Below are 55874 nucleotides of genomic sequence, written 5' to 3'. Positions count from 1 at the left end.
GAGTGATGAGCGTCGGAGCGCACGCCAGTGACCTGAGCGCCGAGAACACGACGGATGCCATGAAGGCACAGAACACACAGCTCCCCCTCGATCGCCTGCGGGGTAGCCTCATTGTGTCGTGCCAGGCCGACCAGGGCAGCCCCCTGCGCTCGGTCGACGCCATGGTCTTCTTGGCACGGGCGGCGCTCGCCGGAGGTGCGGCCGGGATCCGGGCCAACGGTGCCGATGACATTCGAGCGATCCGTGCCATCACCGACGTGCCCGTCATTGGCCTGCACAAGGTGAGGGGCGCCAGGCGCAACATCATCACTCCCGAGCTGGCCCACGCCGTCCTTCTCGCCGAGGCTGGAGCCGACGTGATCGCCGTCGACGCAACAGAGGAAGTCCTCGGCTCAAGCTTCGCCCACCTGACCGCTGTGCGCGACGAAACCGGTCGCGCGGTCATGGCCGACGTGTCGACCGTCGATGAAGGCGTCAAAGCGACGGATGCCGGTGCGGCGGTGGTCGGGACGACCCTCTCTGGCTACACTCCGTACTCCCGGTCGACAGGCGACAGCCCGGATTTCGACCTCGTCGAACGGCTCGCCGGCCGTGGCCTGACCGTCATCGCCGAGGGGCGTTACCGCACCGCCGATGACGTGCGGCGGGCCTTCGACGCCGGAGCCTTCGCCGTGGTCGTCGGCGGCGCGATCACCGACCCCGTCGCGATCACAGCACGCCTTGCCGCCGGAATCAGCCGCGAATAATCGTCGCGAGCCGGTCGAGCTGGCAGGGATCATCGAGCGCTGACCCCACGGCGACCGTGTTGACGCCGACCGAGAGGAACCGCTCGGCATTCGACGCGTCGATGCCACCGGTCGCGACGAATCGAACCTGCGGGAAAGGGCCCTTCATCGCTGTGAACCAGCCGGTTCCGAGCTCCGACGCCGGGAACGCCTTCACCCAGGTCAACCCGGCCGCCATAGCGGCCTGCACTTCGGTTGCCGTGGCCACTCCCGGAAGCGGCGGCATTCCCGCGTCAACGGAGGCCGTCACCACGCTGAGATCGAACCCGGGACTGACGGTGAACGCCGCACCGGCATCCGCTGCCTGCTGAACGTGGGCGGCAGAGATCACGGTTCCGGCACCGACAGCCTTGCCACGAGCGGCACCGGCGGTGACAACGGCTCGAAGCGCCTCAAGATCGCGTGGGAACTGAATCGGGACTTCGACGCAGTCGATGCCGAGGTCCCATGCTTTCTCCGCGAGGGCAACGCTGCGCTCGACGCCGAAGCCACGGAGGATTGCCATCAGGCGCTGCCCGTCGAACATCTGCGTGAATGTGTCGTTGGTGATGTCTGTCATGGCCAGCCTCTCAGCGGCTCGGGTGGGAGGGGATCGGGTGGGAGGGGACCGGGTGGAGGTCCCGGAGCGGAATGTCGCGGGTGGATTGGAGAGTGAGGACGGCCCGTTCGTGCCCGGCGCGCAGGCGCTGGTTCGACTCAGCGCCGTCCAGGTGTGCGCCGAGGTAGCCGGCCGCGAACGCGTCGCCGGCGCCGACGGCCTCGACGACCGTGGTTCGGATCGCCTCGACGAAGGTTGAGCCTGTGCTGTCGTATTCGGTCGCGCCGATGGCGCCGTCCTTGACGATGAGCGACCGAGGGCTGTGGATGAGCGTGCGAACCTCGTCGGGATTCGACGTCCCCCACAGGGTTTCGGCCTCGTCGAGACCCACGAAGACGATGTCGGCCCGGTTGGCGATGGCGAGTAGGACCGGTGCGGCGGTCGCGGTGTCCCAGAGGCCGGAGCGGTAGTTGACGTCGAAGCTGACGAGACCGGCGGCATCCTGCATCCGGTCGAGGACCGCATCGATGAGAGCGGCACAACTGTCGGAGAGAGCGGACGTAATGCCGGAGATGTGGACGATGGCGGCGTCTTCGATCGGCACAGCGGCGAGGGCTTCCGGACCCATCCGCGACGCGGCCGAGCCCCGACGGAAGTAGAGCACCCCGGTGCCCGGATCCTTGAAGTACACCCCGGTCGGTGCTGACCCGTCCATGCGCACCCAGCGCGTGTCGACGTCATGCTCAGTGATCTGGCGGCTCACCCGGCGCCCGAGCGCGTCATCGCCGAGCTGACTGACCCACGCCGCGTGGTGGCCGAGTGCCGCGAGATGTGCGGCGACGTTGGACTCGGCACCGCCCACATCGAGGTGGAAGAGGGGTGCCGTTTCGAGTGGTTCCGATTCGACCGGCGCGACGAGCACCATGGTTTCGCCGATGGTGATCACGGCGGGGTGGTCGGTGCGTCGTCGCATAGCCACCACTATTGACGATGTGTGCGCAGAGTGCCAACACGGTGTGTGAATGTCCTCGCGGATCGACAACGCGGTGCGTCCCCGTGCTGCAGATCGCCGAACTCATTTCTCGTAACTCGGCTGACGCCTTTCGTGGGCCGGTCGCACGCGCGATGATCGAAAGTGGGCCCTGGCGGGTCGCCGCGATGAATTTCCGTTGCGGTGTCGATTCGGCGCTCTGTCGTTCGACGTCCTGGTAGATGGCGCACCCGGTGCCACCGAATCACAGGGAGAAAATCATGAAGTACATGCTGATCATGCGGTCGACCGACGAGGCGAAGAAGGCTTATCAGTCACGGCCGTTCGAGGAGATCCTCGAAGCGATGGGCGCATACAACGAGTCACTCATCAAGGCCGGGGTTCTGCTTGGCGGCGATGGGCTCGCCGACGACATGACCGATAACTTCGTCGTCGACTTCTCGACCGACACCCCGGTCGTCACCGACGGTCCCTACGGCGAAACCCATGAACTCTTCAACGGGTTCTGGATCATCCAGGTGGCTTCGAAGGAGGAGGCCGCCGAGTGGGCGAGTCGGGTTCCGCTCGGGCCGGGATCGAAGATCGAGGTTCGTCGGGTTACCGAGATGAGCGACTTCGCCGAGTACGCAGATACTCCCGCCATGAAGCAGGAAGCGTTGTGGCGGGCTGAACATGGCGAGCAGCTGGCCTGAGCGGGTGTGACATGACAGACGTGAAGCGCACCCTCGATGCACTCTGGCGCATCGAGGGTGCGAAGATCGTCGCAACGCTGGCCAGGGTCACGGGCGACCTCGGTCTGGCCGAGGATCTCGCGCAGGAGGCGATCGTTGACGCGCTCGCCTCGTGGCCCGAATCCGGTGTACCGCGGAACGGGGCGGCGTGGCTGACCGCCGTCGCGAAACGGAAGGCCATCGACGGCTGGCGTCGGCGTGAACGTCTCGATGAGCGCTACCGAGCGATGGCCCACACCCTTGAGGAACTCTCCGATGGTGAGGGAATGGCAGCGGATGCCTGGGAGCCGATCGATGACGACGTCTTGCGTCTGGTCTTCACCGCGTGCCATCCCGTACTCAGCCGTGAGGGGCAGATCGCCTTGACGCTGCGCATCGTGGGTGGTCTCACCACTGAGGAGATTGCGCGGATGTTCCTCATGCCGGTTGCGACGATCCAGCAGAGGATTGTTCGGGCGAAGAAGACGCTCTCGGCGGCGAACGTGCCGTTTGAGGTGCCCGACCCGAGTGAGTGGCGGGAACGGCTGTCTGCCGTACTTGGTGTTCTCTATCTGATCTTCACCGAGGGGTATGCGGCGACCTCGGGAGACCGGTGGTTGCGAGCAGACCTGGCGAACGAGGCGTTGCGGCTGGGACGGATCCTCGCCGGTCTCGTGCCGCGTGAGCCGGAGGCACACGGGCTCGTGGCGTTGATGGAGTTTCAGGCGTCCCGGTTTGCGGCCCGGGTTGATCGGGAGGGAGCACCGATCCTCCTGGCCGACCAGGATCGACGCCGGTGGGATCGAGCCCAGATCGCCCGTGGCAGCGCCGCGCTCGACCGTGCCGATGCGGCCGGCCGTGGGCGTGGACCCTATGCCCTTCAGGCCGCGATCGCCGAGTGCCACGCGACGGCAGCCAGCGTCGCCGACACGAATTGGGAGCGGATCGTGCTGCTATACGAAGCTCTAGGCCGGATCGCACCCAATCCGGTCGTCGAGCTGAACCGGGCTGCCGCCGTCTCAATGGCGACCGGTCCGGCATCCGCTTTGATCATCGTTGATCAGCTTGCCGATGAGGGCGCGCTTCGCGGTTCGTATCTGCTGCCGAGTGTGCGGGGCGAGTTGCTGGCTCGGCTCGGGCGGGCGAATGAGGCGCGGTCGGAGTTCGCGACGGCGGCGGCGCTGACGCTGAACTCGAGGCAACGTGACGTGTTGCTGGCGAAAGCGGCGGCGCTGTGAGGGGGAATCCCCGGATGCAGAGGGTCAGCGCCGAGCGCCGCGGCTTGGGCGTCGTGCCGGTGCCGGGAGTGAACTATTGGGCGCTGTTGCTGCTCCTTCTTGCGTGGCCGATCGAGCGTGTTCTGGACCGTCGGAGGGTGCGGCGCGCGTAGCGTCTTCGCGCTGAGGTCAGTGGTGGGGGCCAACGTTTGCGCATGATTAGCGTTGCGCGTGATTAGGGTGGCGGGCGATTAGCGTTGCGGGGCGATGAGGGTGGCGGGCTGATGAGCGTTACGGGAGCCGGCTCGTGAAGCGGAGCAGGTAGCCGTCCGGATCCTGCACGAGAAACTGCCTGACGCCGATTTCGCCGGCGGAGGTGCGATACCACTGCGTTTCCGGAGCGAGGAAGAGCGGCCACTGTGCGGTGGCGCAGCGTTCCAAGATGCCGTCGATTGAGGGGACAGCGATCTCAAAGTTCACGCCACGACCCAGTGGATGCTCGAGGGTTTCGGTGATCCAGTCGCGTCCGATGCCGATCTGGTCGAGCATGACGTGTGCCGACCCGAGCTGGAGGTAGGCGAAGCCCTCCTCCGGGCGGTCGTACCGAATCTCGAACCCGCAGAGGTCGACCCAGAACGCGAGGCTGGTCACCAGATCCGTGATCAGGAGTTCGGGGACGAGGCTCGGTTGCGGTTCGTGCGGTTCGTGCGGTTCGTGCGGTTCGTGCGGTTCGTTGGGCATGCTCCCCAGTATGGGCGTGCTGGCTTGCGGCCTCCGCTCACATGCTGCGCTCATTAGAACGGAGGCTCATCAGAACGGAGGTGCGTCACCCGCGGGTGGCGGCTGCGCTGGGGCACCGGCGGCGGTCGCTTCCGGATTCTGAGGGGCACCTGGTGGTGTCGGTGGTGGAGCCGGTGTCGCTTCTCCAGCGGGTGGCGGCTCACCGGGCGGAAACAGCACCGCAGGTTCGGTGACATAGGTGCGGTTGCCGGGCGAGATCCATTCAAGAACTCCCGAGCCGCTCTGCGACACCTTCCACACGGTCTGATGCTTCAACCGGTGGTGCTTTCGGCAGAGATGGGAAAGGTTGTCGCACACCGTGGGGCCGCCGAACTCTGCAGCTTTCGTGTGGTCAATATCGCAGTGCTTCGCGGCCCGATTGCACCCGGGAAAACGGCAGGTTCCGTCTCGATAGCGGAGGAACCGCTTCATCGCACCGCTCGGCCGATACGTCGTGCTGTCGAGACTGAGTGGAGTGCCCGTTGTGGGGTCGGTGAGCAGCCGGTACCAGGTGTTCGACTGGCCAGCGAGAGCGCGAGCGGTCTCCGCGTCGATGGGGCCATAGCCCTCGAGGTCTCCCGGCTCGTCGCTGACGCCGAGCAGTGTGAGCGCCGGTACAGTCACCGTCACGCTCGGTCGGATCCGCCGAAACGCGGCATCCGAATCGGCACTCGGGCTGTCGAGGTCTCGAACGTCGTCCCCGGGCGCGCCAGAAGTGCCGAGCTCACCAGCCAGGGCCGCAGAGAGGGCATCAGCACAGACATCGGCACTGAGCTGCGCCAGTGTGCGCGGATCGTTCGGGTTCTGCAACGCAAGCGCATGGTCGCGGACCGCGGTGAAAATCGACGTCGCCTCTGGCGCCGTCGTATAGAGGTTGAGCCACGCCATTCCGTCTTCGGCGGGGATGAACTCGACCCGCCGATCCTGTGCCGAACGCGCGACCCGCTCCGCAATCGAGTCGGGGTCAAGCCGTGCCCGCAGCACTTTCGCCTTCGCCCTCAGCTTCGAAACGGTGACGGTCGCGGCGAACGGCAGTGCATCGTTCTCCAGGAGCAGGGCTGCCTCCTCGGACAGCGTCGCCGCCTGATCGGCGATCACCTCGGCGTGCCGGTAGGAGATGTCGCCGGCTCGAAGCGCACTCATCGTCGCCGGCAGACGATGCATCAGCGCCTCGCTGGTCGTGAGCATTCCGTCGATGGTGACTTCTGGCATCCGTAGTGCACACGACAGTTCGGCGACCAGACTGCGTCGAACCATTTCGTAGCGCTGGATGGCTGACAGGGTCGAGTCCACGGTGATCAGGCCACGCTCTGTCACCTCGGCCAGTCGTCGCGCATCGTCGATGATCTCGACCTGCCATGCTCGCTGACGCGCAGCGGTGCGTTCGATCGACGCGACCTCATCGACCATCGAACTGCAGGCATCCGCCAACGATGCGGCATACGGACGCTCGGCGAATCCGCCGTCGTCATACGCCTCATCGGGTGGATCCTGCAGGTCTTCCATGAGTAAATTCTCCGAGCAACCACTGACATCGGAGGGTCGAAAACCCCCTAAAAGGGCTGATTGTGGATAGTTTCTTGAAAAGAATTTGTGTGGAGGAATGGCGGATGCCTGGCGCACGTTGGCGAAGGATTACGTTGGTGGAATGACACACCCACGCCTCGCGGCCTTCGCGGTAGTACTAGCGGGCGCCTGCATCACTACACCGCTTCTGACCGGATGCACGTCGACGAAGGAGCAGTTCGCGCAGTACCGGAGCCTTGCTGACCAGGTGGAAGAGCTCGCGTTCGTGAGCGATGTGCAATTGACGACCAGCGAATCGCTGCCTTTTGTGGTGAACGGCGAGATGAGGATCGAGCTTGAGCCCGAGACCGACCGCGAAGCGATCGACGAGTTGCGCGATCTGACCTGCTCGGTCGAGACGGGCGCGACGTACATCGTTCTGGTCCCCCGGTTTGCCAGTGGTGCAACGTTGACAGTTGATCACGTCACCCAGTGCTGGTCAGAGCGCCTCGAGTACGTCGAGGCGCTGCCCGCCCTCACGCTGCGCGAGGCGGAGCTCTCTCACATCAACTGGCAGGAACGCAGCAATGAGGAGACCGGCGATTGGCTCGAGATCAGCGTGCACCTGACCGAGGAGGCCGCGGCTGCGGGCGTCGGTCCATCCGCGGTGATCGCCAGCGAGATACTCACCGCACTCGATACGGATGCCGACAGGTTGGTGGGGATCGAGATCGGGGAGATCTCGATCCCGGCTACCACCCTCGCCGAAGCCACGGGTGTGGTCGCTGCCGTCGTGGACGTCGCGTCGCTTTATCCGCTCGCAAAAGTCAGCGAGGAGGCGGGCGGAATCACCATTGAGCTCTCAACGGTTGATCCCGGCGTGGTCGACGAGGTGAGCGCATATCTCACGGAAAACCATCCGGAGCAGGGGATTAGCGTCGTCGCAGCCTCCAGCGAAACAGAGAACGGTGGCGGTTCCAAGCAGTAGGCCCCAAATAACGGTGACGTTCTCGCGCCTTGCAAGCGGCATCCGAACCTCGTACTACGCAGTTTTCGCGAGACGGGCATGAGGGAAGCGCGGAAATATGACGGATGCCGCAACGGCCCACCTTTACACCCAACCCGAGCACAGGACCAACCGGCCTACCGGCCCAGCGGCGCGCAGCTAGGCTGGCGACACCATGCTGAGCTACCCAAAGTCCCACACCGGAGGCGGCCGCGACCGCACGATCGCCGAGCCACACACCGACATCGAGGACGAATTCCGCGTCGACGTCGAACGCATCAGGTTCTCTCCGTACTTCTCACGCCTCTCGGCAGTGACCCAGGTGATTCCTCAGGCCGGTTCGGGAACCGTCGTGCACAACCGGCTCACCCACTCGCTCAAGGTGTCGGCCGTTGCGCGATCGATCGCCGTGGGATTCCGTGAAGCGCCGGACCACGTTCGCGACACCATCGAGGATCTCGGCGGTTGTGACCCGGTCGTCGTCCAGGCCGCCGCCGCAGCACATGACCTCGGCCACCCGCCATTCGGGCACCTCGGTGAACAGGTCCTCGACCGCATTGCCCGCAAGAAACTCGGCCTGCCCGACGGATTCGAGGGCAACGCCCAAACCTTCCGCATCCTCACTGCTCTCGACAGCTGCGACGCCACCCCCCGCGGCCTCAACCTCACCAAAGCGGTGCGCGCTGCCGTGCTGAAGTATCCGTGGACACGCAACGAATGGCGCAGCATCCGCCCCCGCCCTGCCGAAGATCTTCCCCGCGGCGTCGGCTCGGACATGGCCAACGGTGCCCTCAAGTTCTCCGCCTACTCGGTCGACGCCCGCGAAATGGCCGAGGTTCTCGATGTCTTCCCCGCGATTGCCCAGCACCAGCAGACCCTCGAATGCTCGGTCATGGATGTTGCAGACGACATCGCGTACTCGGTGCACGACCTCGACGACTTCTATCGCGCGGGAGTGCTGCAGTACACCTCAGTGTCGGCCGAACTCAGCGGCTGGCTTGCCTCCCAGTCGGCACTTGCGGCGCTGGATGCCTCGGAGCTCGCGGTCCGCCGCATCCCAGGTCACTCGCTTGAAGCTGCGTGGCGACAGGTGCAGGCGAAGGACGCCTGGATCGCCGACGTGGATGCCTTCCGTAACGCGGTTGATCGGGTCACGAGCGATCTCGTGGAGGGACTCCTCACCATTCCATACGATGGCGGACTCGAGGCCGATCGCGCGGTTTCCGCATTCACCCGGCGCTGGATCGACAGGCTTAAGAGTTCGATTCGGGTTGAGCGTGAGCCGAACATCCGCAGTGGACACGTGCGATTGAGCCGTCAGGCCTGGCACGACGTCGTTGTGCTCAAGTTCGTGCACACCCGGTTTGTGCTCGACCGGCCCGACCTCGCCGTGTTCCAGCGCGGCCAGTCCCGCGTGATCGAGGCCCTCGTCGACGGCTTCCACGGCTGGCTCAACGACCCGGCCGACGCCGCCAGGGCCCCCCGCAGGCTGCTCGACTCGGTCGAGGCGGCGACCGAGGAGTACCGCCAGTTGCGGGATGCCTCACCCGAGTTCTTCACCTCGGCAGGCGTGCTGACGGGAGTGGCGGAAGTCGCCAGACTCGGCCAGGCGCGTGCGGTCATCGACTACGTCGCGTCGCTCACCGACGCCCAGGCGATCTCGGTAGCGACGCTCATCAGTGGCACCTCCGACAACCTGTGGGAGTCCGGCCGCGGGCTGTAGCGCGGCGTGCGCGTCCGGGCCGGGTGCCGTGCGCTCGGTGGCCCCGGCCATGCGGCATCCGCAGGTTCAGTGGTCGCAAATGCGCGGTTTCCACAGCTGATCGGTGCATTTGCGTCAGATGAACGGATGCTGTGGGTGCTGCAGCCCCGACCGCGCGGCATCCGCAGGTTCAGTGGTCGCAAATGCGCGGTTTCCACAGTTGATCGGTGCATTTGCGTCAGATGAACGGATGCTGTAGGCCCGCCCCGCGGCATCCGCGGGTTCGGCTCCGCAACCTCCGCCGCTTCGGTGGTCGCAAATGTATGGTTTCCGCCGCAGAAGGGTGCATTTGCGTCAGTTGAGCGGATGCCGGGGGTCCGGCCGCGCGACATCTGCGGGTTCGGCGGTCACGAATGCATGGTTTCCGCAGTTGACGGGTGCATTCGCGTCAGTTGAGCGGATGCTGTGGGCCCGCCCCCGCGGCATCCGCGGGTTCGGTAGTCGCAAATGCACGTTTCGGCAGTTGATCGGTGCATTTGCGTCAGTTGAACGGGAGCCGCGGCTTTGGTGGTCGCAAATGCATGGTTTCTGCCGCAGAAGGGTGCATTTGCGTCAGTTGAGCGGATGCCGGGGGTCCGGCCGCGCGGCATCCGTGATTCGGCGGTCACGAATGTACGGTTTCGGCGGTTGAGGGGTGCGTTTGCGTCAGTTGAACGGATGCTGTGGGTCCGGCCCGCCGCTTCCGCCGCCGCCGGGGCTTCAGTGGTCGCAAATGCAGGGTTTCCGCCGGCGTGCGGTGCTTTTGCGTCAGTTGAACGGATGCCGCGTGCCCGGCCGTCATCCAGCGCCGACACGCCCGACCCCCCACCGGAGGAATAGGTGCCGCCGAGACCCCGTTGGCCCTAGAAGGCCTCGCACCGGCGGGCCACAACGAAAGGCTCTCACTCTATGGACTTGTTCTCGCCCGTTTCGCTCGGAGATCTCCACCTCGCCAACCGCATTGTGATGGCACCACTGACCCGGGTTCGATCCGGCGAAGACGGTGTCCCTGGTGACCTGGTCGTCGAACACTACGCGCAGAGAGCCACCCTCGGCCTCATCATCTCCGAGGGCGTTTACACGAGCGAAGAGTCACGCGCATTCTGGGGCCAGCCCGGCATCGTCACCGACGCCCAGGTCGCCGCCTGGCGCACGGTGACCGACGCTGTCCACGCCGAGGGCGGCCGCATGGTCATGCAGCTCATGCACGGCGGACGCGTCAGCCACACCGCGATCACCCGCACCGACCGCATCGTCGCCCCGAGCGCCATCGCGATCAACGGCGATGTGCGCACCCCACAGGGCAAGCTCCCGTTCCCTGTCCCCCACGCACTCACCGCCGATGAGCTCACCACCGTCCGCGACGAGTTCGTCGCCGCCGCAGTTCGCGCGATCGAGGCTGGCTTCGACGGTGTCGAAGTGCACTCCGCCAACGGATACCTCCTCCACGAGTTCCTCTCCCCCGCCTCGAACCAGCGCGACGACGCATTCGGCGGATCGCCCGAGAACCGCGCCGCCTTCGTTCTCGACGTGACCACAGCCGTAGCGGATGCCGTCGGCGCAGGCCGCGTAGGCATCCGTATTTCTCCGTCGCACAATATCCAGGACGCACTCGAGACCGACCAGGCCGATGTTGCCGCGACCTACGGCGCGCTCATGGACGGCCTCAAGCCACTCGGACTCGCGTACCTCAGCGTGCTGCACAACGAACCGACGGGCGAGCTCGTGCAGGGCCTTCGCACCCGGTTCGGCGGCAAGCTCATCGCAAACAGCGGCTTCGGCACGGTGACGACACGCGATGAGGCGATTGCGCTCATCGATTCGTCACACGCGGATGCCGTCGCCATCGGCCGCATGGCCATCGCGAACCCGGATCTCGCCGCCCGCTGGCAGGGAGAGCACCCGGAGAACCAGCCCAACCCCGGTACGTTCTACGGCGAGGGCGCTCTCGGATACACCGACTACCCGCGCCTCGGTGACGTTCAGGGCGAAGACGCACAGGAATCGGCACTCGCGGGCGCTTGAGTCCCGCCTGGGGGCCGAGGGTGCAGCCCGCCAACCAGCCAAACCGCCCAGCCTGAGCGCTGGCTGAGTGGCAGCTGAGCCCGCCGCTCCCTCCTCGCCGAGAACACCCGTTCCGGTCGAAAACATCCGTTGTACCGGGTGATCTCGACCGGAACGGGTGTTTTCGCGCGGTGACGGTATCCGTTCGCCGCGCGATCCCGCTCGATCGCGCCCCCGACCACCGCCCGACCCACCCGCGAGTTCGGCGTCGGGTTCGATTGCCCAGCTAAACCCCGTAACGTAGAGAGGTGGCACCGAGTCCCCCGCTCTGGCGCTCTGCGCAGGCCACGTTTTCCTGAAAGGTTTGCCTTGAGCAACGAATGTAAGCACGGCTTCGAAAACGGAGCATGTGCCACCTGCTTCCCCAAAGCTCCACCAGCACCAAAGGTCGTCGCCCCACCCAAGCGCGCACCACGACCACGCACCACCAGCCTGCGTACCGCCCCAACGGCCGGCTCCAAGGCCGCAGCGGTCTCCGCGATCGACATCGAAGAGCTGCGCATCTACCACGTGACGCACATCTCCAACCTCGAGAAGATGCTGGCCGCCGGCGTCCTGCTCGCCGACTCAGTGTCGGCAGACCCCCGCGTCGACATCTCGTCGACCGAGAACCGCGAGAAGCGCCGTGCGACCCTGGTGTCGCGGGGCGGTACCGCGACCGTCGCCGATTACGTCCCGTTCTTCCTGAGCCCGAACGCCAGCCTGTGGGAAAGCCTCCGATCGGATGCCGCCGACCCGCGCCTGTCGAGCGAAGCCCGCGGTTCCGCCGTCAATGACTTCGTCGTCCTCGTGAGCTCGATCAAGAAGGTCCGCGACGTTAGCGAACCCGGATACTCCAACATCGTCGTCACGGACGGCGATGCCTCCGGCGCCGTCACCCGCCTGGAATCGACCAAGGACAGCGCCGAGCGGATGCTGCGCAAGCTTCGGACAGAGGAAGAGTCCGGAGCGATCCTCGAGGCAGAAGTCCTCGTCGAAACCAGTGTTCCGTTCGATGCCATTTCCGTCATCGGTGTCGCCACGGTGTCCGTGCGCGAAGCCGTCAAGGGCATGCTCGAGTCCACCGACTATAAGGCCAAGGTAGCTGCGCACCCGCCGTGGTTCGAGTCGGCAGGCGCCCTCTAAGCCTCCAGGCAGCTAAGCCTCGCTCCCCGCATCAGCCTCGCGACCCGCACCGGGTGGATCACTCCCTGGTGCGGGTGGCGAGCCGCGCCAGGTCGATGCGGTTGACGGTTCCGGTCTTGCGCAGCAGGTTAGAGATGTGTGAGCTCACCGTCTTCTCGCTGATGATGAGCGCTCTCGCGATCTCGGCGTAGGTTCGCCCAGCGACGACGTGATCGAGAATCTCCCTCTCCCGCCTGGTCAGGCCGGAGAGAGGCGATCCCGCGTCCGCCACCGCCGACGACTCCTCGACGGCGGCCGTCGGAATCCGCGCTGTTTCCGCCAGCGACTGCAGCAGCGAGTGCAGTGGCCGCGCGCCGAGCCGCTGACTGAGCTGAAGCCCCCGTCGAATAACGGATGCTGCTCGCTCACGATGGTGGACTCCCCGCGTCAGCAGGGCCTCACCGGCACGCCATAAACAGTAGGTCTCCTCCCAAGGCAAAAGGGCATCCCGGAACTGATCGGCGACAACGAGCCATTGAATGCCAATATCGGAATGTGCTCGCGCCCTCGCGATTTCTACGGCATATAGTGCGCCGAGCGCTGTGCACTGCAGGTCATAGAGGGGTGTCGGGCCGCCGACGTCGCGAATGATTCCTGGGAATTCCTCGACGAGCGCGTCGACCTGAGCCAGAAGTTCGTCGGTGCTCTGGGCCGCGTCCCTTCGAACGTCGATCTCATTGGCGAGGCCACGCGCGGCGAGCGGTACCAACCACTCACACATTGTCGGCGGGAGCCCGATCGACCGCGCTCCCGCGAGGGCGACCCCAAATGCAGCGAGATTATCGCCGTGAGCAAGGGCAACCTCTGCCCTGACCGCGTCGAACGCAAACGACAGAAACCGGTGCGTCTGGAGAAACAGCTCGTCGGCGCGACTCAGATGCGACACTGCTTCCGCGGTGTTTCCCTGCCACGCGGCCAGGCGGGCGGCGGTCAGCCGCGCGCTGGCATCCGTGACCGGTCCTGGATCAGAGCCCAGGACGTGCCGCAGCCGGTCGAGGCTCGCCGCCCAGTCACCGAACGCAAGCCTGGAGGAGGATTCTGCCGCTGCGAGGAACGCAACGTAGGTGTGTGGCGCGCCCAGCCGCGCGAGTTGCTCCCGTCGGGAGCCCACCTGATCCGCGAACCTGGGTGCCGTCCAGATCTCGACGGCGTTCGCCTCCCAGAGGGCGGCGTGAGCGTACGCCCACCAGTCCCCCGCGTCGATGGCTGCCCCGAGTCCCCGCGTCGCGTGAACGTAAGCGTCGTCGTTGCGCTGGTCGACCAGGGCCGCCATGGACATCGCTGTCCGTGCATACGACATGGCGCGAGGGTGCCCGACCTGTAACGCTCGCTGCAGCGCCTCTGCGGCCTTCGCGCCAGCGCCGACGACTCCGGCCCACAGTTCGGCGTGCGCGAGTTCGGCGAGAGCGAGGGCGTACTGCCAACTCGATCTGTCGACGCTCGCCAGGTCGACGGCGGCTTGCGCTTCAGTGACCGGCAGGAACCCGCGCCCGGTAGAGAACCGCAGGTGCATACGGCGGACCATCAACTCAGCGATGTCCAGTGGAGCGAGTCCCGGTTCATCGAGCAGTTGCTCGATGGCGGCGAGCTCCGCCTCATGTGCCCCGGCAGCTTCGGCCGCGCCTCGGAGACGCTCGAGGAGGTCACGGGCGGTGCCAGGCGCATCCGGAACCAGCGGACGAAGTGCTACCGCCCGCGTCAGCAGCCGCATCATCTCCGGACGGCCACCAGCCCCGCCAGCCTCGGTCGCTGCACTGAGCATCCAGTCGAAGGCCTCAGCGAGGTGCCCGGCACGGTCGTGATGATCGGCAACCGCGACGAGGGTTTCGATCGGGCGCGGGCCGTTCGCGAGCTGACGCTCGTAGTAGTCGGCGAAGAGGGCGTGCCATCGGTGGCGGGAATCGGGGGTCAGGGAACGCTCCAGGACCTCCGCGATGAGTGGGTGATGAAACCAGTAGGTGCCGTTCGGCGCCGCATCGATGGTGTGCGTGTCTATGGCCTCTGCGAGGAGGCTCTGCACTTCAGTAACCCCGGAGACGGCTTGAAGCGCGTCCGCGGTGATCGGACCCCCGTGAACGGCGAGTACCTGCGCCAGGCCGCGCGCATCGGCGGAGAGACGACGCCAGGACTGCAGCACGGCCGAGCGAAGATCGTCAGGAAAGTCGGCACTGATGTGACGGGCATCGGCGGGCAGCCCCGCAACGACGAGACGGGTGAGGTAGGCGTTGCCTCGCGTGTGCTCGTAGACCTCTTCGACCAACGACTGGTGAGGCGTCGCGCCCAGGAGCTCCGCCACCTGCTCCCCCGTCGAGACGCGGTCGAGCGGCGGAAGCCTGAGTTCGGTGATCCGGGGCAGCCGCCGTATGTCAGCCAGCCAGCGCTGGAGCCTGAAGTTCGAGTCGTCATCACGAACGGTGCCGAGGATGAGGAGTTGCCGATCGGGGCTGCCGGCGATGAGGTACATGAGGACGTCGAGGGTGCTCTGATCCGCCCACTGCAGATCGTCGACGGTGAGGACGACGGGACGGATCGCACACAGCTCGCTGAGCCACGCGTCGACAAGTTCCGGTACGTTCGGTGTGGCTTCGCTCAATCGCGGCGGCGGGGGCCCGGCTCCGGGATCCAGATCGCGCACGGCGGAGCGCAGGGCGAGGAACGGGACGCTGAGGGATGTGAGCGGCAGGCAGGTGCCGTAGAGTTCCGTGGCCGCTCCCCTGAGCCCTGTCACCGATCGCACGAGCGCCGTCTTACCCACACCGGGATCACTCGAAATCAGGAGCGTCGCCGCGTGACCAGCCGTTGCGTCGGCGAAAAGCGCGCCGAGGAGGGTCAGTTCCGCGTCGCGACCGACGAGAACGGAGTCTGGCACGCCCTCTCGAGGCTCCATCGCTTCATTTTCGCACCGATCCGGGCGGTAACCGAGTGCGGCTCTGACATTTCTCACCCAAACCCGTCGAGTTGCACGCGTCGGGGTGAGACCCGCGATCTCAGGGGTTATGGCCGCCTTCTGAGGGTTCTCCACCGATGCGGCTCGGTCGGCCACCGAGGATGCTCGACTCAGGTCAGGTGGTCGAACCATCACGAGGAGAACTGATGTCCAGACAAAGTCGTTCGGCATACGGAAGTTTCACACGGCGGCGTTTTTCTGCGCTCGCCGGCGCAGCGGCAGCTGGAGGGCTCCTCGTCGGGATCGGCTCTGCGGCCCTGTCCGTCGGAGCCGCTGCAGAGCCGGGGCCGCTTCCGTCATCGCCCGTGGTTTCTGTGTCGCTCACGGCTGCGTGCCCGCTCGAGAGAATTGGCACCCAGTTCGTCAAGTGCGACAACCTCACCGGCGCGGGGGTGCGTGCCCCCTCGTACATTCCGGGTGTCCAGCGCTTCGGCCTGGGCGATCACCGGTAGGTGCCCGATAACGGCTGCGGTGCGCTAGCGCGTGCAGGCCCCGGAACCGACCGCGGTCGTGAGTGACGGTGCCTGCGCGATCACGGGGAGTACCTCTTCCATCGTGAGGGCATAACCGACGTTCGCCGTGGCATCCGACTTTGCAAAAATAACCCCGGCAACCGAGCCGTCGGTCGACAGCAATGGGCCGCCCGAGTTGCCCTGCTGCACGTTGGCCGCGAGCGTGTACACCTGCCGCGGTGTGGGGTTTGACCCATAAATATCGGGGACCAGGGTGGTGCCCTGCGCGAGAACGCTGGCGGATCCAGCGGTGAACGGTCCGCCGAACGGATACCCCATCACCGCAGCCTCTGCGCCGGCCGGGAGCGTCGGCGACATCGCCAGTGGAGGCGCGTCGAGGCCTGAGACGTCGATCACCGCGAGGTCATCGACCGGGTCGAAGTAGACGATGCGACCCGAGCGGGGCAGTTCGTTGGGTGCCTCTACGACGAGTTCCGTCACGCCAGCGAGTACGTGTGCGTTGGTCACGACCCGATCGTCGGCGACGACAAAGCCGCTGCCGACCCGCCCGGTGCCGCACGACGGCGCGTTTCCGGTGATTCGAACGACGGATGCCGCCGCGGTCGTCAACGCAGGAGAGTCCAGTGTGACCGCCGGCAGGTCCGGCGCGGTTGACGGCACACCGACGGCCTCGAGCACGCGCGGAAGGCCGTCGTTCATGACGGCGGTGCGCAGCTGAGCGAGGAGGGACTCGACCGGTTTCGGCATGAGCGAGTCGAGCGTCCTCAGCACTGTCGACGATGCCAGTGACTGGCTCAGAATAGGGGCGCCGAGCGTCTGCGCGCTGAACGCAAGCAGCGAGATGACGATGAGCGCCACCGAGGTGTTCGCCAGTGCGCCGGCGAGCTTCTCGATGAGGCGGAGTGGCGTTTTGTGCAGGGGCTGGCCGATGACGTTTCCGAGCGCGATCCCCACCGTGTATCCGACGCTGATGAGCAGGACCGCCGCGAAGACCGATGCGAGAACACGCCACTCAGGGAGCCAGGTGGCAATGAGCGGGAGGAGGAAAAACGCCGCGACTCCCCCGGCAACCATGCCGGCGATTCCGCCGAGGATCCGGAAGAATCCGCGGCTGTAACCCTGAATCAGTGCTCCGAGGAGAACGATGACGAGAACGACGTCGAGCGCTATCGAGCCGAATGAAATGACGTCCAATGGCCCTCCAGCCTTCCCGACTCATTGTAGGTGCGGCATCCGTGAGGACGCCGGGCCTACAGGGGCCTGACGACGCGGGGCCTGACGACGCGGCCGGCCTGACGCAGTTCGACCCGCCCCCCGGTGCGGGAGCGGGTCGAACGAGTACCGCGCGAGTGAGTCTCTAGCGCTCAGACCCGGTCTCGTCGGCGGCCGGTGATTCGCTCGACGCCAGCGCGTCGCTGTCGAGAGCATCGGTGACCTGGGAAACCGTGGTGTCTTCGTTGTCCGTGCCCGGTTCGACCTCACCGTGAGTGTTGCTGAACAGGTGCTGGTCGTTTTCGGAGTCATCCTCGCCGCCCGCGACGTCAGAGGTCGAGGTCTCGACGTCTGCTTCGTCAACGTCGAGGAACGCTGCGTCCTGCTCGACCGGCTCTCCGGCGACCGCGTCGTTGGTTACCGTCTGTTTGGCGAGTGCTTCTTCATCTTTGGGGTCGCCAACTCCCCACACGCCACCTTCCGAGGTCACGCCCTCGGTTGCCTGGCTCCCGCCACTGATCTCGGTGTCCTCGTCGCCATGGCCATTGGTGCCCTGGGTTGCGTCGCTCATGATTCTCCAATCGGTCGTCGGGACCTTCCACGCTAGGTCGCTTGTCAGGAGCGACTCAAGGGGTTGCGAATTGCGCCCGACTTACCCCTGGCCTGGCTGGGCGTCCCGCACGACGGGAACGAGCTCCACGTTTCTGAGGACTCCGCCATCGGCGACGGCAGTGAGGTAGGTGCAGACCGGCTGGCGACGCCTGTCGGTGGGTGAACCCGGGTTGATCAGTCGGAGTCCGTTTGGACTCGTGGTGTCCCACGGGATGTGGCTGTGTCCGAACACCAGCACGTCGACATCAGGAAACTCCAGATCAGCCCGCTTTTCTCGGCCGCTGGCCTGCCCGGTCTCGTGAATCATGGCAAAACGGATGCCGTCGATTTCCGTCCGTGCGACGAGGGGGAGCCGCCGTCGAAGGCCCGCACCGTCGTTGTTGCCGTACACCCCGACCAAACGGTTCGCGCGTTTCTCAAGCTGGTCAAGGAGTGGTTCGGTGATCCAATCGCCGGCGTGGAACACAACATCCGCATTATCGACCGCGGCCCAGACCTGAGCGGGAAGCTCCTTCGCTCTCGCGGGGACGTGGGTGTCCGCGAGGAACAGGAGGTTTGTGGGCATAGGCCGATTCTGCCATCTTCGCCGCTCCTGCCTTGATACCGAGTGAACCAAAGCCGGGCACGCCAAAGGGCCGCCACCGATCCGTGGGAATCAGCGCGGCCCTTCAGTGAGTTTGCCGTTCAGGCGGTTGTCGTTCAGCTGGCGTGTTCGGCTAGCGCGTTCAGCGGTTGCTCGCGTCAGCCCTGCCCCGAAACATGCGCCATGAAGTAGTCCAGGTGCTCTGCTTCTACGGCTTCCTCGTCGAGGGCGCGCTTGCGATCACGCGCGAGCGTCTCGGCATCCGTCGTTGCTTGTTCTGTGAAACCCTCAGAGGGCTTCTGGTCGGAGTTCTGGTCAAGGGTAGAGTCGTCATATTCTTCTTGGTTCATAACATTCCGTTTCCGTTATATCTACCGGGAGCTATCGCGCTGAGCCGCGTGTCGTGGCCCGCTCCGGCGAGTGTCTCCGTCTGCGGCGGCGTCTGCTCCGGGTACTCCGGTGTCGCGCGCCTGACCGGTGTCTGAACCGACGGCATCCGCCCGAAGGTCGGCCCGAACCGGCGTCGTGCCCTGCAGCGGGGCCTGGTTCTGCGCCTCGTGGTTCTGCACGGGAGCCTGGTTCTGGACAGGCTGGTTGGTCTGAACCGGCTCGCGGTCCTGAACCCGGTCCTCGACCCGCTCCCGGTCCTGCACCGGCTCGTGGTTCTGCACCGACTCGTGGTTCTGCACCGTGTCGTGATCCCGAACCGGGTCGTGGTCTCGAACCGGTTCGTACGTAGTTTCCCGCACGGGCTCATGCGCCGTGCCGTTCGACGAGTCGTGGCTCGCGCCGGTATCGTCACGTCGCTCAGCGCCGACGGCTTCTTCCTCCCGCTTGCGCTGAGCGGCCTGTTCCATCAGCTCGGTTCGCTCGGGGTATTCTTCCGGCGGTCGTGCGGTTCCACCGTCGCTGTCGACATCGCTGAGTCCGAAGTATCGATTGAGCGCTTCCTCGTTGTGCGGGCTCAACCCCTCATCGGCGTTCAGGCGAGGTGCTTCGAGCACGGTCTCCTTGTCGAGTTCCGTCCTGAGTACTTCGCCATCCCAGGTGGCGTTTGCCAGCGGCACGAATGACTCATGACGGCCGAGAAAGCCGGTCTTGATCGTGACCCAGTTGGGGCTGCCCGTTTCCGGGTCGACGAAGACCTGTGCGATGTTGCCGATCTTTTCGTTGTCGGCACCGAACAGGGGAGCGCCCTGGATGCCACCGACGTCTCGTGAATCAAGCATGTGATCTCCCTAGGGTTAGCGGCCGAGTCCGGCCCGGTCGACGCGACGGTGGAAACGCATACCGGCGAGTCCGCCGAGGACAGCACCGGCGAGGGAAACAGCGAGCGCGAGAAGCGCCGTGATGATTCCGCTGGCGGTCAGTTCTTCCGGGCTGGTCGGGATCCGCGGGAATGCGTCGAGGTTGGCGAGAATGTTGAACTCGTTCCCGGCAACGGCGCCGAGAATGGCGACGACAATGGCGATGATGAGCGCCCAGAGCCACACGGCGATTCCCTGCTTCGCGCCCTCGAACCGTGCCATCCGGCCGGCAACGTAGCCGCCGCAGTAGTACGCGATGAACAGGATGACGAGCGCGATTATCGCGGAGACGAGAACGCCCCCGAGTTGTGCGCTCATGGCGTCGTCCGCGACGTCGTCGACCCCACCTGCAATGGCAAGGGCGATCGCTGCGACCAGCGCCGTCAGGATCACGGTGAGTCCGGTCGCGGTCAGCCAACCGAAGAATGCCGAGCCGAATTTCATTCCGCCGAAGCGTTCCTTCTCGCGAGCGACGACGTCTTCGCGGTACGACTTCTGTGACTCAGCGGGTACAGCGGCGAGCGGCTCTGACGAGCTGTTGTCGTTATGCGCCGCGGCTCGCGCCGTTCTGTCCCTGTCTTCTGGAGTGCTCATTGTGCTGTTCCTCTCCTAGCCTGTCCGTCAAGTCAAGGCCTTAGCCAAGTCCGGATGCAAGGGGTTGCGGTTTCGGCACCGGTGCCTCAACCCTTGGTGTCCGAGCGGTGGTGCAGGCCGTAGATTAGGACTGTGACACGGCGACATGGCCCACTTGTGCCCCTGGTGATTGGCCTCGCCGCGCTCGTCGGCTTCGGCTGGATCTGGATCGCCACCGAGTCATCCGACGCCCCAGCCTCAACGGTTCGCTGGTTCATCTCTGAGTCGTCGCTCGCCCTCGCGATTCTGGTGCCGGCCGTGTGCCTCTTCTTCGTCATCCGCGCCATCCATAGCCGGCGCCTCGAGGCGCGCGAAGCGGCGCGACCGCCGGCGACCGGCGCCCAACAGGCCGGTGACCTGCTGTGGTCGCTCTCGAAAGGACTGCTGCCGCAAACCACAAAGGCTGCAGATATACAGACGGATGCCACCGAGCCGGTTTTCATCGCCAGGCCAGCAGTCATCGCCAGCCACCGCCAGCTCACACCGGCGACGCGGACGCTCCTGACGACAGCGAGGGCGCTGGTGCTCTCTCGCGATTCCGACGGTGTTCCGGGGGAGAGGGCCGCGCTCCGGGCGTGGGAGACTCCCCGTGAGGTGAGCGTTGCGGCAACGGACAGGCGGTTCCTGCTCCGGGACTCGACCGGTCTCGCCGATGTGCAGTACGCGAGCATCACCGCGGTTCACCTCGTTCAGGGTGCGGTCCTGCTGCGCCTGGCGGACCGCCCGCCGATGCTCGTGATTTGTGAGCAGGCCGAATCGATCGCCGTGCTCGCCGTGTGGGGGAGTGCCGGCGAAGCTGCCCTCAAACGGCATCCGGATTTCGTGGCGCTGCGGAAGTCCTGACCCCGCAGCACCGCACACCCCGCATTACCAGCCACCCCGGCTCCACCCCGGCTCCACCCCGGCTCCACCTCGGCTCCGCCCGGCTCAGGCCGGGACCAATGACCGGTGACAAATCCGGGGTCGTGTGGTGGTCTGAACCCTCCATAGAACGGGCTCGCCGTTCGGGTGCCCAGCGGGGTGGAGAAACATCGTGGCCGAGAAATTCACAGGCAAAATTGCCGTCATCACCGGTGGCGGATCCGGAATCGGAAGGGCGATCGCGATGGCACTCGCCGACGAGGGCGCGAGCGTCGTTGTCAACGATCTCCGTCACGAGGTCGCCCAGTCGGTCGTTGAGGAAATCACCCACGCGGGCGGAACAGCGGTGGCCATCGCCGGTGACGTGTCGCATCCCGACGACGTCAGAGCAGCGGTGGAAAAAGCAGTCGATACCTACGGCGCCCTTCACCTGGCCGTCAACAACGCCGGCATCTGGGGACCGACCGAGCCAGTCGCCGAGATCGACATAGCGGCATACCGCAGCCTGATGCGGATCAACCTCGACTCCGTCTTCTACGGCATGCACTTCCAGGTGCCGGCGATGATCGCGGCCGGCGGGGGAGCCATCGTCAATACGTCGTCGATCCTCGGACTGGTGGGCGATCCCCACGCGATCCCGGATGCCGCGGCGAAACTCGGTGTCGTCGGAATGACCAGGGCGGCGGCGCTGGGCTGTGCCGCCCAGGGCATCCGGATCAACTCGATCCATCCCGGCTATATCGACACTCCTCTCCTGGAGGGAATGACGCCGGCCGTGCGCACAGCCCTCGTGGCCAGGCATCCGCTCGGGCGACTGGGTCTCGCGGCGGAAGTCGCCGCCGTCACCCTCTTCCTGCTCTCCGATGACGCCTCGTTCGTCACGGGATCCCAGTACGTGGTCGATGGTGGATTCACCGCGCAGTAGGGCCGCCAGTGGCGGCCCGCCCCGTACACCCCGTGATTGGATGGGACCATGACTGACGCGCACGCCCATACCGATTCCGTCGCCACCTACATCGAGGACTTCGGTCGGTTCATCGCCGCGAGCCCGTCGTCGTACCACGCGGCCGCCGAGACGGCCCGGCGGCTTGAGGTCGCGGGTTTCTCGCGACTGAACGAATCGGAAGAATGGCCGACCGGAGCGGGAAAACGGTACGTTATCCGCGATGGTGCTGTGATCGCGTGGCGCCAGCCGGAGGCATCCGTTTCAACGACACCCTTCCGGATTCTCGGGGCTCACACCGACTCCCCAGGGTTCAAGCTCAAACCGAAGCCAACGATCGGCGCACACGGCTGGCTTCAGGCCGGCGTCGAGATTTACGGCGGGCCGCTGCTCAACTCGTGGCTCGATCGCGAGCTTGAGCTTGCCGGGCGCATCGTCACCCGCGAGGGCCGTGAATACCTGGTGCGAACCGGGCCGTTCCTGCGGATCCCGCAGCTCGCCATCCACCTCGACCGCGACGCGAACTCCGGGCTCACCCTCGACCGCCAGCGGCACACCACCCCCGTCTTCGGCGTCGGCGACGTCAGCACAGCGGATGTCATCGGTTACCTCGCGCACATCGTGGGAGTGGAGAGCTGGGATGTCGCCGGTTACGACATCCTCACCGCCGACACGCAGGAGCCACGCCGGTTCGGCCTCAACGATTCGCTGTTCGCGTCCGGTCGCATGGACAACCTTTCGTCGGTGTACGCCGGACTCGTCGCGCTGCTCGGCGCTCCTGAGGACGCGGAGCACATCAGTGTTCTCGCGGCGTTCGACCACGAGGAGCTCGGTTCCGAGACCCGGTCCGGGGCGGCTGGACCGTTTCTTGACGATGTTCTGTCGCGGGTCGGGGCCGGCCTCGGGGCATCCGTTTCTGACAGGCTGCGTGCCTACGCAGAGTCATGGTGCCTCTCTGCCGACGCCGGTCACTCGGTGCACCCGAACTACCCCGAGAAGCACGACCCGGTCAACCACCCGGTCGCGGGCTCGGGTCCGCTGCTCAAGATCAACGCCAACCAGCGTTACGCGACGGATGCCGCCGGTGCGGCGCTGTGGACGCGCGCGTGTGCCGCAGCCCGGGTGCCGCACCAGGAGTTCGTGTCGAACAACACTGTGCCGTGCGGATCGACGATCGGGCCGCTGACGGCGACCCGGCTCGGGATTCGGGTCGTGGATGTTGGCGTGCCGCTGCTGTCGATGCACTCGGCCCGCGAACTCGCCCATGTGGACGACCTTTTCGGGTTGTCGGCCGCCGCTGGCGCGTTCTTCGCGGGGGCGTAGGGCGGCTCCACGCCCGCGCCGGTGTCGTGCGCCGGTGTGCCGCAGGGCGTTGCGGGTGCCCGGCCCCGGTGTTTCGGGAGGAGAATCGTGGGGTCTGTCGCGAATGGGCGGCCGGGGCCTGCACATTTCCGCCCGAAGTTGCGGCATACCCCCCGCGAGGTGGCACCGCTCGTCGGCTGTCTCCGCCCCGGCGCCCGGCTCCGGTGTTTCGGGAGGAGAATCGTGGGGTCCGTCGCGTGTAGGCGGCCGGGGCCTGTGTATTTCCGCCCGAAGTTGCGGCGCACCCTCGGCGGGGTGGCACCGCTCGTCGGCTGTCTCCGCCCCGGCGCCCGGCCCGGCCCCGTTGTTTCGGGAGGAGAATCGTGGGGTCTGTCGCGTATGGGCGGCTGGGCCCTGCATATTTCCGCCCGAAGTTGCGGCATACCCCTGCGGCGCACCCTCGGCGGGGCGACTCGCCCTTGCATATATAAGTCGCGCTTGATATGTTGGGCGCCATGGACATCAACTCTTCGGAACTCACAGAGACGACGGCCGCCCAGATCGGCGCCGTCACACGACGCTTGAGCCGCCGCGAGGTCGACGGTGAAAGTGGACGGGTCGTGACCATCTCGCAGACCTACCCGACGAGCCTGGCCGACCTGTGGAACGCCGTCACGACGGGCGACCGCATCAACCGCTGGCTCATGCCGATCACGGGGGACCTGAAAGTCGGCGGCCACTACCAGCTTGAGGGCAATGCGGGCGGCGAGATTCTCGAGTGCGCTGAGCCGCACACCCTCGAAGTGACCTGGGAGTACGGCGGCGACGTGAGCTGGGTCACCGCCCGGCTGACCGGCGACGAGACCTCCGCGACCCTCGAGGTCGAGCACACCGCCCTCGTCGACGACGCCGACTGGAAGCAGTTTGGCCCGGGCGCCGTCGGCATTGGCTGGGACTCGATGCTCCTCGGCCTTGCCCTTCACCTCACGAGTGGCGCGAGCATGAATCCCGCCGAGGCCATGGCGTGGATGGAATCGCCCGATGGCATCCGCTTTATGACGCGAAGCAATGACGCCTGGCGTGAGGCGAGCATCGCTGCGGGCGAGAAGAAAGCGGATGCCGATGCCGCGGCGGCACGCTGCCTCGCTGCCTACACCGGGGTCGGCCCGGATCCCGCGGAGGGCGTCGCCGGGGACGTCACCGGGTAGTGCACGCCTTCGACATCCTCGGCGACCCGGTGAGGCGGCGACTGCTCGAGCTGCTGGCCGAGAGTGAACGCCCGGCGGGCGAACTCGTCGACATCATCAGCGCCGAGTTCGGCATCAGCCAGCCCGCCGTGTCGCAACACCTCAAGGTGCTGCGGGAGAACGGCTTCACCACCGTGCGAGCCGACGGTCGGCGGCGCATTTACGCCGTCGACACTGAGCCGCTCCAGGCCGTCGACGAGTGGCTGGCGCACTTCCGCGGGTTCTGGACCCAGCACCTCGACGCCCTGGGCACCGAGATCGCCCGCGGAAAGCGCTGACCAGCACTCATGACGCAAACGGATGCCGTCCTCAGGTCGTGAGGGCGGCATCCGTTGTCAGGCGGTCACGTCAAAGCGGCGTGACAACCGCGAGTTTTTCTAGCCGAACAGGTCGGCGATCCAGCTTTCCTTCCTGGACTTCCGGTAGCCGTTGCGGTCGTCGTCGTAGCGGCGGTCACGGTCACGGTCGTTGTCGCGCTCACCGAAGAACGGCACCTGCTGGCGCTGCTCCTGGTACTGCGGGCGGGGCGCTGCGGCCGGCGTCGGCGCACTCTTCGTCATCTCGGCTTCGGCGCGATCGATGATCTTGTCGAGCTCGCCCCGGTCGAGCCACACGCCGCGGCACTCGGGGCAGTAGTCGATCTCGACGCCGCTTCGCTCGCTCATGACGAGGGTTGTTGAGTCAGTTGGGCACTTCATGATGTCCTCCAAGACGAACGTTTCCTTCATCATATGGAGGGCGATGCGGCCCAACCTGAGCGTCTAGGTGTACCCGGCCATGACGTTGGTGACATTTCGGGGCTTGATCTGAGGAGAACCTCCGGGGCGTAGTGGAGTTGTTCAGAAACCAGGCATTCCGGGAGATCAACAACAACAACAACGACGAACCGCCGCCCTTGACCCCTGGCTGGAGTACTACAACACTGAACGCATCCACACCGGCATCGGAGCAACCCCGATCAGCCGAGCGTCACCAATGTCCTGACTCAGTACATCTAGCTGGGCACCGTGACCGGCTGACCCGCGTGGGCTGAACGCAACGCCGCTTCCATAATTTCGAGCGTGCGGAGGCCGACGCGGCCGTCCGGCTGCGGAACCCGGCGCGGCGTCTGCCCGGCAACCGGGGGACCGGATACCCGGACGGCGTCGAGGAACTCGGTCAGGAGCAGTGCGTCGAGGTCGGTGCCGTAGCCCAGGTGGATGCCGCCATCCACGCCGAGGCCAGACACGTGCTCGGCGAACGGGTCGATCTCGACAGAGCCCTTCGTTCCGGTGATCTTCAGGGTGAGGCCGCCCCACGTCGGTGCCGTGAGCGGCTGGCTCCATGAGCAATCGATGGTGGCGATGAGGCCGCCGGCGTAGCGCACGGTGACGAGCCCGCCGGTTTCGACGTCAATTTCTGCGTCGGCGTGCAGGATCCGGTTGGCTGCCGCATTCACCGATTCTGCGCGGAGGCCGCCGGTGAGGGCGTCGATGAGGTCGGCGCAGTGCACGACGTGGTCGACGATGGCCCCGCCGCCTGAGAGTTCAGGGTCAACGAACCACTCGCGATGCTCGAGTGGCAGCTTGCCGTTGTTAGTGCCGTCGATGGCGAACATCTCACCGAGTCGGCCGGCATCGAGGTGCTCGCGCATCACCGTGAACCCGGGGGCGAACCGTACCGGGAACGCCACCATCAGGATGACGCCCGCGGCCTCACAGGCAGCGACCATCGCTTCACCGTCGGCAACGGTCGTCGCGAGCGGCTTTTCGCACAGAACGTGGACGCCCTCGCCGGCGGCTCGTTCGACGACGGCGCGGTGGCCGGAGTTCTCGGTGGCGACGACGACGGCATCGGGCTTCCACGCGAACAGTTCGTCGTAGCTGTCGACGTAGTTCACGCCGAGCTTCGCCGCGAGTTCTGCGCCACGCAGAGCTGCGTCCGGTGCAGCGGCGCCGTCGGGATCGGCGACCAGCACCTCAATGTCGGGCATCCGCAACAGCGCCGAGACATAGCTCGCCGCGTGCGTGTGGGCGAAGGATGCGATCGCGACCTTGAGTGGGGATGTCATGCTGCTGCTCCCTGTGCGTTTCCGAACTCTTCCATGTTGACGACCCTTCCGGTGCGAATTGACTCGTATGCGGCCTGAGCCAGGTACACCGCGACAGCGCCGTCTTCGGCGCTGACCCGTGGCTGCGCTCCACCCGCGAACGCCTCGGCGAACTCACGGATCTCGGTGAGGTACGGGCTCTCCCTCAGTTCGGAGGTGGGGATGACGAGACCGTCCGGTTCGGCATCGTGCAACGACGTCGTTAGCCCGGTGTTCTGGCTCGAGTCATAGCGGATGACACCGGCATCGCCGGCGATGCTGAAGCCCGTGGTGAACGGCGTCCCGATCGCTCCCCAAGTGGCACGAATGTGTGAGATCGCGCCACCGACGTGGGTGAGCGTGACGTGTGCGGAGACGAACGGCGGCACGACATTGTCGACGGTCGCTGGACTTTGAACGGCGTAGATCGTCTGGACCTCCCCGCAGGTCCAGCGGGCCTGGTCGAGGTCGTGAATCATCAGGTCCATGATGATGCCACCGGATGCCGCTTCGTCCTGAAACCAGGTTCCCACGGCCGGGCTCGAGCCGCCGCGGAAGAACCGGGCGACGGCGACCTTGCCGACCTTGCCAGCTTCCACGGCTTTGTGTGCAGCGACATACGGCCCGGTGAACCGAACGACGTGCGCAGGGTAGATGTGGACGCCTGCCGCTGAAGCAGCGTCGTATACCTCGCGGGAATCTCTCGCCGTCAGGGTGAGCGGCTTTTCGCAGACGATGTCTTTCCCGGCATCGATCGCCGCGAGGGCGAAGGCACGGTGGGTGCTCGTCGGGGTGACGATGTCCACACAGTCCGCGCGGCGGAGCGCCTCGTCGAGCGTGTCGACAACCTCGAACCCGAACTTCTCGGCGAGTTCGGCGGCGCCGGCCTCGGAGAAAACGAGAACCTCGGCTCCGAGCTTCTTCCAGGCGGATGCGTGCACCCGCGAGATGGCGCCTGCGCCGATCAGTGCGACGATGAGACGCTGCTCACCTGCGTCGGTGTATGAAGAGTTGTGCATTGCGTTTTCTTTCATTTCAGACCCGCGTGGGCGATGCCTTCAACGACGCGGCGTTGAAGGATGATGAAGGTGATCAGGATGGGTGCCATCGCCATGAGCGAGGCGGCCATGAGCACTCCGGTGTCGACGCTGCCCTGGTAGCCCTGCAGGGTGGCGAGTCCGACCGAGAGCGGCATCTTGTCGGGAGTGCTCGCGACGACGAGCGGCCAGAGGAGGTCGTTCCACGACGCCAGCACCGTGATGATGGTGAGCGAAACCAGGCCCGGTTTGGCGAGCGGAAGCATGACTCGCCAGAAGATTTGCCAGCTGTTGCACCCGTCAAGCCGGGCCGCCTGTTCGAGTTCCGCAGGCATCCCCTTGAAGAACTGCATCATCAGGAACGTGCCGAATGCGCTGAACAGGCCGGGGGCGGCGATGCCGAGGATGGTGTCGAGGAGGCCTGCGCCCTGAATGATCTGGTACTGCGGGATCAGGTAGACCTGGCCGGGCACCATCAGGATCGACAGCAGGAGCGCGAGCAGCACACCCTTGAAGCGGAAGTGCATGCGGGCGAAGGCATAGCCGGCCATCGAACAAAGGATGACCTGCGCAATGGTGCGCAGCACGGTCACCGCGAGCGACACCCAGAACTGGTCAAGGAACGGTAACCGGGTGAAGACCTCGGCGAAGTTGCCCCACTCGAAGCTCGAGGGGATCAGGACCGGCGGAACCGCGGTGATGTCGGCCTGGGTCGACACCGACATCTTGATCTGCCAGATGAAGGGGAAGATCATCAGGATCGAGGCGGCGATGAGCACGATGTGCGCACCCCAGTTGCGACCCTCCCTGGGCGTCGTCCGTGTGTTTCGCTGGCGGGCCTCGCTCGCTGCGGGACGTTCGGTCGCGGCCAGGCGTACTTCAGTGTCAGTCGACATAGTGGACCCATCTGCGCTGGAGGCGGAACTGCATGAACGTGAAGAGACCGATGATCAAGAGAATCAGCACACCGATCGCTGACGCGTAACCCTTCTCATTGGCGCTGAACGCTGCGTCATAGAAGAGGAAGACGAGCGATTGCGTCTTCGGCATGACGGGGTTGCCAGGGCCAAGGAGCGCGTAGAGCATGTCGAACAACTGGAAACCCGAGATGAGCGTCATCACCGAGAGGAAGAAGATGGACGGGCTCAGCAGGGGAACGGTGATGGACCGGAACTGCAGCCAGTGATTGGCCCCATCGATGGAGGTTGCCTCGTAGAGTTCGGGCGGGATTCCCTTGAGCCCGGCCGAGAGGATGATCATGTTGAACCCGAGCGACATCCAGAGGCCCATGATCGCCACGGCGATGAGGGAGAACCACTCGGTCGAGATCCACGCCGGCCCGTCGATGCCGACGACCGCAAGTGCCGCGTTGATGACGCCGTAGTCATTGTTGTAGATGATCCTCCAGACCATCGAGATCGCCGTCGGCATCGCGATGTAGGGCAGGAAGAAGCACGTTCGGTAGACCATCGCGAACTTGAGGCTCGGACGGTTGAGCAGGGCGGCGAATACCACGGCGATCGGAATTCCCAGAAGCAGGATGCCGGTGTACACAAAGGTGTTGAGGATCGCCCGGTAGACATCCGCGTCTGAGACGAGCCGAATGTAGTTCTCAAGGCCGGTCCACGTCGAACCGCCAAACACACCCCACTCGGTGAAGCTGTAATAGAGGGACTGGGCGAGTGGCCAGAGGTAGAAGAGGGTGACGCCGGCAAACAGCGGCGCGACGAAGAGCACCGGCCACCAGCCGTCACGGGTGAGGGTATTTCGTTTCATGGGCAGGTCTCCTTGACGCCTGGCGGCCGGGGGGAGTGGGTGCTGCCGCGTCTGCGACAGCACCCACGAGCGATTCGATCGCCTACTTCTCTTTCGCCAGCGACTCGTTCATCTTCTCGGCGAGCTCTTCAAGGACCTCGGCGACGGGACGATCGCCCGAGACCGCAGCCGGGAGCAGATCGGACTCGATCTTGAGCCACGCGCCGGTGTTCTTCGACACGGGGTACGCGACCGAGTAGTCCTCAGCGGCGTCTCCGAAGACCTCGAGGTTGTAGGTCGGAGCCGAGTCGACGAAGTCCTGCTGCGTACCGGTGAATGCGGGGTTGGCCGCGCCGGCCGCCGCCTGGATCAGCGCAGCATCCTCGGAGGCGAGGTAGCTCAGGAACGCTTGGGCTGCTTCGGGGTTCTCCGACTTTGCGCTCATCACGTTGCCAACTCCGTGGATGACGGTTTTGCGCTCGCCGGTGGGGGCGAGCGGGATTTTGGCGACGCTGAGGTCATCCTTCACGGCGGAGTCGAGCATGCCGGAAATGCGCCAGTTGCCGCCCCACATCATCGCTGCCTTGCCGTTCTGGAGCCGCACGAACCCGTTCGTGTCAGCGTTCTCGGCCGGGGTGATGCTTGAACCGTCAGCCGCCATGTCGGCCCAGAACTGCACGGCCTCGATGGCCTCGGGACTGTTGTAACCCGATTCGCCGTCCTCGGTGATGATCGTTCCGCCATTGCTCATGACGGCGGGGTAAATGTTCTCCTGGTTGCGGGTGGTGTCAGCTGAGCCGACGATGCCTTCGCCACCGAGGGTGTCGGAGACGGTCTTCGCCGCGGCGTGGTAATCGTCCCAGGTCCAGTCGTCCGTTGGCGCTTCAACGCCGGCACGCTCGAGGATGGCCTTGTTGTAGAGCAGCCCGATGGTGTCGAAGTCCTTCGGCACGCCGTACTGCTCACCGTCGAGGCTGTAGATCTCATTCATGGCATCCGGGTAATTCGCCGGGTCGATCAGGTCGGCGTCGACGAATGGCTTGATCGGCGCAAGCAGGCCATTGCTGGCGAACAACTGAAGGTTCGGACCGTTCATCCAGAAGACGTCAGGCAGCGAATCTGACGAGCCCTGCGTCTGCAGCTTGGTGAAGTACTGCTCGAACGCGGTGAGCTCGACCGACACCTCCACGTTGGGGTATGTCGTGTTGAAATCGGCGATCAATTCCTCCATCGCCGGCTGCTGGTTGATGTCCCAGATTGCGTAGGTGATATCGCCCTTCACCTTGGTGGGGTCTGACGGCAGGGAGATCTCTCCCGTGGCCTCGCCGCCTCCTGAACCTGCTGAACATCCTGACAACAGCATCGCTGAGGCTGCAACAGCCACGACCGCTCGAGATAACCGCATTCGTACTCCTTCTTCATTGATTAGGGCAGTGTTACTTCTTCAGTGCTTTGACCGTTCCCGGCCGTTCTCGAAATTGAGACGCAGGTCGGTGGGGAGCGGATCAGTCCGCTTTGGTGCTGAACCGTTGCGAAGTGATTCAGCAGCCCGGAGCTCGCTCATGCGATACCCCCGTCGCTGCCCGGATAGGCGAGATCAGGCACAGGAACGCCTTCGATGCCGAAGAGAGCCTGTGACGAGTTCTGAAAAGCGAGTGCCAGTGCGCCGAACAGGGTGCCGTCCGAGCCGAGGGTGGATCCCGCGATCGACGGCTTTCCCTCGAGCATGACCAGACGGTGGATTTCGGTGCGCAGCAGGTCGACGAAGTAGTCGCTCGAGCGCGAAAGGCCACCGCCGACGACGATGAGGTCGGGATCTAACGCGAGAGCGACCATGGTGACGTGCGGCGCGATTTCCGCGACAAATCTCTGGATTTCTGCGATTGCGTCGTCGTCGCCCTGCCGTGCATTCGCGAAGACCTGTTCCGCCGTTGGCGCTGACGACCACATGAGCTGCCCGTGCACCGCTGTGCTCGTCCAGCGCATCCCCCGCTGGCTGCCGATCTCGCCCGAACTGCGGTGGGCGCCCTGGTGGATATTGCCGCCGATCATGAGCGACATCGAGATCCGGTTGCCGATCTGCAGATAGATGATGTTCTCGGCAAGCTCGGCGGCACCGAGGTGGTGTTCGGCGAATCCGGCGAGCTTGATGTCGTTCTCGAGAAAGACGTGTGCTCCAAATTTCTCGCTGATCTGGCTGGCAACGCCGACACCGTTCCATTCGGGAACCACGAAGCTCTGTGAGATAGCACCATCGTCGCTGACGATGCCGGATACTCCCACGCAGGCGGCCTGCAGCTTGTCCTGAGTCAGCTCCGAGCGGGTGAGGGCCTCGTGAACCGCAGAGATCACGGCGTCTACGCGCTCGGCTCCGCTAAGCGGGCCCGAGATCTGGCGATCGTACCGTCCGACGAGCGTGCCTCGAAGGTTCGCGAGGATCACGCGGATGTTGTTGGGCCCCGCATCGATTCCGGCGACGATCGAGCTGTCGGCGTCGAAGCGGTAATGGCGAGCCGGCCGCCCGCCGATCGACGGGGTGGGAGTCGCGGGTTCCTCGGTCAAGAGCCCGCGAGATTCCAGATCGACGACGACAGCCTCGACGGTCGGGCGGGAGAGACCCGTGCGGGCGGCGACGTCGGAAATGCTCAGTGCCCCCGGTGCGCTCCGCAACACGTGGACACAGCTCAAAGCGTTGACGTGCCTGATGTCAGCTGGACTCAGTGAGGTCATGCTGTCGTCTCCAATGCGTGCCCGTCGCCGTCCGTGAGTGGGGGCGGTCGAATTAACATAGCAGGTTATGAAACCACCCTATGTAAACTCTGGATGACGCTGGGTAAACGAAACTGAATGACGCTGCGTAGACAAAAAAGATGCCGTCCCGCACTAGTGCGGGACGGCATCCGTTTTCGTATCAGGCGGCTGGGGCGAGTGCGCCCTCGATGACCGAGACGATCTCGGGGGAGTCGGGCGCCGTCGTCGGCCGGAACCGGTACACCGTGTCATCGGGTGTGATGACGAACTTCTCGAAGTTCCACTTGACCTTGCCAGCCTTGCCGCTGGCATCCGGCGTCTTGGTCAGCTCTTTGTACAGGGGAGCAGCGTCCTTGCCGTTGACCCTGATTTTCTGCATGATCGGGAAGGTCACGCCGTGGTTGATGCGGCAGGCCTCCTCGATGGCCTCGCCCTCGCCCGGCTCCTGGAAGAACTGGTTGCTCGGAAAGCCGAGAACGACGAAGCCGCGATCGCGATACTTCTCGTACATGGCCTCGAGAACGTCGTACTGCGGCGCGAGGCCACATTTCGACGCAACGTTGACGACAACAACGACCTTGTCCTTGTGCTCAGCCAGGGTGGTGGTGCCGCCGGAGATCGTGGTCAGGGGGATATCGCGGATGCTCATGGCCAGAGAGTATGCCCGGATGCTTGGGGTTGGCTGCGAATCGTGCAGTTACTGCATCTTTGTGCGTGATCGGGGCACTGCGGCGGTGCGCCGGGGGAGCGGATGGCCACTAGCGCAGTTTGCGGCGGTGCCGTGCCGACACGGCCAGGTAGGCGCTGAGCGCGCCGAGGGAGCCGATCCCGACGCGCATGAGCGGTTCACTCCAGGCACGCCAGCGGGAATCGCCCGAGACGGTGAACTCGCCGATTCCCCGAATCAGCGCTGAGGCGATCATCGCAACGACGAGCCGGTTGCCGATCTTCTCGACCCGGCCCATGATCGGGTCGAGTCCCTCAGCGCGCACCTGGATCTCGATGCCGTCCGGCCCGATCGAATCCGACAGCATCCGGAGCTTCTCCGGCAGTTCCACGCCGAGCGCCGCGAGCTGGCGGCCGATCTCCGAGGCCCGACTCACCAGCGCTCGTGGCGAGAACCGCTCGGCGGCAAAGCGCGTCGCATAGGGCTGCAGGGCGACGCTGAGCCGGAAGGTGGGATCGAGGCGCACGCCGATGCCCTCGATCATCGAGAGCATCCGCAGCAGCAGAACGAGCTGGGGGTCGAGTTGCAGCCGGTGGCGGCGCAGCACGCCCAGGAGTTCGGCGACCATGGCACCGATTTCGAGCTCGGCGAGTTGCTTGCCCGAGTAGAGGGTCATGAAGTGGGCGAAGTCCCGGCGCAGGTGCGGGCGGTTCACGTGGGCCGATGTCGACGTGACGGTGAGGACCGCCGAGGCGATGTGGTCGGGATCGCCCTGGAGGAGCGCTGAGAACAGGGAGACGAGGTGGTCGCGCATCTTCTCGTCGATGGAGCCGACCATACCGAAGTCGATCAGCCCGATCCGGCCGTCCGTCTCGATGAACAGGTTTCCCGGGTGGGGGTCTGCGTGGAAGAAACCGTCGACGAACACCATCTGGCAGACGGCGTCGACGGCGAGGGTAATCACCTCGGAACGGTCAACGCCGGCCGCGTCGAGCGCGGGCAGGTCGTCGACCCGAACTCCCGTGATCCGCTCGAGCGTCAGCACCCTCGATGTCGTGGTCTCCCAGAAGACCCGGGGGATGTGAATCCTGCTGTCCCGGAAATTCTCGGCGAACCGTTCGGCGTTCCTGGCCTCGGTCAGATAGTCGAGCTCGGCACGGATCGTCACGGAGAACTGGTCAATGAGTCCGACCAGGTCGTAATCGGCGGCGAGTTCCCAGCGCGCCTCGGCCTGGCTGGCCAGGTTGGTCAAAATCTCGAGGTCCTCATGAACCTGGGCCACGGCTCCAGGGCGCCGCACTTTGACGACGACGCGTGTGCCGTCTTTCAGCATTGCGGCGTGAGCCTGGCCGATAGACGCGCTGGCCAGGGGTTCTTCGGTGAACTCCGCGAACAGTTCCGAGGTCGGGGCACCGAGTTCGGACTCGATCACGTTCATCACGACGGCACTCGCCACGGGTGGCGCGCTCGACTGCAGCTTGGACAGCTCGGCGATGTAGTCCGGCGGCAGGAGGTCGGCGCGGGTCGACAGCAGCTGGCCCACCTTGATGAAGGTCGGTCCGAGTTCCTCGAGAGCCATGCGCAGGCGCTCGGCGCTCGGGTTGCGCTTCTCGGCCCTCGCCGAATCGGCAGGGCTGATCCACCGCCCGAGTCCGAGCCCACCGGCAAGGGCGCCGAAGCCGTTTCGGCTCAGCACCTTGGCGATCTCCGCGTATCGATCCAGTCGGCTCGATGGCGTCATGATTGGCTCCCCGGGTCCGGGCGGTGATGGGTCATTCAGGACCTTCCGACAGTCACAGTGGGCCTATGCAGCGCGGGGCGGTGTGGCTAGGATCCCTGTCATCAGCGGCGAACCCGCACTCCCGCACTTTTTGCTGAGGCAACCGTATCGGTCGAGTCGGCGCGGGAACAGGGTCGAGTTGTCGCGTCACCGAAGGGAACCGGATGTCATTTCAGGCGTACCTCGATGCGATCGAGGACAAGACAGGGCTCACCCCGCGTCAGCTCGTCGAGATCGCGCGGGAGAGAGGGTTCGACGGCGAGTCCGCGAAGGCAGGCGAGGTGCTCGAGTGGCTGAAGGACGACTACGGCCTCGGTCGCGGGCATGGAATGGCACTCGTGCACGTGATTAAAAAGGGCCCGCAGATCGACGCGAAATTTGTCGGGACAGCGGGTGCCCACAGCGACGAGTCCGACACGCTGTGGCTCGATGGCAAGGCGACGAAGCCCGCGTGACCCGCGAGAGCATCAGTTCCGGTCGAGAACACCCGGCGCAACCGATGTTTTCGACCGCAACGGATGCTTTCGGCCTCCGCGGGACTGGGGATATGTCGTGCAGCGCAACGAAACCCGTTTCACGTCGGTGGATTCTGTTATCGTGGCAGCGTCGACGAGGACCGCCCCGGCCAGCACAGCCCCGTCGATCCTCGATCGGAATACTCAGACGGAGACACTGTGACCACTGCCAAGCGACCACTTCGAATCGCCATGATCGGATACGGCTTCATGGGAGCCGCCCACTCACAGGGCTGGAGGGTCGCACCGCGGTTCTTCGACCTGCCGGCCGAGCCGGAGATGACGTTACTCGTTGGTCGCAACGTGGAAGCGACGAAGGCCGCCGCGGAGAAGTTCGGCTGGGCCGAAACGGCGACGGACTGGCGGGATGCTGTCGCGCGCGACGATATCGACGTGATCGACATCGTCACCCCCGGCGACTCGCACGTCGACATCGCGATCGCGGCGCTCGAGGCGGGCAAGCACGTCCTCTGCGAGAAGCCCCTCGCGAACACCGTCGAGGAGGCCAGGGCCATGGCCGACGCCGCAGAAAAGGCCGCAGCCAAGGGTGTCTACGCCATGGTGGGCTTCACCTACCGACGCGTTCCCGCAGCGACGTTCGCCCGCGACCTCGTGGCATCCGGTGCGATCGGCGACGTCCGTCAGGTTCGCGCGAACTACCTGCAGGACTGGCTGGTTGACCCCGAGGTTCCGCTCGCCTGGCGCCTGCAGAAGCACCTCGCCGGTTCCGGCGCCCTCGGCGACATCGGAGCTCACGCCATCGACCTGGCCCAGTTCATCACGGGGCAAAAGCTCACAAGCGTGAGCGGCATGCTCGAAACGTTCGTCAAGCAGCGGCCCATTCTCGCCGAGGCGTCCGGGTTGTCCGGAACGGCATCCGACGAACTCGGTGATGTCACCGTGGACGACCTCGCGCTGTTCACCGGCAAGTTCGATGGGGGAGCCGTCGGCTCGTTCGAGGCGACACGGATGTCGACCGGGCGGAAGAACGCCTTTCGGATCGAGGTCTCCGGATCGAAGGGTGCGATCTCGTTCGACCTCGAGAGCCTCAACGAACTCGGCTTCTATGACGCAACAGCGCCTGCCGACCGCCAGGGCTTCACTCGGATTCTCGTCACGGAACCGCAGCACCCCTACATGGAAGCGTGGTGGCCCACCGGCCACATGCTCGGTTACGAGCACGGTTTCAGCCACCAGGCCCGCGACTTCGTGGTGAGCGTTGTCGAGGGCAGCCAGCCGACACCGTCGTTCGCCGACGGGCTGCAGGTGCAGCAGGTCCTCGAGGCTGTCGAGCAGAGCGCCGAGTCCGGAAGCGCGTGGGTCGCGACCTCCGGCAACGACTGAGCCCCGAGCATCCGTTCTCTCGATCGCATTGACCAAGGAGTAAATTCATGACCCGTCCTGTCACGTTGTTCACCGGCCAGTGGGCCGACCTGCCGTTTGAAGAGGTCGTGCGCCTCGCCTCAGAGTGGGGTTATGACGGGCTCGAGATCGCCTGTTGGGGCGACCACCTCGACCCGTCGCGCTGGGATGACGAGGAGTACGTCGCGGGCAAGCTCGCGCTGCTGGAGAAGCACAACCTCAAGGTCTGGACGATCTCGAACCACCTCAAGGGGCAAGTCGTGTGCGACGACCCGATCGACCAGCGGCACCGCGACATCGTGTCGGATGCCGTCTGGGGCGACGGCGACCCCGAGGGCGTGCGGCAGCGCGCTGCCGAGGAGCTCAAGAACACCGCGAGGCTCGCGGCGAAGCTCGGCGTGAAGACGGTCACGGGGTTCACGGGCTCGGCGATCTGGAAGTACGTCGCGATGTTCCCGCCGGCGTCCGAGGAGATGATCGAGGCCGGGTATAAGGACTTCGCCGACCGCTGGAACCCGATTCTCGACGTGTTCGACGAGGTCGGCGTGCGGTTCGCGCACGAAGTGCACCCGTCGGAGATCGCGTACGACTACTGGACGACGGTGCGGGCGCTGGATGCCATCGGTCACCGTGAAGCGTTCGGCCTCAACTGGGACCCGTCGCACATGGTCTGGCAGGACATTGACCCCGTGGCGTTCCTCTGGGACTTCCAGGACCGGATCTACCACGTGCACTGCAAAGACACGAAGAAGCGCCTCGGCAACGGTCGCAACGGGCGGCTCTCGTCGCACCTCCCGTGGGCGGATCCGCGCCGTGGCTGGGACTTCATCTCGGTCGGGCACGGCGACGTGCCGTGGGAAGACGCATTCCGCATGATGAACGCGATCGGCTACGACGGCCCGCTCTCGGTTGAATGGGAAGACGCGGGGATGGATCGCCTGGTCGGGGCACCCGAGGCGCTCGAGTTCGTCCGGAAGTTCGCCTTCCCCGCTCCGGATGCGGCCTTCGACGCCGCGTTCAGCACGGGTAACTAGGTTCCTGCTCCGGCAGCGGCGTGGTGAGGGGTCGGGCGAGTTACCCTCGAAGGGTGCCCGATACTCTCACCGCCCCTGCCGCGCTCCTCGGACGCGCCGAGTGGCAGGCGCGCGAGCTGGCGCACGTCGAGCGTGCTGATGCCCTCACCGCCGACTGGCGAGCACGGGTGCAACGTGGCGAGAAGCATCCGATCGACGACTTCCTCTTCACCTACTACCCGGTGAAACCCGCCCACCTGCGGCGGTGGCACCCGGGCGTTGGCGTGGCGCTCGCCGATGCGGGGGAGTTCGAGCGAGCCGGCTGGCGCTGGTATCGAACGGATGCCGCCGGCGCGGTCGACGTCGACGCGGCGGCTTTTCTTGCGGCGAAGTCCGCCACCGTCGACTTCATCGAACGGCTTCTCTCCCGGACCGCGGCCAGGGTGAGCCAGTTCGGCTGCTTCGGACTGCACGAGTGGGCGATGATCTACCGGCAGGGGGCGCACAGGCACGACGTGCCGCTGCGGCTCGGGCAGACCGGAACCGACGAAGTCGTCGAATCGCATCGCATCGGGTGTTCGCATTTCGACGCGTTCCGCTTCTTCACACCGGATGCCGTGCCGCTCAACCGCCTCAGCCCGACCCGCGACAATCAGCCGGAGCTCGAACAGCCCGGCTGCCTGCACGCCGGCATGGATGTCTACAAGTGGGCGGCCAAACTCGGCCCGCTCGTGCCCGGCGACGTGCTGCTCGACGCGTTCGACCTGGCCCGCGACATCCGCTGGCTCGACATGCGGGCGTCACCGTACGACGTGTCGCCGTGGGCCGGTGATCCGGTCGCGATCGAGACGCCGGAGGGCAAGGCCGAGTACGTGCGCCAGCAGCGCGCGTTCGCCGACCGCTCGAACGCGCTGAGGCACCGGGTGGTCGCCGCGATCCGCGTGGCTCGGGCTGTCGCCCTGCCCGTGTAGCCGTGCGCCGATTGGCGGCTGGGTTGCTCGTCGGGGCGGCGGCGCAGTTTCGGGAGGAGAATCGTGGGGCCCGCGGTCGTGTTGGCGACGGGCCGCGCGAATCACCGCCCGAAACGGTGGTGACGGACGGAACGGGCCGTTGAGCCGCTGTGACGGACGGAACGGAACGGGGCCGACGAACCGTGTCTGACCGGGTGGCTGGGTGAGCGGATGGGTTGTCCGGGTGGCTGGGGGCTGGGCGGCGCGGGGCTCGAGCGGGGCGGCGGCGCAGTTTCGGGAGGAGAATCGTGGGGCCCGCGGTCGTATTGGTGGCGGGCCGTCCGAATTACCGCCCGAAACCGCGGGTGGCAGCTCTCAGCGAGTGCGCTCGGGCAGCGGCCGCGGCGCACGCATGCGGGCGACGACGGTGACCACAACGAGCACCACAACCACAACAATCGCGGCGATGCCCGTCGGCTGCGAGATGAAGTCTCCAGCCAGGCGCCCGACGGCCACCCAGGCGATTCCCCAGCCGAGCGCTGCGGTCGGCGCGAGGCGTCCCTTGCTGTACAGGGCAAGCGCACTACCGATGATCCCGGCGACGACAATGAGAATGACTCCCCACACATCGGGGGAGAGGCCGAACCCGTCGAATCCGACGGCGGCGAGCACCGCCGCCGTGTTGGCGACCGTCGCGATGGTCACCCAGCCGAGGTAGAGCCCGACCGTGCCGTCGGTCACAATGGCATCGACGATATTGGCCGGTCGACTCGCGAGGGTGATACGGAACGCCACAATCAGCACGATCAGCAGCAGCACAATCACCGGAACGCTCGCCCAGAGCACATCGAACTGCACGCTGAGGATCCACGCCGCGTTGAGAATGAGCGACAACGCGATCGGATAACCGAGGCGGCGATGACGTTCCGCGGTTTTCTGCGCGGGGAGCAGTTGCCAGATCGCGTACGCCAGGAGCCCGGCGTAGATCACCGACCAGATGCCGAAGGCCGGTCCGTCGGGTGCGACCGGTGTCGCATCCGCCGACAGTGCGCCGCCAGACGCTTCGGCGATGGGCGTGCCGCCAGCGGCTCCCGATCCGATGAAGCCCCCGATCAGCGCAATGATTGCGCTGACGAGAACGATGATCTGTCGAAGTCGGTCATTGTGCTTCATGGCTCTTCCCCCGGTCGCGGCGCCCGCGTGCGTCGGGCGCATTTCTGACCCTAACAACGAAGCATCCGGAGCGAATCAACCTTTTGGAGGTGCGTGACTTTCTCCTGATGGCACGAAAAAACGGATGCCGGCTCGCGGCATCCGTTTCGGGAATGGGGTGTTGGGGGTCTGGGGGTGCGGCCTACGCGGCGCGCGTGATGTGGTCGGGCACACGCGTTGCGCCACGACCGCTGGGGACGACGGCGTTTGCTGCAATTGTGCTGTCTCGGGTGATGTGCGCCCCGGCGCCGATCTTCGCGTTGGCTCCGATGCGGCAGTGGCTGCCGACCTCGGCGCCCACTCCGATCATCGCACCAGCGCCGACGTGCACGTTGGCGCCAACAAAGACACCGGGTGACAGTACCGCGTCACGGTCGATCCAGCTGCCCGCACCGATCCAGCAGCGACCGGCGATTTGGGCACCGGGCTCGACGTACGCGGTTGCATCAAGGAATGTGGTCGGGTCTACTTTGGCCGTTGATGCGACGAACCCGCGACCGTTGCTGTGGCGACGGTACTTCGCGATTTCGCCCTCTCGGGACTCAATCTCTTCAAATACTTTGCTCATGATCTCCTTCGGCGCGCTTGCCCGCAGAATGAGGCGGACTTTGTGCGCTACCTCAAACAACACGCGGTAGTACCTGTGGATTCCTCCTACTCAGCGACCTGCCAGTTTCGGGGATTCACGGCCCTGCCGCAGCCGCTCTCGCCGCGGCATCCCGGCGTTCCCTGAACTTCGTCCTCAGGATTGAGCGCTAAAATCGTCCTTTGGCTCGTCATCTCCAGTGGTGCGTAGTCCCTGGACCTGAAAGTGATTTACCTGTGATCGACACCAACTCAAAACTGTGGACGCCCCGATTCCTTCTCGCGGTGCTCGTGAACTTCTTCGTCTCGATGGTGTTCTACCTGTTGATGACGACGATGGCGCTGTACGCCGTCGAGCGCTTCTCCGCATCAGACACCGCGTCGGGGCTCGCATCGAGCACTTTCATCATCGGTGCACTCATCGCCCGGATCTTCGCCGGTAAGTTCCTCGACTTCGTCGGTCGGCGACGGATGCTGGTTATCGCGCTGATCGTGTACGTGATCGCCGGCATCCTGTACATCCCCGCTGACAGCCTCGTGTTGCTGCTGATCATCCGGACCATTCACGGTATGGCTTTCGGCGCGGCGAGCACCGCGATCTCGGCGTCGGTCATGGGCTTGATCCCCGCTCATCGACGCAGTGAGGGCACCGGCTACTTCGGCATTTCGATGACACTCGCGACCGCCATCGGCCCGTTCCTCGCCGTGGTTCTCGTCGAGTACGCCACCTACGAAGCGCTGTTCGCCGTCTGCGCCGCGTGTGCGGCTGTCGGACTCGTGCTTGCCCTGTTCCTGAAGCTGCCGGAGCAGCCGCCGACACCGGAACACGCCGCAACGCGGTGGAGCATGCGCCCGCGCGACCTCTTCGAGCCTGCCGCGATGTCGATCGGTGCTGTCATGTTCGTGGCCGCCGTCGGTTACTCGGGCATCATCGCGTTCCTCAACTCCTTCGCCCGGGCAGAGAACATGGTCGCCGCCGCCAGCGCCTTCTTCCTGATCTACGCGGCCGTCGTCCTGATTTCGAGGCTCTTCATGGGCCGGATCCAGGACCGCTACGGAGACAACGCCGTCGTCTATCCGACCCTGCTGTCGTTTGCCATCGGACTCGCGCTGCTGGCCTATTCGCCCAACGGCGTGGTCCTCGCGTTCTCGGCGGTGTTCATCGGTTTCGGGTTCGGCGCCCTCATGCCGTGCGCCCAGGCGATTGCGGTGACGATGTCTCCGCGACACCGCATCGGCGTGACGACCTCGACGTTCTTCCTCATGCTCGACGCCGGTATTGGATTCGGTCCGCTCGTGCTCGGTTCACTGCTCCCGTTGACGGGATTCCACGGCATGTACGGCCTTCTCGCCGTCATTGTGCTGCTCGCGGGCGTGCTCTACCACTTCCTGCACGGGTACCGGAAGTACCGTCCGATGCCCATCACCGTCTGACCCGTCGATCGCTGGTTCGCGCGGCGCCTGAGCTCGCGCCGCGCGTTCGCGCGGTATAGCGCGGCTCAGTCGCCGCGTTCCTCCGCCCGGCTCTCGACGAAGCGACGAGCGAGCCACACACCGAGGGCCGCTGCGAGCAGAGTGCCGATCGTCTTCCGCCGGTCTTCGCGCTCGCTCCCGCCCCAACCGCCGGTGATTGCGGCATCCGTTGCCGGTGGCGGAGAGTAGAGGGTTCCACGCGTCGGCCGGGCATCTTTGGTGCGGGACAGGTGCGTCTTGTCGGTCTGCAGGGCCATTTGCGTCTCGACAGCCGCCGGCGTCTTGCGGTGTTGAGCGACCATCGCCTTGGCGATCGCGCCACCGACGACGAGTTCGCGACGCGGTTTCTTCGACACCTTGACGATCGCCCTGGCCACGAGGTCGGGGCTGTACACAGGGGGCATGGCCACCACTTCACGGCCCGTGTAGTTCGCGGCGTGGCGGAAGAACGGGGTATCCATGGTCGCGGGCATGATCGTCGACACTGAAATACCTTTGTGCTTCGATAGTGCGAGCTCGGACCTGAGGCTCACCCCGAGGGCCCGCACCGCAGCCTTCGACATGCCGTATGGCGCTGTGTACGGCTGCGGGACTTCGCCCACGATCGACGCCACGTTGATCAGGGAGCCGCTTCCCTGCTTCGCCATCACGGCCAGGGCTGCCCTGGCGCCGTAGACGCAGCCCAGGATGTCCACGTCGAGCACGCGACGGAAGTCGTCGAGCGGCATTTCGAGGAACGGTGCGAAGGCCGAAACCCCCGCGTTATTGACCCACACGTCGATCCCGCCGAACCGGGCGACCGCGGTTCGGGCCAGAAGCTCGACCTGCCCTGCATCCGTGACATCGGTGGGCACCGCGAGTGCCTCACCTCCGGCGTCCCTGCACTCGCCAGCCAGGGCGGCAAGTGCCTCCGCGCTGCGGCTCGCGAGCACGACTGTTGCACCCCGGGCGGCAAAGCGCAGGGCTGTCGCCCGGCCGATGCCGCTCGACGCGCCTGTGATCACGACTACGGTCTTTGACGACATCTGCGTTCTCCTTCACATCCGGCACCGGACTGGTTCGACTTGTGCTGGGTCAACCGTGCGCTTCCGGCACTCTTCGGTCAACGGGTGGCCAAAACATCGTCGGTGGGTTAAAAGCTCCCGGTCCGCAGGATTAGGCGCCACTCCACTCGAGCAGCCGGTCGAGCGGCCAGGTCGTGACGATCCGTTCAGCCGGAACACCCAGCGCGTCGGCGCGAGCCGCTCCGAGATCGAGCAGCCCGAGCTGGCCGGGAGCGTGAGCGTCACTGTCGATGCTGAACAGGCACCCGGCGTCCAGCGCGAGCTGGATCAGGTCATCCGGCGGATCCTGTCGCTCGGGGCGCGAGTTGATCTCTACGGCGACGTCGTTCTCGGCGCACGCAGCGAACACAGCCGCGGCGTCGAACGTCGACTGTGGGCGCGTCCCCCTCCCGCCCTGCACAAGCCTGCCGGTGCAATGCCCGAGCACGTTGACGTGCGGGTGACGGATGGCGGCGAGCATCCGCTTCGTCATCTCGCCCGACGGCATCCGCAGTTTGGAATGCACGCTCGCCACGACGACGTCCAGCCGGTCGAGCACCGCGTCGGACTGGTCGATGGCTCCGTCTTCGAGGATGTCTACTTCGATGCCGGACAGCATCCGGAAGTCCTCGAAGCCCTCATTGAGCGAGTCGAGCTCGGTCAGTTGTTCCTCGAGTCGCTCGGTGCTCAGCCCGTTGGCCACCCGCAGTGACGGCGAGTGGTCCGACGCCACGAGGTAATCGTGGCCGAGCCGCTGGGCGGTGCGCGCCATGGATGCCAGGTCGGTCGTGCCATCGGACCACAGGGTGTGGCTGTGCAGGTCGCCCTTGAGCTGAGCGCGCAATTCGGTGCCGTCCTCGGTCACCGGGCCGCCGATCCGCTGGCGAAGGTCGGTCAGGTAGTCGGGGACCTGGCCCGAAACCGCCTGCTCGATCACGGTCCAGGTGGTCGAACCGATGCCCTTTCGGCGCTTGAGGCTTCCGTCGGCCACCCCGGCCGCAACTTTGTCGTCACCGAGCGGTTCGATCGTCGCGAGGGCCGTGCGGAACGCCTTCGTCTTGTACGGCGACGCGAGGTCGCGCTCGAGGAGGAAGGCGATCTCGTCGAGCGCCTCGGCCGGAGTGAGAGCGGGAGTCGTGGCGGATGTCATGGCGCGCGATCAGTCCTCGTCGATTTTCTTCAGGAGCGTGCCGAGGGCATCCCGGATGTCGTCATAGTCGTACTGGCCGGCGCGGCTCTCGCCCGAGATCACCGCACAGCGGTGGACCTTCTTAAAGTCGCCGATCGGGAACTTGTAGTGCCCCTTGGTGTCGTCGGGGTGTTCGTCGTCGACGCCGAGGTGCCACTTCGAGTACTCCGCCCAGCTCTCCTTCTCGATGAACTTGTTCTCCTCGTCGGGGGTTGGCGCATGCTCGCTCCAGTCGTCTCGCTCATCGCGGACCACTGCGCCCTTCGTGACGAGGCTCTTCGCGTGACGAAATGCTTTGTCGTTGAGTTTCACAGCCATCTCGGCTCCTTTCCGCGGGGCATCCCCGGTTCGTTGGCGGTCTGTCGGCCGCGCAGCACAGCTCATCAAGCAAACGCGACAGCGTCGACGTGGCACAACCCCCTTGTCGTGGCGGTCAGTATTCCATTCTGTCGGCCTTGGTCGCCCAGGCTTCGAACGGTGCGAGTGGCCGCTCAGCCGCGCCGGGCATGACGGCGATCGCGGGCGCTACCTTGTCGAAGTGGTCGTCGAACCGCTTGTCGGCGAAGCCCGCCCGTTCGGCGTCGAACCGATCGGCGGCAAAGACCACAGCGTCCACGTGGGCCCAGAGAGATGCCGCGACGCAGAGCGGGCACGGTTCGCAGCTCGCGTAGAGCGTCGCCCCGGTGAGGTCGAAGGTGCCGAGATCGGCGCATGCACGCCTGATGGCCATCACCTCGGCGTGGGCCGTTGGATCGTTCAGGGCCCTCACCTGGTTCGTGCCGGTGTACACGCCGCCGTCCGCCGTCACGACGACCGCACCGAATGGCCCACCACCCGCCGTCACGTTCTCGACGGCAAGTGCGACGGCCTCGTTGAGGTAAGCGGATGCTGCACGGTCACCGGATTCGAACATAATCCAGAGGTACCACAGTGAGAGTTCCTGCGGAGGATTCCGGGCGTGACTCTTGACGGGCGGTGTGGGCAGTCTTACGTTGTTAACAACCATCCGGTTGATAAAGGAAAAGGTTGACAATGCTATCAGTCCCCGCCGTTGATCCGGACGCCGCCGTCGACGCTGACGGGCGGCTCGACCGGGCCTTCATGGCGCTCGCCGACCCGGTGCGCCGGGCGATCATCGCGCGATTAAGCCGGGGACCGGCATCCGTCAACGAACTCGCCGAGCCATTCGCGATCACCAAGCAGGCGGTATCGAAGCACATCGCGGTCCTCGAACAGGCCGGACTGGTCAGTCGCTCGCGCGACGCGCAGCGCCGGCCTGCCGCGCTGGTCCCCGAGGCGCTCGAAGAACTCACCGCCTGGATCGACGCCTACCGGCTCACCGCCGAATCACGCTTCCGCCGGCTCGACGAGGTCCTCGCCGGCACACACGTCACCCACCCACAGAAAGAGAAAGAGAAAGAGAAAGAGAAAGAGGAAGAAGGAGAGGAAGAGAGATGACGAATCCAACCACGATCACCGTCCCGGACGGAGTGCCGTTTATCGAGATCGTCCGCGAATTCGATGCGCCCCTCGAGGCCGTCTACCGGGCACACACCGAACCCGAGCTCGTCCTGCAGTGGCTCGGCCCGCGTGGCTATGTCATGGACATCGAGCGCTGGGACATCACGACCGGTGGCGGCTACCGCTACGCACACCGCGTCGACGGCGAGGAGTACTGGTTCAACGGTGTCGTGCACTCCGCGTCACCGGAGAAGGGCATCGTGCAGACCTTCGAGTTTGAGGGGTTTCCCGGCGCGATCAGCCTCGAGTTCCTCAGCCTCGAGGACCTGGGCAACGGTCGCACCCGCGTAACCGGGCACAGCGTGTACCCGAGTCTGGAGAACCGTGACGGCATGGTGCAGTCCGGCATGGAGAAGGGCGTCAATGAGGGCTACGAGCAGCTCGACGAGTTGCTCGCGACGCCGGTCTCCGCGTAAGGAATGCCGCTTGCCAGCGTCTCGATTCAGTAGCCGTCTCTCCGCCGGGGTGAGCGAGGCGCTGGCGGTGGCGGCACTTCCTTCGCCGCGATGACCCGGTCGAACCGGACGGTCTCCATGCCGCGCTTGCCCGCGATGACGCAGGCGGTGTCGTCTCCGCGCATGAACCAGCCGAGGGCATCCGTCGCCTGACCGTCATCGAGTGAATACCGGATGACCACCCGGGTGCCCTCCGTGGTGCCGCGGAGGAACTCGACCGCTTCGTCGTTCAGCATGCGGATGTGGGGCTCAAGGGAAGCATTCCTCCAGCTTGCCACGTGCCGTTTGGGCCGATGCCCGTTTTTCGGGAGGAGAACCGTGGGGTCCGTCGTCCATAGGTGGCCGGGCACCCGGATTGACCGCCCGAAACATCGGGACCGGGCGTGTGAGCACCGCCGATCCGCCCTAGCCGCACCGAATCTGCCGGAGTACCCTGACCGACAACACACGGACGAAGGGACTTCGCATGCCTGACATCACGGTGAACACGCCGGGGGCGCCCTGCTGGCTCGAACTCACCACCTCGGACCCCACCCGCTCGCAGGAGTTCTACGGTGAACTCTTCGGCTGGGACGCCGAGATCGGCGATGACGTGCTCTACGGCGGGTACGTGAGTTTCAACTTGAGCGGCAGGCGCGTCGCCGGCGCCATGAAAAAGCAGGAGGACGCCCACTACCCGGATTCCTGGTCGGTGTACCTCCTGACAACGGATGCCTCGGCAACAGCCGCGGCCGTCGCCGAGGCCGGCGGGGAGAATATGTTCGAGCCGATGGACGTTCCGCACATGGGCGTGATGGGGTTCGCGACGGATGCCACCGGCGCGACGGTCGGCTACTGGAAACCCGGTGAGCACACGGGGTTCCAGGTCGAGCGGGAGCACGGAGCGCCCGTGTGGTGCGAGTTGCTCGCGTCGGACTTCGAGAAGGCCGTCACGTTCTACGAGAAGGCGTTCGGCTGGACCCTCAGGGACGAGGGCGACAGTGACGACTTCCGCTACAAGACCTTCGAGCGTGACGGCCAGGCGTTCGCGGGGATTTACGACGCGAAGGGCGACCTCGCCGAGGGAGAGCCGGCCTCATGGGCGGTGTACTTCGGCGCCGACGACGTCGACGCCACTGTGGCGAAGGCGCTCGAGCTCGGTGCCACCCCGAAGGATGCCGCGACGGACACCCCGTACGGCCGCATCGCCTCGGTCACTGACCCGACCGGTGCGGCACTGCGCCTCATGTCGTTCTCGTAGCGGCGCATCGCTTGGGTTTGCGTTCGGATGCCCCAAAACCGCGGTTTGCGGATGCTATTCCGCGCATTTGCGGCGCGCGAACGGCCCGCGTGAGGGTGAGTTTCCGTTCCAGTCGCTCGATTACGTCGAATGCGGGCCCAATCGACGTAATCGCGCGACTGGAACGGCGCGCGGGAGCGGATGCCTGGACCTCACCGCCCGATCAGCGGGAACACGTCCTCGGCAAAGCGGCGGTAGCTGGCGATCGGATCGTCGGCGCCCGCGACGAGGATGATGCGGTCGGCACCGGCCTCAACCCAGGCGGCGACAGTGCGCTCCGCGTCGGCCGGCGTGCCACCGATGGCGAGCGACTGCAGGATGTCGTCGGTGAGCTCGCCACTGCCGTCGGCGCCGAGACCCGCTATCTCGGTCAGGCGGCCGAACACGCCGAAGTCGATGAGCCGCTGTACCCGCGAACGCACCTCAGCGATGGCCTGGTCGCGATCGTCGCCGATGCTCGTCATCGCGAGGAGGAGGGTTTCTCCGTGACCGCCTGCCGCCGCCATCTGTTCGCGTGCCCAGCGGACGGCATCCGGCGCGGCAAGTTCAGGGAGCAGGAGCCCGTCGGAACTGCGCGCGGTGACCCGGAGCCCGATCGGGCCCGTCGTGCCGAGGAAGACCTTCGGTGGTTCGGCGGGCGGGAAGCCGAGTGTGACGTTCTCGAGGTGGACGTGGGTGCCGTCAACGGTGACGGTCTCACCGGCGAGGAGGCGGCGCAGCGCCACAGTTGTCTCCTCGAGCGCCGCGAGCGGCTTGGGCACGCTCGCGCCGATCTCTTCCATCCAGGACGGGATGCCGTGGCCAAGCGCGATGATCACCCGGCCGGGTGCGAGACGCGCGAGCGCGCCGATCTCCATGGCAGCGGTCGCGACGTTGCGGGTGACGGCGGGGAGCAGCCCGATGCCGACCGAGATGCGTGAGGTGACCGCGAGGGCCGTCGCGGCCATGGTGATCCCGCCGGCCCAGGGCAGGTCCTCGCTGAACCAGAGTTCGTCGAACCCGGCATCCTCCGCCCACTGGGCGAACTCAGGCAGGCGCTCCGGCGCCCAGTCGGGTTCGAACCGCACTCCGATACGTGGCGTCGTCGTTGTCGTCATGACTCGAGCGTATGGCAGCGGGTCGGGTCGAGGGCGGCAGTGTGCGGCGCGGTGTGTTGCGGTACCTACTGGTAGGTGATGAGTTCCGGGGTCGGGTGCACCTGCGTCATGGTCTGCTCGGGAGTGAGCATGGGGGCGTCTTCGTCGTAGAAGTTCTTCCAGCCCCACGCGACGCCAGTGGGGGCATTCCTCTTGACGTTCGCCCAGGTTGCCTGCTTGTCGGGCTGGCCGCCCTGCCCGTCGACGTGGAGGAGCATCCCGATCTCGGGCCGGCTCAGGTCGAGCGTCTCCCGATCGGTCAGCATGCTCGGGCGGAACTGGTGCACCACGAGCATCTTCTGGGGCAGACCCTTCTCGTTGGTGAGGTCGGCGAGCCAGTGCGTGACGGAGTTCACCTCTGCCGCTGACACCGAGCCGATGTCGTGGAGGTGACGCTGGTCGGGGGCGAGGCGCCACTCGGGGTCGAGCGCGAGCCCGACGTTGGGCAGTTCGAGCAGTGACTGGTACTGCTTCGCCTGGGTGAGGAAGTCCGTCCTGCCCGGCTGCAGGTCGATCACGACGTAGATGCCCGCGTTGGCGGCGGCGTCGATCCACGGCCTCAGCGACTCCGGCGAGAGCTCGTTCGAGAAGTTGCCGTCATCACCGGGGCCTCCGGCGGCAACGGACGCGATGATCTCGAACATGGGCACAACAGTCTTCGGAGTGAGGGCCTGGAATGGCGCCGCAACCTGCCTGGCGCGCTCGACCGAGCCAGCGGCATCCTGCTCACCCAGAACGCCGAGGACCGAGGTGGTCGGTGTTCCGTAGATGGCGACGAACTGGTGGTTCTCGAAGAGGAGCTGGCCTCCACCGGGAAGCTGGGTGCCGCTGCGTGCGGTGCGCACCTTCCAGTCGAGCGCGGATTCTGCGCCGAATGCGGCACCGATCGCTAGGGTTTTCTCGGTCTTCGAGGCGTGAAGGGCGTCGATGACGGATGCGTTCGCCTGCGGATTCGCGGAACCCCCGGTGAGCAGGTGCACCGGGATGCCGGCAGAGCGTGCGGTCGCGATGGACGCGAGCTGGGCGGCGCCGTCGATGGCGATGGCGGCCGTGTCGTCGATGGGGGCGGGGCGCTCAAGGGCGGGGATGTCGGCGTTCGGAGTGCTGGTGCCGCCTGTGTTGGTCGCCGTGGTTTCTTCGGTTGCTTCGAGGGCCGCGATCTCGGCGGCGAACGTCGCGGGGTCTGCGGAGGCGGGTTCGGCGAGCGTGTGGCCGATTGTTGCGCTCGCGGCCTCGATGGTCGCCTCGACCTGGACGACGGTGAGCGACTCGTCGAGGGATGCCCCGGCCGCGTCGCCGACCACGACCGCGGTGGTCGTGTCGAGCCGGGTGAGTTCGTCGTCGAGCAGGCGGGGGGCGGCAGTGGAGTCGGTGGGGGACTCGGCCGGGGTGTCGGCGGGGGGTGTTGCCGGGGAGCCGGCCGGGGGCTCAGTCGTAGGTGTGGCTGGGGAGCCTGCCGAGGGCGTCGTTTCGGTTTCGTCATCGCCAGCGACCGGTACGGCCGCCGGGCCGTCGATGAGGAGCGGCACGCCGAGCGCGATCGCTGCCCGAGCGGCAACGTTCTGTGCCTCAGCGGCTCCGGCCGGAGCGACGACCACGAGTGGTGCGGTCTCGAACAGGGCGCGGCTGGTGGCAATCGACGCCGCGCTTTCGTCGGTGTCCGCGAGAACCGTGAGCGCGGCATCCGGACTCGTCATTACCGTCGAGGTCCCCGACTTTTCGGACGCCCCCGACGGCGTGCACGCGGTGAGAGCGAGGACTCCGGCGACGAGCGCCGCCGCGGTGCGGAAGCGGCTCGGGCGGGTCATCCCTCCACGGTATGTCACGCGGGCGGAGGTCACCAATCCGCTCGCGGGTGTCGGCGGAGCTGGTGCCCTCAAGGTGTTGCGGGGTGGCTGCCTCGTCGAGCGCTGCACTTGCATGCTTGCGCTGCAGTTACTTCTGCAGCTTGAGCATGGATCTGTAGCGCGCGGTGGCACGCTCCGTCGAGCGGATGCCGCGGGTCGGTAGAGCGCGCTGGCCTCTGTGCGAGTCGCGTCGGGTCTGGCAGGTGCGAGGGGGTGGCGCGCATCGGCCTCCGTGCGAGGGGTGGGCGGGGCAGCCGCGCCGTCGAACGCTGCACTTCCATGCTTGCGCTGCAGTTACTTCTGCAGCTTGAACAGGGATATGTAGCGCTCGGTGAGCGAGTCCCGTAAAGCGGATGCCGCGCGCCGTCGAGCGCGGCACGTCCATGCCCGCGCTGCAGTTACTTCTGCAGCTTGAACATGGAGCTGTAGCGCTCGGTGGGCGAGCTCCGTAAAGCGGATGCCGCGTGGCCAGCGGTCAGGAGTCGGCGGGAACCCGCACCAGCAGTCCGCCCGGCTCGACCCAGGTTTTCAGCGCTGTTGCCTCGCCGAATTCGTCGCCGTCGAGCTCGATCGGCTCCGCCCGGCTCAGTCTCACGGTGAGCTTCTCGCCGCGGAAGTAGTTGAGCGCCTTGACGTCGGGCGACACGAGCTTCTCACCGAGCTTGGTGCGACGGAGCACGCCGTTCTCCCAGATCACCTTGACGAAAATCTGCACCCAGCCGACGAAACCCTCTGGCCGCAGCACGATGATGTCGAGCTCACCGTCATCGACGGCGGCATCCGGAAGCAGCACAACGTTGGCCATGAGGGAGCCGCAGTTACCGATGATGATGGTGTGCGCGCGCACGGCCCGCGGCTTCTCCCTGCCCACCTGGTACCGCATCCGCAGGTAGTTCTTGTCGGTGAGGGCCTTGCCGATCGCGCCGACGTACGCCAGCCAGCCGACCTTGGCCTTGAGCTCCTCATCGGTGTTCGCGAGCATCTTCGCGTCGAGGCCGAGACCCGCCATGACGAGGTAGGCGTGGTGGTCGATGGCGCCGCCGGAGCGTTCGATGTCGATCTTCGCGAGGTCGATCGGGCGGTTCTTGCCGCTGAACGCCGAGTGCAGCGAGTGATCGAGGTCGTCGAGCGTGAGGTTCAGGTTGCGCGCGAGCAGGTTGCCCGTGCCTGACGGCAGCAATGCGATCGGCACCTTCGCGCCGGACATGGCTTCAGCGACCGCGCGCACAGTTCCGTCGCCGCCAGCCGCGATGATCATGCCAGCGCCGTCGTTGAGAGCCTGCGTCGTGACCTCGCCACCCGGATCCTCGACGGAAGTCTCGTAGTAGCGGGTCTCGGCCCACCCCGCCTCCGCAGCCTCGCGGCCCGAGGCTTCCTTGATCGCGTCGATGTCGACCTTGATCGGGTTGTAGACGACAGCGGCGAATTGCTGCCCTGAGGTGTCTGAAGTGTCTGCGCTACCTGCGGTTTCTGTGCTCACGATCTCACCGTGGCTGGTTCAACCCCGGTTGCGCAAGTCCCCCGGTCGAGAAGGGACGGATGCCGCCGCGTCTGCTATGGGACGGCGCGCGGATGTCGCATCGGGGCGGTGCGGATGTGCCGCGGCGGCTGGGGCGGATGTCGTATTCGGCGGGGCGGATGCCGCGTGGGCGGAGTGGATGAGTGGGGATGGGGCGGATGCAGCGTCGGGCCGGGTGGGGATGGGGCGGATGCCGGGTGGGGCGGAAGTGGGGATGAGGCGGATGCCGGGTGGGGCCGGGCGGGGGAGGGGGCGGATGCCGCGTGGGCGGGGGCTGCGGTTGCTGGGTGGGGATGGGGCTGGGGCTGGGGCTGGGGCGGTGTCGCCGGCGCGCTCACCCCAGGTTCCGCGGGCAGCGTCGGCCGGGCTTCTCACCCCAGGTTCATCCTCCCGGTGGACCCCGGATCAACCCCGGGACCGATTCGCGGTGCGCGCGCAGCCGCTGGACTGGAGTCATGCTCACACACCGCTCTCTCCCCGCCGTCGCGGCCGCCACCCTCGTCGCCCTCACGCTCAGTGGGTGTTCCGTGAAGGACGTGCTCAGCAACTCCCGCGAGGCGCTCTTCGCGACTTATGACGCCGCCGTCGAGCACTGGACCTCCGGCGATATGCCCGGGTGGATTCCGACGGATGCCACTGACATCCGTTCGCTCGAAACAAAAGATGGGCGACTGTCGGTGATCCGCGTCACGACGTCGAGCCCGCCCGAGGGTGACTGTGTCGAGCGCGCACGGGAGGGCGCTCCCGTCCTGACCGCGACGTGGACGGCCGCTGCGGAACGTCCCGCCGTGGTCACCGTGTGTGACGAGTACGAGATCATGCCCGTCGAGGGCGGCTGGCTGGGCTGGTTCGAGGGGGAGGAACCGCCGAGCCGGCTCGCGCCGTCCTCGGAAGCGGGGATGTAGCCCGCGAAGCAGCGAGCGCCATTCATCCGTCGTGGATGTCGGGTTTGCGGTGGGTCTGTCGGCATATGGGTCGGATGAACGGATGGAGCGAGGGTCGGCCGGGCGTCATCCGTCGTGCATGTCGGGTTTGCGGTGGGTTTGGCGGCGTTTGGTTCGGATGAACGGATGGAGTGGGGGTCGGCCGGGCGTCATCCGTCGTGCATGTCGGGTTTGCAGTGGGTCTGTCGGCATTTGGGTCGGATGAACGGATGGAGTGGGGGTCGGCAGGGCGTCATCCGTCGTGCATGTTGGGTTTGCGGTGGGTCGGTCGGCGTTTGGGTCGGATGAACGGATGGAGCGGGGGTCGGCAGGGCGTCATCCGTCGTGGATGTCAGGTTTGCAGTGGGTCTGTCGGCATTTGGGTCGGATGAACGGATGGAGCGGGGGTCGGCAGGGCGTCATCCGTCGCGAATGTCGGGTTTGCGGTGGGTCTGTCGGCATGTGTGTCTGATGAACGGATGCCGTGGGCCACGACACGCATGCGGCATCCGTCGTGCATGTCGGGTTTGCGGTGGGTTTGTCGGCGTTTGTGTCTGATGAACGGATGCCGTGGGGCCAGCATGCATGCGGCATCCGCCCCGCCCAAATCAACCCACACAAAACCGGGGCCCGCCGCACGAATGCGACGGGCCCCGGCTCAGAAAGGGGTGTAACTAGCGGTTTCCGCGCGGACCCTTGTAGTCCCAGCGGTCGGTGTAGTGGTGTCCCTTGCCGTGACCCTTACCGCCGTGCTTCTTGGTCTTGGTCTCAGCGAAGGTCGCCGTGGCGTGCGCGAGAGCGTCCGCCATTTGCTCCAGCACAACGGGATCGATGTTGTTGATGTCGTCGCACGCCGCGTGGTAGCACGGGTCGTACGGCTCACCGGCAGTGCCGCCGAAGATGGCCGCCTGCTCAGCAGTCTTGATGTTCTCGGCCCCGGTGAACAGTCCGCCGGCAGGAATGTTGTTCGCGATGAACGGGCCGTAGTCGCTGCGCCCGTCGAACGCGGTAGGCGCCGTCGCGAGTCCCTGGGAGGCAAAGTACTCGTTGAACGTGTCCTCGATGACGTCAGAGCCAGGAGGAGGGCTGGGGTTGACCGCGAACGTGTCCCCATCGCCGTCGTAGACGAAGCGCACCGCATTGGTCGATCCGAGCATGTCGAAGTTGAGGTTGAGTGCGTGCTGCTGGATCTCAGCATCGGTCAGCTGCGCGACGTAGTGCTCTGAGCCGAGCAGTCCGTCTTCCTCCCCGCTCCAGAACGCGAAACGCACCTTGTTCTTCGGTGTGAGGTTCTTCTTCGACATCTGCAGCGCTGTCTCGAGGATCGCCGCGGTTCCCGACCCGTTGTCATTGATGCCCGGGCCTTCGAGAACGCTGTCGAGGTGTCCGCCGACGACGACGGTCTCGTTGGCGTTACCCCTGCTGTCGGCGAGGAGGTTGAACGTGTTGATGGTCTCCTCGTGCGCGTCAAACGCGAGTCGCACTTCGGCGCCAGCGGTCGTCGCGAGCTGCTCACCGAGCGCGAACGTTGTCGTCGCGACCGGCAGTGAGAAGATCGTGTCGCCCAGCGTTCCCGCGAAGAGACCGGTACGGTCGTCACTCCCCGTGACGGTGCCCTGATTAAAGATGATCACTCCGACCGCTCCCGCCGCGAGGGCGTTGTCGGCCTTGACCCGGAACTCGCAGGTTCCGCGCTGCACGAGGGCGATGTTGCCCGCGGTGAATCCGGCGAAATCGGTAGCCTCGCAACCGCTTGTTGATGCCCGGTTCCCGGTGAGGTTCACATCGACAGCCTGCACCGGAGCGGTGACATCGCCCTCAGATGCGTTGCTCGCCTCGAGGAAGTCGACCTGGTAGCCGTAGGTCAGGGGGTTGGGTGAGACCTGCTCGAGCGCGGCGGTGTCCACCACGCTCTTGACGTAGCTGAACGGCTGGCGCCAGGTGGTGTACCCGGCCTTCTTGAGCTTGGCCTCCATGTAGTCAGCCGAAGCGACGTGACCCGCTGTGCCGGCGGCGCGGTTGCCACCATTCGCATCGGCGATGTCCTGCAGGGCCTCGAGGTGCTTCGTGATGCCGTCGACTGAAACAGCCTTCCTCAGTATTTCGGAGGCCGACTTGGCCGCCGGGTTGCCGTGGCCGTGACCGTGGCCGCCACCCCCGTTGCCGTGCCCCGGCCCCTTGCCCCCGCCGGCATATGCGGGCCCCGCGAAGCTGACGGCGACGAGAGCGCCGGTCGCGAGGGCCGCTGTGAACACGGATCCCACCTTGCGTTTCTGAAACATGTATTGCCCCTTCATTGGAGAGTGACAGTTACACCGGGACTCGTGACCCCGGCACAGTGTTCCAGAGACTAGACCCCTGAACGGGGGCAGGGGAAGAGTGAGCTGAGCATCCCTCTCGTCCGGTCCCCTGCCTGGGGGACCGCGGAATCACGCGGAAGTAGGGCGCTTTCAGCCCGCGAGTCGCGCCAGGCGCCGCCGCTGCTGCTCGTCCGGATCGGGGACGGGAGCGGATGCGATGAGCGTGCGTGTGTAGTCGTGTTGCGGGAAGCTCAGCACCTCGTCACAGCCACCCTGCTCAATGATCGTGCCGCGGCTCATCACGGCGACGCGGTCGCAGAGTGTGTCGACGACCGCGAGATCGTGGCTGATGAACAGGCAGGCGAAGCCGAGTCGCTCCTGCAGTTCTCGGAACACGTCGAGCACCTGTGCCTGCACTGACACGTCGAGCGCGCTCGTCGGTTCGTCGGCGATGAGGAGGTCCGGCCCGAGCGATACGGCCCGCGCGATGGCGACCCGTTGCCGCTGCCCGCCCGACAGCTCGTGTGGATACCGGTCGCGCCAGCGCCCGTCGAGCCCGACCGACTCGAGCAGTGCGTCGGTGCGGTCGCGCAGCTCGCTCCCGGCCAGGCGCCGGTGCACGCGCAGCGGTTCAGCCACTGTTTCCGCGACCGAGTACCGCGGGTTAAGCGACGTCGCCGGATTCTGGAACACCACTCCGACGCCGCGGCGCATCCGCAGCCGGTCGGCCCGGTTCCGTGTGTCCACGCGGATGCCGCCGACCTCGATGGTGCCGCTGGCGATCGGCGCCATCCCAATCGATGCCCGGCCGATCGTGGTCTTGCCGCTGCCGGATTCACCGACGAGCCCGAAGATCTCGCCCTTGCGGACAC

The 55874-nt window shown here is 65.9% G+C and carries 55 protein-coding genes (2 of these 55 only partly in view); 23 read left to right on the top strand and 32 right to left on the bottom strand.

Going from position 1 to position 55874, the window contains the following annotated elements:
• Positions 1 to 6, top strand: the 3' portion of a protein-coding gene (gene murQ / locus AC1X6S_RS14530) for an N-acetylmuramic acid 6-phosphate etherase (RefSeq protein ID WP_483406464.1). It extends 903 nt beyond the left edge of the window; the window shows 6 of its 909 coding nt (coding positions 904-909); its start codon lies beyond the left edge, outside the window; its stop codon occupies positions 4 to 6.
• A complete protein-coding gene (locus AC1X6S_RS14525; protein WP_483406463.1) occupies positions 6 to 746 on the top strand; it encodes an N-acetylmannosamine-6-phosphate 2-epimerase in 741 nt (246 codons plus the stop codon). Before murQ ends, AC1X6S_RS14525 begins: the two co-directional genes overlap by 1 nt.
• Here AC1X6S_RS14525 and AC1X6S_RS14520 read toward each other — a convergent pair.
• Together AC1X6S_RS14520 and AC1X6S_RS14515 are read right to left on the bottom strand one after the other, a co-directional pair.
• Positions 733 to 1344 carry a bifunctional 4-hydroxy-2-oxoglutarate aldolase/2-dehydro-3-deoxy-phosphogluconate aldolase gene (locus AC1X6S_RS14520; RefSeq protein WP_483406462.1) on the bottom strand — a complete coding sequence of 204 codons (612 nt, stop codon included), beginning with the start codon at positions 1342 to 1344 and terminating at the stop codon, positions 733 to 735. The two genes, AC1X6S_RS14525 and AC1X6S_RS14520, sit on opposite strands and share 14 nt — an antisense overlap.
• 10 nt (positions 1345 to 1354) lie before the next feature.
• Positions 1355 to 2296, bottom strand: coding sequence for a sugar kinase (locus tag AC1X6S_RS14515; RefSeq protein WP_483406461.1), 942 nt, complete (start codon positions 2294 to 2296; stop codon positions 1355 to 1357).
• Positions 2297 to 2574: 278 nt separating this feature from the next.
• Between AC1X6S_RS14515 and AC1X6S_RS14510 the strand changes: the two genes are divergently transcribed.
• Both AC1X6S_RS14510 and AC1X6S_RS14505 read left to right on the top strand, forming a co-directional pair.
• Positions 2575 to 3006 (top strand): YciI family protein, encoded by a 432-nt coding sequence (locus tag AC1X6S_RS14510; RefSeq protein WP_483406460.1) that lies wholly within the window; start codon positions 2575 to 2577, stop codon positions 3004 to 3006.
• A gap of 11 nt (positions 3007 to 3017) precedes the next feature.
• On the top strand, positions 3018 to 4262 hold the full coding sequence (locus AC1X6S_RS14505) for an RNA polymerase sigma factor (RefSeq protein WP_483406459.1): 1245 nt from the start codon (positions 3018 to 3020) through the stop codon (positions 4260 to 4262).
• Positions 4263 to 4532: 270 nt separating this feature from the next.
• Here AC1X6S_RS14505 and AC1X6S_RS14500 read toward each other — a convergent pair whose 3' ends face one another.
• Positions 4533 to 4982 (bottom strand): bleomycin resistance protein, encoded by a 450-nt coding sequence (locus AC1X6S_RS14500; RefSeq protein WP_483406458.1) that lies wholly within the window; start codon positions 4980 to 4982, stop codon positions 4533 to 4535.
• Between the two features lie 69 nt (positions 4983 to 5051).
• Entirely contained in the window at positions 5052 to 6527 is a 1476-nt protein-coding gene (locus AC1X6S_RS14495) for an HNH endonuclease signature motif containing protein (protein WP_483406457.1), read from the bottom strand.
• A 268-nt stretch (positions 6528 to 6795) separates the two neighbouring features.
• Here AC1X6S_RS14495 and AC1X6S_RS14490 point away from each other — a divergent pair, with 268 nt between their 5' ends.
• The 4 genes from AC1X6S_RS14490 to AC1X6S_RS14475 all read left to right on the top strand — a co-directional run bounded on the left by AC1X6S_RS14490 (position 6796) and on the right by AC1X6S_RS14475 (position 12463).
• Positions 6796 to 7515, top strand: a complete 720-nt coding sequence (locus AC1X6S_RS14490; protein WP_483406456.1) for a hypothetical protein — start codon at positions 6796 to 6798, stop codon at positions 7513 to 7515.
• A gap of 193 nt (positions 7516 to 7708) precedes the next feature.
• Positions 7709 to 9256 (top strand): deoxyguanosinetriphosphate triphosphohydrolase family protein, encoded by a 1548-nt coding sequence (locus AC1X6S_RS14485; RefSeq protein WP_483406455.1) that lies wholly within the window; start codon positions 7709 to 7711, stop codon positions 9254 to 9256.
• A 927-nt stretch (positions 9257 to 10183) separates the two neighbouring features.
• On the top strand, positions 10184 to 11299 hold the full coding sequence (locus AC1X6S_RS14480; protein WP_483406454.1) for an alkene reductase: 1116 nt from the start codon (positions 10184 to 10186) through the stop codon (positions 11297 to 11299).
• A gap of 348 nt (positions 11300 to 11647) precedes the next feature.
• A complete protein-coding gene (locus tag AC1X6S_RS14475; protein WP_483406453.1) occupies positions 11648 to 12463 on the top strand; it encodes a DarT ssDNA thymidine ADP-ribosyltransferase family protein in 816 nt (271 codons plus the stop codon).
• A 58-nt stretch (positions 12464 to 12521) separates the two neighbouring features.
• Here the strand turns inward: AC1X6S_RS14475 and AC1X6S_RS14470 are convergent, their stop codons facing one another.
• Entirely contained in the window at positions 12522 to 15389 is a 2868-nt protein-coding gene (locus AC1X6S_RS14470) for a helix-turn-helix transcriptional regulator (protein ID WP_483406452.1), read from the bottom strand.
• Positions 15390 to 15595: 206 nt separating this feature from the next.
• Here AC1X6S_RS14470 and AC1X6S_RS14465 point away from each other — a divergent pair, with 206 nt between their 5' ends.
• Positions 15596 to 15901, top strand: coding sequence for a hypothetical protein (locus AC1X6S_RS14465; RefSeq protein WP_483406451.1), 306 nt, complete (start codon positions 15596 to 15598; stop codon positions 15899 to 15901).
• Between the two features lie 24 nt (positions 15902 to 15925).
• On the opposite strand, the gene AC1X6S_RS14460 is transcribed toward AC1X6S_RS14465, so the two are convergent.
• The 6 genes from AC1X6S_RS14460 to AC1X6S_RS14435 all read right to left on the bottom strand — a co-directional run bounded on the left by AC1X6S_RS14460 (position 15926) and on the right by AC1X6S_RS14435 (position 20230).
• Entirely contained in the window at positions 15926 to 17116 is a 1191-nt protein-coding gene (locus AC1X6S_RS14460) for a MarP family serine protease (RefSeq protein ID WP_483406450.1), read from the bottom strand.
• Positions 17117 to 17279: 163 nt separating this feature from the next.
• Entirely contained in the window at positions 17280 to 17705 is a 426-nt protein-coding gene (locus AC1X6S_RS14455; RefSeq protein WP_483406449.1) for a hypothetical protein, read from the bottom strand.
• An 81-nt stretch (positions 17706 to 17786) separates the two neighbouring features.
• A complete protein-coding gene (locus tag AC1X6S_RS14450; RefSeq protein ID WP_483406448.1) occupies positions 17787 to 18311 on the bottom strand; it encodes a metallophosphoesterase family protein in 525 nt (174 codons plus the stop codon).
• A gap of 176 nt (positions 18312 to 18487) precedes the next feature.
• Positions 18488 to 18679, bottom strand: a complete 192-nt coding sequence (locus AC1X6S_RS14445; RefSeq protein WP_483406447.1) for a hypothetical protein — start codon at positions 18677 to 18679, stop codon at positions 18488 to 18490.
• Positions 18680 to 18700: 21 nt separating this feature from the next.
• Positions 18701 to 19558 (bottom strand): PRC-barrel domain-containing protein, encoded by an 858-nt coding sequence (locus AC1X6S_RS14440; protein WP_483406446.1) that lies wholly within the window; start codon positions 19556 to 19558, stop codon positions 18701 to 18703.
• A 15-nt stretch (positions 19559 to 19573) separates the two neighbouring features.
• Positions 19574 to 20230: a hypothetical protein gene (locus tag AC1X6S_RS14435; protein ID WP_483406445.1), complete on the bottom strand. Its 657-nt coding sequence runs from the start codon at positions 20228 to 20230 to the stop codon at positions 19574 to 19576.
• Between the two features lie 132 nt (positions 20231 to 20362).
• On the opposite strand from AC1X6S_RS14435, the gene AC1X6S_RS14430 reads away from it, so the two are divergent.
• The 5 genes from AC1X6S_RS14430 to AC1X6S_RS14410 all read left to right on the top strand — a co-directional run bounded on the left by AC1X6S_RS14430 (position 20363) and on the right by AC1X6S_RS14410 (position 24900).
• Positions 20363 to 21112: a hypothetical protein gene (locus AC1X6S_RS14430; protein WP_483406444.1), complete on the top strand. Its 750-nt coding sequence runs from the start codon at positions 20363 to 20365 to the stop codon at positions 21110 to 21112.
• A gap of 187 nt (positions 21113 to 21299) precedes the next feature.
• Positions 21300 to 22055, top strand: coding sequence for an SDR family NAD(P)-dependent oxidoreductase (locus AC1X6S_RS14425; RefSeq protein WP_483406717.1), 756 nt, complete (start codon positions 21300 to 21302; stop codon positions 22053 to 22055).
• Positions 22056 to 22103: 48 nt separating this feature from the next.
• Positions 22104 to 23396 carry a M18 family aminopeptidase gene (locus AC1X6S_RS14420; protein WP_483406443.1) on the top strand — a complete coding sequence of 431 codons (1293 nt, stop codon included), beginning with the start codon at positions 22104 to 22106 and terminating at the stop codon, positions 23394 to 23396.
• 494 nt (positions 23397 to 23890) lie between these two features.
• Positions 23891 to 24583: an SRPBCC family protein gene (locus AC1X6S_RS14415; RefSeq protein ID WP_483406442.1), complete on the top strand. Its 693-nt coding sequence runs from the start codon at positions 23891 to 23893 to the stop codon at positions 24581 to 24583.
• Positions 24583 to 24900: an ArsR/SmtB family transcription factor gene (locus AC1X6S_RS14410; RefSeq protein WP_483406441.1), complete on the top strand. Its 318-nt coding sequence runs from the start codon at positions 24583 to 24585 to the stop codon at positions 24898 to 24900. Before AC1X6S_RS14415 ends, AC1X6S_RS14410 begins: the two co-directional genes overlap by 1 nt.
• 99 nt (positions 24901 to 24999) lie before the next feature.
• Here AC1X6S_RS14410 and AC1X6S_RS14405 read toward each other — a convergent pair whose 3' ends face one another.
• From AC1X6S_RS14405 to AC1X6S_RS14365, 9 genes are all read right to left on the bottom strand, one after another.
• Positions 25000 to 25320 carry a TFIIB-type zinc ribbon-containing protein gene (locus AC1X6S_RS14405; RefSeq protein WP_483406440.1) on the bottom strand — a complete coding sequence of 107 codons (321 nt, stop codon included), beginning with the start codon at positions 25318 to 25320 and terminating at the stop codon, positions 25000 to 25002.
• A gap of 296 nt (positions 25321 to 25616) precedes the next feature.
• Positions 25617 to 26672, bottom strand: coding sequence for a Gfo/Idh/MocA family protein (locus AC1X6S_RS14400; RefSeq protein WP_483406439.1), 1056 nt, complete (start codon positions 26670 to 26672; stop codon positions 25617 to 25619).
• Entirely contained in the window at positions 26669 to 27709 is a 1041-nt protein-coding gene (locus AC1X6S_RS14395; RefSeq protein WP_483406438.1) for a Gfo/Idh/MocA family protein, read from the bottom strand. Before AC1X6S_RS14395 ends, AC1X6S_RS14400 begins: the two co-directional genes overlap by 4 nt.
• 11 nt (positions 27710 to 27720) lie before the next feature.
• On the bottom strand, positions 27721 to 28623 hold the full coding sequence (locus AC1X6S_RS14390) for a carbohydrate ABC transporter permease (protein ID WP_483406437.1): 903 nt from the start codon (positions 28621 to 28623) through the stop codon (positions 27721 to 27723).
• Positions 28613 to 29503, bottom strand: coding sequence for a carbohydrate ABC transporter permease (locus AC1X6S_RS14385; protein WP_483406436.1), 891 nt, complete (start codon positions 29501 to 29503; stop codon positions 28613 to 28615). Before AC1X6S_RS14385 ends, AC1X6S_RS14390 begins: the two co-directional genes overlap by 11 nt.
• A gap of 82 nt (positions 29504 to 29585) precedes the next feature.
• Complete coding sequence (locus tag AC1X6S_RS14380; RefSeq protein WP_483406435.1) at positions 29586 to 30887, bottom strand: ABC transporter substrate-binding protein; 1302 nt, start codon at positions 30885 to 30887, stop codon at positions 29586 to 29588.
• 155 nt (positions 30888 to 31042) lie between these two features.
• A complete protein-coding gene (locus AC1X6S_RS14375) occupies positions 31043 to 32212 on the bottom strand; it encodes an ROK family transcriptional regulator (RefSeq protein WP_483406434.1) in 1170 nt (389 codons plus the stop codon).
• Positions 32213 to 32393: 181 nt separating this feature from the next.
• The gene (locus AC1X6S_RS14370) at positions 32394 to 32882 is read right to left on the bottom strand and encodes a glutathione peroxidase (protein ID WP_483406433.1); all 489 of its coding nucleotides are present in this window, start codon (positions 32880 to 32882) and stop codon (positions 32394 to 32396) included.
• A gap of 109 nt (positions 32883 to 32991) precedes the next feature.
• Positions 32992 to 34641, bottom strand: a complete 1650-nt coding sequence (locus AC1X6S_RS14365; RefSeq protein WP_483406432.1) for an ABC1 kinase family protein — start codon at positions 34639 to 34641, stop codon at positions 32992 to 32994.
• A 203-nt stretch (positions 34642 to 34844) separates the two neighbouring features.
• On the opposite strand from AC1X6S_RS14365, the gene AC1X6S_RS14360 reads away from it, so the two are divergent.
• From AC1X6S_RS14360 to AC1X6S_RS14345, 4 genes are all read left to right on the top strand, one after another.
• Positions 34845 to 35135: a DUF4287 domain-containing protein gene (locus AC1X6S_RS14360; protein WP_483406431.1), complete on the top strand. Its 291-nt coding sequence runs from the start codon at positions 34845 to 34847 to the stop codon at positions 35133 to 35135.
• A gap of 252 nt (positions 35136 to 35387) precedes the next feature.
• Positions 35388 to 36539, top strand: coding sequence for a Gfo/Idh/MocA family protein (locus tag AC1X6S_RS14355; protein ID WP_483406716.1), 1152 nt, complete (start codon positions 35388 to 35390; stop codon positions 36537 to 36539).
• 47 nt (positions 36540 to 36586) lie between these two features.
• Positions 36587 to 37591 carry a sugar phosphate isomerase/epimerase family protein gene (locus AC1X6S_RS14350; RefSeq protein ID WP_483406430.1) on the top strand — a complete coding sequence of 335 codons (1005 nt, stop codon included), beginning with the start codon at positions 36587 to 36589 and terminating at the stop codon, positions 37589 to 37591.
• Positions 37592 to 37644: 53 nt separating this feature from the next.
• Positions 37645 to 38541 carry a 3-methyladenine DNA glycosylase gene (locus tag AC1X6S_RS14345; RefSeq protein ID WP_483406429.1) on the top strand — a complete coding sequence of 299 codons (897 nt, stop codon included), beginning with the start codon at positions 37645 to 37647 and terminating at the stop codon, positions 38539 to 38541.
• Between the two features lie 354 nt (positions 38542 to 38895).
• On the opposite strand, the gene AC1X6S_RS14340 is transcribed toward AC1X6S_RS14345, so the two are convergent.
• Entirely contained in the window at positions 38896 to 39693 is a 798-nt protein-coding gene (locus AC1X6S_RS14340) for a tryptophan-rich sensory protein (protein WP_483406428.1), read from the bottom strand.
• Between the two features lie 181 nt (positions 39694 to 39874).
• Positions 39875 to 40300, bottom strand: coding sequence for a DapH/DapD/GlmU-related protein (locus AC1X6S_RS14335; RefSeq protein WP_483406427.1), 426 nt, complete (start codon positions 40298 to 40300; stop codon positions 39875 to 39877).
• Positions 40301 to 40554: 254 nt separating this feature from the next.
• Here AC1X6S_RS14335 and AC1X6S_RS14330 point away from each other — a divergent pair, with 254 nt between their 5' ends.
• Complete coding sequence (locus AC1X6S_RS14330) at positions 40555 to 41751, top strand: MFS transporter (RefSeq protein WP_483406426.1); 1197 nt, start codon at positions 40555 to 40557, stop codon at positions 41749 to 41751.
• A gap of 65 nt (positions 41752 to 41816) precedes the next feature.
• Here AC1X6S_RS14330 and AC1X6S_RS14325 read toward each other — a convergent pair whose 3' ends face one another.
• The 4 genes from AC1X6S_RS14325 to AC1X6S_RS14310 all read right to left on the bottom strand — a co-directional run bounded on the left by AC1X6S_RS14325 (position 41817) and on the right by AC1X6S_RS14310 (position 44935).
• On the bottom strand, positions 41817 to 42815 hold the full coding sequence (locus AC1X6S_RS14325) for an SDR family oxidoreductase (RefSeq protein ID WP_483406425.1): 999 nt from the start codon (positions 42813 to 42815) through the stop codon (positions 41817 to 41819).
• Positions 42816 to 42945: 130 nt separating this feature from the next.
• The gene (locus tag AC1X6S_RS14320) at positions 42946 to 43983 is read right to left on the bottom strand and encodes a PHP domain-containing protein (protein ID WP_483406424.1); all 1038 of its coding nucleotides are present in this window, start codon (positions 43981 to 43983) and stop codon (positions 42946 to 42948) included.
• A 9-nt stretch (positions 43984 to 43992) separates the two neighbouring features.
• Positions 43993 to 44340 (bottom strand): hypothetical protein, encoded by a 348-nt coding sequence (locus AC1X6S_RS14315; RefSeq protein WP_483406423.1) that lies wholly within the window; start codon positions 44338 to 44340, stop codon positions 43993 to 43995.
• 115 nt (positions 44341 to 44455) lie between these two features.
• On the bottom strand, positions 44456 to 44935 hold the full coding sequence (locus AC1X6S_RS14310) for a nucleoside deaminase (protein WP_483406422.1): 480 nt from the start codon (positions 44933 to 44935) through the stop codon (positions 44456 to 44458).
• A 119-nt stretch (positions 44936 to 45054) separates the two neighbouring features.
• Here AC1X6S_RS14310 and AC1X6S_RS14305 point away from each other — a divergent pair, with 119 nt between their 5' ends.
• Both AC1X6S_RS14305 and AC1X6S_RS14300 read left to right on the top strand, forming a co-directional pair.
• Positions 45055 to 45480, top strand: coding sequence for an ArsR/SmtB family transcription factor (locus AC1X6S_RS14305; protein WP_483406421.1), 426 nt, complete (start codon positions 45055 to 45057; stop codon positions 45478 to 45480).
• A complete protein-coding gene (locus AC1X6S_RS14300; protein ID WP_483406420.1) occupies positions 45477 to 45959 on the top strand; it encodes an SRPBCC family protein in 483 nt (160 codons plus the stop codon). Before AC1X6S_RS14305 ends, AC1X6S_RS14300 begins: the two co-directional genes overlap by 4 nt.
• 26 nt (positions 45960 to 45985) lie before the next feature.
• Here the strand turns inward: AC1X6S_RS14300 and AC1X6S_RS14295 are convergent, their stop codons facing one another.
• The gene (locus AC1X6S_RS14295) at positions 45986 to 46234 is read right to left on the bottom strand and encodes a hypothetical protein (RefSeq protein ID WP_108963473.1); all 249 of its coding nucleotides are present in this window, start codon (positions 46232 to 46234) and stop codon (positions 45986 to 45988) included.
• A gap of 230 nt (positions 46235 to 46464) precedes the next feature.
• Between AC1X6S_RS14295 and AC1X6S_RS14290 the strand changes: the two genes are divergently transcribed.
• Positions 46465 to 47238, top strand: a complete 774-nt coding sequence (locus tag AC1X6S_RS14290; protein WP_483406419.1) for a VOC family protein — start codon at positions 46465 to 46467, stop codon at positions 47236 to 47238.
• Between the two features lie 191 nt (positions 47239 to 47429).
• Here the strand turns inward: AC1X6S_RS14290 and AC1X6S_RS14285 are convergent, their stop codons facing one another.
• The 3 genes from AC1X6S_RS14285 to AC1X6S_RS14275 all read right to left on the bottom strand — a co-directional run bounded on the left by AC1X6S_RS14285 (position 47430) and on the right by AC1X6S_RS14275 (position 51740).
• A complete protein-coding gene (locus tag AC1X6S_RS14285; protein WP_483406418.1) occupies positions 47430 to 48374 on the bottom strand; it encodes an LLM class flavin-dependent oxidoreductase in 945 nt (314 codons plus the stop codon).
• Positions 48375 to 48439: 65 nt separating this feature from the next.
• Complete coding sequence (locus AC1X6S_RS14280) at positions 48440 to 50221, bottom strand: hypothetical protein (protein ID WP_483406417.1); 1782 nt, start codon at positions 50219 to 50221, stop codon at positions 48440 to 48442.
• Between the two features lie 514 nt (positions 50222 to 50735).
• Positions 50736 to 51740 (bottom strand): diacylglycerol/lipid kinase family protein, encoded by a 1005-nt coding sequence (locus AC1X6S_RS14275; RefSeq protein WP_483406416.1) that lies wholly within the window; start codon positions 51738 to 51740, stop codon positions 50736 to 50738.
• Positions 51741 to 52234: 494 nt separating this feature from the next.
• On the opposite strand from AC1X6S_RS14275, the gene AC1X6S_RS14270 reads away from it, so the two are divergent.
• Entirely contained in the window at positions 52235 to 52684 is a 450-nt protein-coding gene (locus tag AC1X6S_RS14270) for a hypothetical protein (RefSeq protein WP_483406415.1), read from the top strand.
• Between the two features lie 692 nt (positions 52685 to 53376).
• Here AC1X6S_RS14270 and AC1X6S_RS14265 read toward each other — a convergent pair.
• Complete coding sequence (locus AC1X6S_RS14265) at positions 53377 to 54984, bottom strand: M20/M25/M40 family metallo-hydrolase (protein ID WP_483406414.1); 1608 nt, start codon at positions 54982 to 54984, stop codon at positions 53377 to 53379.
• A 168-nt stretch (positions 54985 to 55152) separates the two neighbouring features.
• Positions 55153 to 55874 carry the 3' portion of an ABC transporter ATP-binding protein gene (locus AC1X6S_RS14260; RefSeq protein ID WP_483406413.1) on the bottom strand. The gene runs 949 nt beyond the window's last position, so only the last 722 of its 1671 coding nucleotides appear in the window; its start codon lies beyond the right edge, outside the window — the gene reads right to left on this strand; the stop codon is at positions 55153 to 55155.

It is taken from the genome of Mycetocola sp. Y442 (assembly GCF_056898615.1).
This window is presented reverse-complemented; position numbering and strand designations above follow the sequence as displayed.

Excerpts from the sequence above, each read along its gene's own strand:
- AC1X6S_RS14525 (WP_483406463.1), top strand. The coding sequence starts at position 6 with ATGAGCGTCGGAGCGCACGCCAGTGACCTGAGCGCCGAGAACACGACG.
- AC1X6S_RS14520 (WP_483406462.1), bottom strand. The coding sequence starts at position 1,344 with ATGACAGACATCACCAACGACACATTCACGCAGATGTTCGACGGGCAG.
- AC1X6S_RS14515 (WP_483406461.1), bottom strand. The coding sequence starts at position 2,296 with ATGCGACGACGCACCGACCACCCCGCCGTGATCACCATCGGCGAAACC.
- AC1X6S_RS14510 (WP_483406460.1), top strand. The coding sequence starts at position 2,575 with ATGAAGTACATGCTGATCATGCGGTCGACCGACGAGGCGAAGAAGGCT.
- AC1X6S_RS14505 (WP_483406459.1), top strand. The coding sequence starts at position 3,018 with ATGACAGACGTGAAGCGCACCCTCGATGCACTCTGGCGCATCGAGGGT.
- AC1X6S_RS14500 (WP_483406458.1), bottom strand. The coding sequence starts at position 4,982 with ATGCCCAACGAACCGCACGAACCGCACGAACCGCACGAACCGCACGAA.
- AC1X6S_RS14495 (WP_483406457.1), bottom strand. The coding sequence starts at position 6,527 with ATGGAAGACCTGCAGGATCCACCCGATGAGGCGTATGACGACGGCGGA.
- AC1X6S_RS14485 (WP_483406455.1), top strand. The coding sequence starts at position 7,709 with ATGCTGAGCTACCCAAAGTCCCACACCGGAGGCGGCCGCGACCGCACG.
- AC1X6S_RS14480 (WP_483406454.1), top strand. The coding sequence starts at position 10,184 with ATGGACTTGTTCTCGCCCGTTTCGCTCGGAGATCTCCACCTCGCCAAC.
- AC1X6S_RS14470 (WP_483406452.1), bottom strand. The coding sequence starts at position 15,389 with ATGGAGCCTCGAGAGGGCGTGCCAGACTCCGTTCTCGTCGGTCGCGAC.
- AC1X6S_RS14465 (WP_483406451.1), top strand. The coding sequence starts at position 15,596 with ATGTCCAGACAAAGTCGTTCGGCATACGGAAGTTTCACACGGCGGCGT.
- AC1X6S_RS14455 (WP_483406449.1), bottom strand. The coding sequence starts at position 17,705 with ATGAGCGACGCAACCCAGGGCACCAATGGCCATGGCGACGAGGACACC.
- AC1X6S_RS14450 (WP_483406448.1), bottom strand. The coding sequence starts at position 18,311 with ATGCCCACAAACCTCCTGTTCCTCGCGGACACCCACGTCCCCGCGAGA.
- AC1X6S_RS14445 (WP_483406447.1), bottom strand. The coding sequence starts at position 18,679 with ATGAACCAAGAAGAATATGACGACTCTACCCTTGACCAGAACTCCGAC.
- AC1X6S_RS14440 (WP_483406446.1), bottom strand. The coding sequence starts at position 19,558 with ATGCTTGATTCACGAGACGTCGGTGGCATCCAGGGCGCTCCCCTGTTC.
- AC1X6S_RS14435 (WP_483406445.1), bottom strand. The coding sequence starts at position 20,230 with ATGAGCACTCCAGAAGACAGGGACAGAACGGCGCGAGCCGCGGCGCAT.
- AC1X6S_RS14420 (WP_483406443.1), top strand. The coding sequence starts at position 22,104 with ATGACTGACGCGCACGCCCATACCGATTCCGTCGCCACCTACATCGAG.
- AC1X6S_RS14415 (WP_483406442.1), top strand. The coding sequence starts at position 23,891 with ATGGACATCAACTCTTCGGAACTCACAGAGACGACGGCCGCCCAGATC.
- AC1X6S_RS14405 (WP_483406440.1), bottom strand. The coding sequence starts at position 25,320 with ATGAAGTGCCCAACTGACTCAACAACCCTCGTCATGAGCGAGCGAAGC.
- AC1X6S_RS14400 (WP_483406439.1), bottom strand. The coding sequence starts at position 26,672 with ATGACATCCCCACTCAAGGTCGCGATCGCATCCTTCGCCCACACGCAC.
- AC1X6S_RS14395 (WP_483406438.1), bottom strand. The coding sequence starts at position 27,709 with ATGCACAACTCTTCATACACCGACGCAGGTGAGCAGCGTCTCATCGTC.
- AC1X6S_RS14390 (WP_483406437.1), bottom strand. The coding sequence starts at position 28,623 with ATGTCGACTGACACTGAAGTACGCCTGGCCGCGACCGAACGTCCCGCA.
- AC1X6S_RS14385 (WP_483406436.1), bottom strand. The coding sequence starts at position 29,503 with ATGAAACGAAATACCCTCACCCGTGACGGCTGGTGGCCGGTGCTCTTC.
- AC1X6S_RS14380 (WP_483406435.1), bottom strand. The coding sequence starts at position 30,887 with ATGCGGTTATCTCGAGCGGTCGTGGCTGTTGCAGCCTCAGCGATGCTG.
- AC1X6S_RS14375 (WP_483406434.1), bottom strand. The coding sequence starts at position 32,212 with ATGACCTCACTGAGTCCAGCTGACATCAGGCACGTCAACGCTTTGAGC.
- AC1X6S_RS14370 (WP_483406433.1), bottom strand. The coding sequence starts at position 32,882 with ATGAGCATCCGCGATATCCCCCTGACCACGATCTCCGGCGGCACCACC.
- AC1X6S_RS14365 (WP_483406432.1), bottom strand. The coding sequence starts at position 34,641 with ATGACGCCATCGAGCCGACTGGATCGATACGCGGAGATCGCCAAGGTG.
- AC1X6S_RS14360 (WP_483406431.1), top strand. The coding sequence starts at position 34,845 with ATGTCATTTCAGGCGTACCTCGATGCGATCGAGGACAAGACAGGGCTC.
- AC1X6S_RS14355 (WP_483406716.1), top strand. The coding sequence starts at position 35,388 with ATGATCGGATACGGCTTCATGGGAGCCGCCCACTCACAGGGCTGGAGG.
- AC1X6S_RS14350 (WP_483406430.1), top strand. The coding sequence starts at position 36,587 with ATGACCCGTCCTGTCACGTTGTTCACCGGCCAGTGGGCCGACCTGCCG.
- AC1X6S_RS14340 (WP_483406428.1), bottom strand. The coding sequence starts at position 39,693 with ATGAAGCACAATGACCGACTTCGACAGATCATCGTTCTCGTCAGCGCA.
- AC1X6S_RS14335 (WP_483406427.1), bottom strand. The coding sequence starts at position 40,300 with ATGAGCAAAGTATTTGAAGAGATTGAGTCCCGAGAGGGCGAAATCGCG.
- AC1X6S_RS14325 (WP_483406425.1), bottom strand. The coding sequence starts at position 42,815 with ATGTCGTCAAAGACCGTAGTCGTGATCACAGGCGCGTCGAGCGGCATC.
- AC1X6S_RS14320 (WP_483406424.1), bottom strand. The coding sequence starts at position 43,983 with ATGACATCCGCCACGACTCCCGCTCTCACTCCGGCCGAGGCGCTCGAC.
- AC1X6S_RS14315 (WP_483406423.1), bottom strand. The coding sequence starts at position 44,340 with ATGGCTGTGAAACTCAACGACAAAGCATTTCGTCACGCGAAGAGCCTC.
- AC1X6S_RS14310 (WP_483406422.1), bottom strand. The coding sequence starts at position 44,935 with ATGTTCGAATCCGGTGACCGTGCAGCATCCGCTTACCTCAACGAGGCC.
- AC1X6S_RS14305 (WP_483406421.1), top strand. The coding sequence starts at position 45,055 with ATGCTATCAGTCCCCGCCGTTGATCCGGACGCCGCCGTCGACGCTGAC.
- AC1X6S_RS14300 (WP_483406420.1), top strand. The coding sequence starts at position 45,477 with ATGACGAATCCAACCACGATCACCGTCCCGGACGGAGTGCCGTTTATC.
- AC1X6S_RS14295 (WP_108963473.1), bottom strand. The coding sequence starts at position 46,234 with ATGCTGAACGACGAAGCGGTCGAGTTCCTCCGCGGCACCACGGAGGGC.
- AC1X6S_RS14290 (WP_483406419.1), top strand. The coding sequence starts at position 46,465 with ATGCCTGACATCACGGTGAACACGCCGGGGGCGCCCTGCTGGCTCGAA.
- AC1X6S_RS14285 (WP_483406418.1), bottom strand. The coding sequence starts at position 48,374 with ATGACGACAACGACGACGCCACGTATCGGAGTGCGGTTCGAACCCGAC.
- AC1X6S_RS14280 (WP_483406417.1), bottom strand. The coding sequence starts at position 50,221 with ATGACCCGCCCGAGCCGCTTCCGCACCGCGGCGGCGCTCGTCGCCGGA.
- AC1X6S_RS14270 (WP_483406415.1), top strand. The coding sequence starts at position 52,235 with ATGCTCACACACCGCTCTCTCCCCGCCGTCGCGGCCGCCACCCTCGTC.
- AC1X6S_RS14265 (WP_483406414.1), bottom strand. The coding sequence starts at position 54,984 with ATGTTTCAGAAACGCAAGGTGGGATCCGTGTTCACAGCGGCCCTCGCG.